This is a genomic window from Aequorivita vitellina (genome assembly GCF_022008365.1).
GTDB lineage: Bacteria > Bacteroidota > Bacteroidia > Flavobacteriales > Flavobacteriaceae > Aequorivita > Aequorivita vitellina.
Map to the genome: position 1 here is coordinate 1 of NZ_JAIRBA010000028.1, position 53,784 is coordinate 53,784.

Consider the following 53,784-nt stretch of genomic DNA (forward strand, 5'->3'; position numbering starts at 1 on the left):
TTACTTTGTTTTGACACTGCAAATATAAAACGCATTGCAAGTTTAGTTTGTAGTTGAAACTGTAAGTGTGTGTAGTTAAATAACTACAAGGGAAAATCATTAAAATGAAAAGAATGCCGTTAACACACGGCCAAATGCCTATTAATAGGTGCACACCGGTCTATACAATAGTCCAACAAGCGATAGTTCTTCCTATTAAATTAGAGCGTGTAAGTAATTAAGTAGGGTAGAATTTATATTGCGGTTAAGGTATATGTCACCTTTTGGGTATAAATGCCAGCTGGTTTTCCCAGTATATCGGTAGAAGAGGATCTGGCTTGCGGAATTATATAATCTAAGTCGAGGTTTAATTTGCTGCCTCTGTCTGCTCCGGTAATCAAAACTTGATCTTGAGTTGACAATACTACGGGAGCAGAAACGCCGGTTAATTGTGAACTTTCATTCCTGCGTATAGTTAAGACGTCTACAGGAATTACATTAGATCCGTTTTCAAAGTTTTCTCCGTTTGCTTTTACCTTTAAGTCAAAAGGTTTGCTAAACGTAATGATTAAACTATTAGGAACCGTAGTTGTCTTTTCAGAATTGTAATCGCTTACATTATCGTATTGAAAATCTACCGTGCCACCATTGGCAACACTTCCAGGCTCTATTGAAAGTACATCAGCAAGTGTTAAGTTTATTGTTGTAGTGGCTTCTTGAGACCATATCGAATTAATTCCAAATAAAAAGAATATAAATACGAGCGCACTTATAGTTCTTCCTTTTTTATTTAAATATGGTAATACGTAGGTCTTCATTTCTGATTTGGGGGTGAAAATGAAATTCAAATATAAATTAAATTTTACATTTTACGAAATTTTTATGCACTTTATCCGAGATATTATGCATTTCGTCTATGATTTTCATGTTTTTACTACTTCAAATAGGATGTTTTTTGTTGGTTTAAAATCGATATCTAATTGGCTGTTAGTTAATTGCAGTATTTGCTCACGGCTCAGTAGAATTCGTGAAACAGCAGTTAATAAGTTAAAATGTTTAATGATTTGTTGAATGCCGAGATAATAATTATAATTTTGAAAATCCTAAATCAAAAGTTGAAATGCTCCGAATTTTTCTTGCTTTTATTTTACTTCTTTCAGTTTCTTGTTCTAATAAACGCGACTACAAAAACAGCTCACGGGCAACAGGTTGGAAAATGATTGGACGCGCCGGCGGTTCGGCAAGTAATTACTATACATCCAGTAAGGGACAGGAAACCGGTCCGGGTTTGGTTTTTATTGAAGGCGGTACTTACACCATGGGCCGCGTACAAGATGACCCTATTGCCGATTGGAATAATACCCCCAGTCAACAACACGTCATGTCTTTTTATATGGACGAATCTGAGGTTACCAACCTTATGTATTTAGAATATTTAGATTGGTTGAAACGCGTTTTTCCTCCAGATCAAGAGAACTATAAACATATACTTTCAAGTGCCGTACCAGATACGTTAGTGTGGCGAAACCCTTTGGGATTTAATGAAACGATGGTAGATAACTACCTGCGTCACCCAGCGTTTTCTGAATATCCAGTAGTGGGGGTTAGTTGGCTTCAGGCGGTAAACTTTAGCAAATGGAGAACAGATAGAGTGAATGAAAAATTACTGGAAGAAATAGACTTTACGGCCCGCGATGCGCGTTACCACGTTACCGGCGATCAATTGTTCTCAACACAAACTTACCTACAGGCACCCACCTTAACCTACGGAGGGAAAGATTCTATTTTAAGCGGCGGGAAACGTTCAGAAAAGTTACTAAAATTTAAAAAAGACAGCACTGCCGTAGGTGCAAAATACACCAATTTATATTTGCAGCGAACCGACGGCGTCTTCCTTCCCGCATACAGACTCCCTACTGAATCTGAATGGGAATACGCGGCCTTAGGCCTAAGCGGTATTAGAGAATACAACTCGCATCTAGGACGAAAAAAATATCCATGGAATGGTCAATACACCCGGTCGGGAAAACGCAAACTACGAGGCGATCAATTGGCAAACTTTAAGCAGTCTAAAGGCGACTATGGCGGTATTGCTGGCTGGAGTGACGACAATGCCGATATAACTGCGCAGGTTAAAAGCTACCCGCCTAACGACTTTGGTATTTACGATATGGCTGGCAACGTAGCAGAATGGGTTGCCGATGTCTATAGACCTACAATTGCCGATGATTACAACGACTTTAACTACTACCGCGGAAATGTCTATACCAAAGATTCAAGAAATCCCGATGGTAGCTTTAATATGGTAACTCCTACCACTATTATTTACGATACCTTACCCACTGGTAAATTGATGCCCCGACAATTACCAGGCGAGCTCGTACAAATACCCGTAGACGAAAATGAAACCTACCTCCGTACAAACTTCGATACGAGCGACAATCGAAATTATATAGATGGCGATTTGCGTTCCAGACGTAAAATGACTCAAAATTCTGTAGATCCTCGCCCCATGTATAATGCTCCAGTACATGAAGTTAGTATAGATAGTACTGGAAATGTACACCGCCAATACGATAAAAGCACCAACAGAACTACATTAATAAATAATAAAGTCCGCGTTTATAAAGGTGGCTCGTGGCGCGATCGCGAATATTGGTTAGATCCGGCACAAAGACGCTATTTGCCGCAATATATGGCTACAGATTATATTGGGTTTAGATGTGCCATGTCTCGAGTAGGCTCAAAAAGTATAACCGATAAAAAACCACGCCAGCAATAATATAAATGTGTTTTGAGTAAAATGCCACATTCCATTTAAATTGTTTGTTTTACAGACCACTTTTACTATCTTCACGTCCCAATTTAAAAGAAATGATTTCAAATACTATTAAGAGCCGTCGCGCGGTTTTTCCTGCACAATACAATAAAGAACCAATTGAAAAACAAGAAGTAGAAAAAATACTGGAAGCCGCAAACTGGGCACCCACACACAAACGTACCGAACCTTGGCGTTTCAAAGTGTTTCACGGGGTATCACAAGTTGGCCTCGGAAAATTTATGGCCGAAACCTACAAGCAAACCGCCGAAAACTTCTCCGAATTCACCTATAATAAATTTATGGACAATCCCGTAAAAGCAGGTTGTGTTCTGGCAATCTGTATGCAACGCGATCCAAAAGAAAGCATTCCCGAATGGGAAGAAATTGCCGCAACAGCCATGGCAGTTCAAAATATGTGGCTCACCGCCCACGATATGGGTATTGGCGCATATTGGGCATCTCCAAGCATTCTGAAATATTTAGATAAATTTATTCAAATGGAAGACGGAGAGCAGTGTTTAGGTTTTTTCTATTTAGGCAAATACGACGCCGAACTGCCCGAAGGAACAAGAAAAACTTCAATTGAAACAAAAACTGTTTGGATGTAAATACCAAAATCAATCCAATTCGTAAAATATAAACCTGACCGATCTTCCAAAATTAGTCAGGTTTTTTTTAATGAAAAACTTTAACAACTAATAAATTAGTTCAAACTAATTATTTAGTTATATTTGACAACCGACAACCGACAACCGACAACCGACAACCGACAACCAAACAATGAAACAACTAACAAAAGCGGAAGAAGACATAATGCAAATCCTTTGGGATTTAAAGGAAGCAAACGTCGCTGCAATTATAGAAAAGTTGCCCGAACCAAAACCTGCGTATAACACGGTTTCAACCATCGTTCGGATACTTGAAAGCAAAAATTTTGTCGATTACAGAAAAGAAGGTAGAGGTCATGTTTATTTTCCGAAAGTGAAAAAAACCGAATACAGCAATCAATACTTAAACAAAGTAATGGACGGCTATTTTCAAGGCTCCTTTAAAAGTATGGTTTCATTTTTTATGAAGAAAAACGATATCAGCATTCAGGAAATGGAAGCCATTATGAAAGAAATTAATTCTGAAAAATCTGAAAAATGATACATACAATATTTCAAATACTCGTTTTTCAAATACTGTTTTTAGCGATATACGACCTCTTTCTAAAAAATGAAACGTTTTTTAAACTAAACAGAATTTATCTGTTACTAACCCCAATTCTGGGCTGTATTTTACCATTCATCAGTTTAGATTTTTTGCAACAAACCATTCCGCAAGAATATGTTTTTCAGTTGCCAGCGGTTGTTATTGGTGCAAATACAGCAGAAACAATTTCAAGTGGAACTGGCTTTTGGCTCCCCAGTTTAACAAATGTTTGGTTGTTGGGAACTGTGTTCAGTATCTTACTTTTTGTGTGGAAATTTCACAAAATAATAAACTTAAAACCCAGTGAAACCATAAAAAATAGCGACGGATTTAAATTGAAGATGCTTCCAAATACCGATACCGCGTTTTCGTTTTTCAACACTATTTATTTAGGCGAAAATATTTCCGAAGCAAACAAAAATAACATTATTGCCCACGAAAAAATACACGTTAAACAAAAACACACTTTCGATCTGCTTTTCTTTGAATTTCTACGAATTATCTTTTGGTTCAATCCAATGGTTTACTTATTTCAAAACCGAATAACTACACTGCACGAATTTATTGCAGACGCAAAAGTTACCGCTCAAAAAAGCAAAACCGAATACTACCAAAACCTGCTTTCGGAAGTATTTCAAACCGAGAAAATTTCATACATCAATACATTTTTCAATCAATCAATAATCAAAAAACGAATTAGTATGTTACAAAAATCAAAATCGAGAAAAAGCGCGCAACTCAAGTATTTATTGTTGTTGCCAGTAATTTGCAGTATGCTGTTTTACGCTTCCTGCAGCAACGAACCAAAAGCTGAAGAAACACAAACCGTGCAACAATCAGACTCCGAAGTGATGAACAAAATCAACGAATTGGCCGAAGCCATTATGAAAAAAGGCGATATGACCCCCGAAGAGGAAAAAGCCTTAAAATTGCTTACTACCGAAGCACAACCCGGTGATAAAGTTTACAACTCTGTGGGAGAATATTTAGTTGATACTGAAGACCAAAATGAAACCGATGTGCCTTTTGCAGTTATCGATAAAGTGCCGGCTTATCCGGGTTGTTCGGCGGCCGATAATGAAGCGATGAAAAAATGTATGTCGCAGAATATTTCAAAATTTATAGCGGCCAATTTCAATACAAATCTCGGGAAAGAACTGAATCTTATAGGCAGACAACGCATCGCGGTTCAGTTTAAAATTGACAAAATCGGAAAAATAGTGAACATCCGTGCCCGCGCCCCAAAACCTGAACTTGAAGCCGAAGCCATTCGCGTAGTAAAACTACTTCCACAAATGCAACCCGGCGAGCAGAAAGGTGAAAAAGTTGGCGTGCTGTATTCTTTGCCAATTGTATTTGATGTGGTGGAATGAAAAAAATAATTTTATTCATTATTATTATCCTGTCTTTTAAAGCCGAAGCACAAAACGTTTCGGCTTTGAATATTTCACAAAAAACGGATAGTTTATACAGTTTGGCCAAAGCAAATGAGGCAATTGGAAATGTGTCAAAAGCACTTTATTATTATGAAAAAGCCAATTCAGAAGGCAAAGAAAACAAATCATTGAAATTCGATTATGCAAAACTCTTGGCGCAAGCATCAAAATTTGAAAAGGCAGATAGCATTCTTAAAAAACTGATTATACAATTTCCAAACAACCCAAATTATTTATACCAAAGGGTACTTTTAAAAGAAGCTCAAAATGATTCTACGGCAATTGAAGCATATCAAAAAGTATATCTTTTAGACTCAAATCATATCAATTCGCTCTATAAAATAGCGCGTTACTATATTGAAAACAGAAAATTTATAGAGGCGGAACCCTTTATTGATAAAGGATTGGCTAAAGATAGCAGCAGTGTTAGGTTTCTGTATTTGCTAGCTTTAAAACAATTTTACACCAAAGAATGCCACAACGCTATTTCAACATATACTAAATTAATTGGTCACGGGGAGAGCAATATTCAAATTCATGAAAATTTGGCTTCGTGTTATGCCTATACAAATCAATTTGAAAAATCATTGGATCAATACAGATTGTTATTTGAAAAATTTGATGACCAAAATCCCAAATGGCATATTGAAGCCGCCAAACGCTATCGAAGTTTAAACGATGCTGAAAATTCTGAGCATCATTTTAATATTGCCATTGGGCTGCAGGAAATTCCATTAGCGGAAAGTTATTTGGAAATGGCAAAACTCTACAAGTGGAAGCGCGATTATAAAGATGAAATGAAGGCGCTTAAAAGTGCGTTAATCAATAATCCAAACAACGAAATGGCACTGTATTCGCTGGCTGTAGCGGCCGATAATTATTTTGCCGATAAAGAAGTAGTGCTGCATTATTACGAAGATTACTTAAAAAAATACTCTGAAACGGGACGGATGCGAGAGCTTGCAAAACAGCGCGCAAACGATTTAATAAAAGAACTTCATTTTTCAAAGGATTAACTTTCAGTAAATTTGTACTTTTCAAGTTGAATTTTTTCTGAAATGACACAGCGACTGCTTTTTATTTTTCTTCTGTTACTGGCAACTTCCTGCCAGTTTTTTGAGACCGAAAAAGTTACTTCCGAAAAAATATTTAAAGAAGAAATTGAAGCGATAGATTGGAAAGAAGTAGACCGGTATCCGTCCTTTTCAAACTGCGAAAATACCTTGGAAAAGCCCGAACAAAAGGACTGTTTTATAAATACAATTAGTACGCATCTCTATAAATCCATCAGTCACGAAGATATTGTTGCCGTGCGCGAGGTGTACGATACGGTACGCGTAAATTTTGAAGTAAGCAGCAGCGGCCAACTCTACATACTCGAAATAAAAATGGATACACTTTTAAAGAAGGAATTTCCAGGCCTTGAAAACTGGATTATTCAAAGTATCGATTCGCTGCAACCTGTGGCACCAGCTTATAAACGCGGCATTCCCGTAAAAACTCGATTTACCCTGCCCGTAGTAATTCAGACCAATTAGCTTAAAAATTAAATTTATATCCAAGTGTTAAATCCAGTGGAAACTCTTTATTGCTGTCCACATTTAAACCCACGATATCGTTGTAATTAAAAGTGATGTAGCCATTGCCAACTTTGTAATCGACGCCAATTCCAAAAGTAAAGGGCGCGCTAAAATCAGAGCCAGATTCTTTATAAACCGTTGCCGCTCCCCCAAATGGAATGACCGTATATTCCCTACTCGAAAAAGTGAAGGCGGCAAACTTGGCATTTACAAAAGCATCAAATTTTTGAGTTTTTATAAATTTAAATCGATAGTTTAACGATAATTGCGACGCAGAATATTGATAGTCGCTGCTCTCAAAAGTTTGCTTAAAACGCAGTACCATTGCGTGCCTTTTTAGTTTTACGGCATCTATCAATTCAAAATCAATTCCAGCCACAGGTTGTAATTCGTTTGTGGGGTTTGCAGAAAAAACACTATTGCTCACCCCCGCAAAAGCCCCGAGCCGAAACTGCAAATCGACGGATGTTACACTTTCATTAAAATTAGGATCTTTTAGTTTGTTGTATTTCGTAAAAAAGGTGTGCAGACTCGGCAACGTCAAATTCACTTTTTCGGTTGAAACAACCGCATCGCTGGTTTGTCGTTTCAAAACTGCTTTGTATTCTTCTTGATAATCGCCGTTTTGTTTGGTGTTTTTAAGCGCTACAATCTCATCTCCTTTTTTTGAGAAATAGCGGTATTCGCCATCAATTGTATTCCAAAGCAGGGTTAAAGTACCTTCAACTTCAGTATTCAATGTGTAAGTTTGGCCATCAATTGTATATTGTTGCTGGGCTTGCAGCGTTCCCGCCATAAGCAAAAACAACAAAACAAAACTGGGGAGAAGCGATTTCATAAGGGCTTAATTTAAGTACGGCTAAGGTAAAAAATTTAATTTGTTTGTTTGACTTTTTTGAAGGTTCGCCCTTTCCACGAATACGTTCCGCTAAAGCTTCCAAAAACAACTGCCACCACTATTACGGCGTACAAAAAGGGTTGCCAAAGAAATTTCCAAAACGATATTTTTTCACCAAAAAACTGTGCAGATTGCCACACAACAACATAATCGGTTGTTATTTTGAAACAAAGCAATGCTAAATAAACAATGAAATTTTCAGAATCGAAAATGATAAATAAAGGAAGTACTAAAACTGAAATATTTACCAAAAAAACAAGCATTCCCAAAAGAAGTGAAATTGCGCTTTTCTGTTTTGAAGTTTTTGAAGCCCATCGAATTCGTTGATTAACCACATCTTTCCAACTTTTTTGTGGTTTGGTGATAACAATGGTTTCTTTCGATTTTAAAAACGAAACTTGCTTTGGAAATGCTTTTTTCATCTTTTCCAATAGAAAAATATCATCGCCGCTCGCAATGTGGTCGTTGCCCAAAAAACCATTCACTTTTAGAAAGGCATCTTTCCTATAAACCAAATTTGCGCCGTTGCTCAACAATGGATTTTTAAAACCGAAACTGCCAATAGTCACGGCTTGTAAACTAAAGCCGTCCAATTGCTGGAAATTTTCAATAAAACTTCCGTTAGCCTCGTAAATTACCGGTCCGCAAACCATCACTGGCTTTTCTTTTTGAATAAATGCATCAATGGTTTGCAACCAGGTTTTGGGAAGTTTGCAATCTGCGTCGGTTGTAACAATCCATTCAAATTGTGCATTTTTAATTGCTTCGGAAATAGCGTCCTTTTTAGGTGAATTTGAAACGCGTTTGTTTTGAAGAAGCTTGATTGAAAGCTTACTGCTTTTTAGTGTTTCAGAAATGATTGCTTCGGAAATATCTTCGGATGCATCGTTTACAAAAATGATTTCAAATATTTCAGAAGGATAATTAATTCCTTCGACTGATTTCAATAATTTCGGAAGGTTTTCAGCTTCGTTCCTAAAAGGAATTACAACACTAAAACGAGTTGCGGGATTTGTGTCTTTTGCAAAAAACAACGGCACTTTTTTAAAACCGTAAAACAATGCCATCATACATAAAAAATATGCGACAAAAAGTATTAAAAAGGCTGAAATCATCGCGTTGCAGGTTGATAGGTGAGTACGTAAAAACTACCTAAAACTGCGGGCAGTACAAAATTGAAAAGCCACATAGCTAGTACAGTCGATAGAACAATCAGTTCTGGAATTTCCACAAATGAAAACAGCCAAACCGCAACCCCGCCGCGGATTACAACATCAAAAATAAAAAGGGTGGGAAGAATGGAAACCAAAAAATACATTGCAAAAATTAGCGGCACTGCTTCGGAAAAGCTAATATTTCCTTCAAAAAACAACAATAGTCCGTAAAACATACTGCTGAAAATTAAATACCGAAATGCTGAAAAAAGCACCGTTTTAAATTTAATTTGAAACGGAATTCTTTTAAAAAAACGTGTGGTTTTCGCAATTGAAAATCCTTTTAATAGTAGCTCTTTTTCCTTAAAATAATACCCAATCACGAAAAGTAAAACCGCCCCAATTCCGAAAGATGCCAAAGTTGAAATAGAATAATTCACGTTGAAGTTTCGCAGTAAATACAGCACTCCAAAAAAACCAAATAGGGTTGTAACAAACATCTGCGCTCCGCCGGAAAGGAAGTTTAGCAACAGTATTTTCTTCCGCATTCTATTTTCAAAAAAGAGTGCCTTTGCACCGTATTCGCCAATGCGATTGGGCGTTGCCAACGAAACCGTTAGCGATGCCAAACTTTGTTTTAATGCAGATTTAAAAGTTATTTTTTCTACAGTTGAAACTAAGACTTTCCATTTTAAAATTTCAAAAAACCAATTTGCCGCGGCCAAACTTAAAAACAACAAAAGCAGGTAGCCAGAAATAATTCCTTTGGAGAAAACCGTAATTATAAAATCCTCCAAATTTACCGACGCATTATTTTTCAGTTTGTAAAAAACATAACCAAAAGTTACCGCAAGCACCAAAACTTTGGTGGCGGCAAGCAGATATTGTTTAGTTTTGCGAGGTACGGCAATCATCCTGCTAAAATACTAATTCCCGCAAAGGTGGAATCTCATCGCAATGGAAAACAAAACTGAAAAAATAATTTTAGGAATTGATCCCGGAACCACAATTATGGGTTTCGGACTTATAAAAGTGGCGCGAAAACAGATGCAATTTATACAACTGAACGAGTTGCAACTAAAAAAATACGACGACCATTACCTAAAACTAAAACTCATTTTTGAACGTACCATCGAGTTAATTGACACCCACAATCCAGACGAAATTGCGATTGAAGCGCCCTTCTTTGGGAAGAATGTTCAATCTATGTTAAAACTCGGAAGAGCGCAGGGAGTGGCAATGGCGGCGGGACTTTCGCGAGAAATTCCCATTACAGAATATTCTCCCAAAAAAATAAAAATGGCAATCACCGGTAACGGAAACGCCAGTAAAGAACAAGTGGCAAAAATGCTTCAAAGTCTATTAAGTTTAAAAGAACTCCCCAAAAATTTAGATAGCACCGATGGTTTGGCGGCAGCCGTTTGCCATTTCTACAATATGGGAAAAGTTGATGTTGGCAAAAGCTACACCGGCTGGGCGGCTTTTGTAAAACAGAATAGCTCCCGAGGCTCCAAAGGGGGAGTTGAGCGCGTAGATTTACGCAAAAAAAAATAACAAAAATATATTGAAGGAAAGCACAATAGTTCCTCTTTGTGGGCTAGGGGGCTTTTAATTCCTAGAAATCCAATCTTCCACAATATGTTGAATTTCTTTGGTGTCTTGTAAGTGAATTATCTCTAAATCAACTTTTCGTTTTAATTTGCTTCCAACCGGGAAAACAAAGCCGTAATACTGCGGTTCAATTTTCTTTTTACTTAAAACGTAATTTTCTTTTTCATTTTCAGCAAAAATATATTCCAACGGAATTTCATCATAAATAAGGGCATCTACTTTTTTGTTTAAAAGCATATCGTATCCTTCCGAAACTGTTTTTACAGGTATTGGCTGGCCATCTACGTTGCGCACCCTGTCCATAATTTTGTTATAATCGGGCACTGCCACTTTTTTGCCGTCTAGCTGCTGCATACTGGTAATGGTTTTGTTGTCGCGTGCCGTCAGGGAAAGCGTGGTGGCAATTCCGGCGACAAATGTTGTAGCCAGAATTAGCGAAATTATCATCCACGAGCCCATCACCACTCTACCCGCAGAAGTACGCGGGGCATAGTCGCCGTAACCAACAGTGGTCATCGTTACAATTGCCAACCAAATGCCAGAACCAATGCCTTGGTGTATATGCATTCCGTAATCTTCTTTGTATTTGCGCCCTTCAACCAACCAAAATAAAAAGCCAACAATAGTGAGAATTAAGAGTAGTCCAAACACCGCAAAAAGAAAAGTTTCTGAAAAAATAGGACTGGCTTTTTCCCAAATGGAGAGTTCTTGTACGGGAGCTAAAATTGCCATCTCGGTATTGTAATACGGTTGTGAAAACGAAATTTCCGCTGCCCGTTCTTCATTTATGGTAGTTGGTCCAAGTAAAATATCTATTTCGTTGTTTTTAGCAGCTTCAATTCCAGCCTCAACTGAAGCGTATTCCAGCAACGTATATTTAAGGTTGAGGTCGAATGCTATTTCTTTCCAAATATCAAACACAATTCCATCTTCACTTTCACCCTGAATTACGAACGGTGCCGAACCTGCGTAGCCCACTCGAATTTTTTTATCTTCGGTTTGTCCGACCAATAACAAAGAAAAAAATAAAAAGAGAATAGTTAAATAGCGATGCATGTTTTAATGATTTTTAATGAATTATAATTCTACTTTTAAAATGAAGAAGCTCAATTTCGGTAAAAATAATAACTAATTTTGAGGCATGGGAAGCTTTTGAAATTTTAAAGACGAAATGTTCTAAACAGAGTAAAGGATTTGGAAGAAAACAAGTATCAAAATATAGAAATCGACAATGCTCTTTTGGGAAGTGGAGGAGGGTTATACATCCACATCCCGTTCTGCAAACAGGCTTGCCATTACTGCGATTTTCACTTTTCAACTTCACTGAAGAAAAAGGGCGAATTGGTCAATGCCCTGTGCAAAGAATTGGTGCTGCGAAAAGATGAATTAAAAGGCGAGGTTGAAACTATTTATTTTGGTGGCGGAACACCCAGCTTGCTTTCTTCGGAAGAATTGCAGCAGATTTTTAAAACAATTCATAAAAACTATCAAGTTTCTAAAAACGCCGAAATAACGCTCGAAGCCAATCCAGATGATTTGATAAATGTCAGTCTGAGCGCAGTCGAAGACATTTCGGAGGCCAAATTAAAGTCATTAAAAGAAGCGGGTATTAACCGTCTCAGCATCGGAATCCAATCTTTTTTTGAAGAAGATTTAAAACTGATGAACCGCGCCCACAATGCAACCGAAGCCTTGGAATGCATAAAGGAAGCAAAGCAATATTTTGAAAATATAAGCATCGATTTAATTTACGGCATCCCCAAAATGACAAACGAACGCTGGAAAAAAAATCTTGAAATCGCATTGAATTTAGACGTGCCGCATCTTTCGTGTTACGCACTAACTGTTGAGCCAAAAACCGCTTTAAAAAAATTTATAGAGAAAGGCATCGTGCCTCCAGTAGATGAAGAGATGGCAAAACAGCATTACGAAATTTTACTCGCTGAAACTGAAAAAGCTGGTTTAGATAATTACGAGTTTTCAAATTTTGGAAAACCCGGCTTTCATTCTCGCAACAATACCGCTTATTGGGAAGGAAAACCCTACTTGGGCATTGGCCCGTCGGCACACGGCTACGACGGCAATTCGCGAAGCTGGAACGTAGCTAACAATACAAAATACATAAAATCTATTGAAGTTGGCGTGCTTCCTTTGGAAACCGAAAAACTTTCAAAAGAAGATAAATACAACGAATATATAATGACGGGCTTGCGCACTAAAAAAGGCGTTTCTTTGGAGAAAGTTGAAAGCGAATTCGGGAAAAATTATTCCGAGTATTTATTGAAACAAGCTGCAAATGCTCTAAAAAATGAACTTTTAATCCTTGAAAATCAAACTTTAAAAGTTTCAAAAAAAGGAAAGTTTTTAAGTGATGGCATTGCGGCAGATTTATTCTTAGTAAATTTAGATTGATGAAAACCACAATTCACCTTCAAAAAAAGACCGTTCAAGTAGATTTGTCTAAACCAATAGATATTTCAATTCCTTTGCAGGCTTCGGCGGAAAATCCATTGGCGTGGTACCAAAAGAAACCAATTATTGAGCCAGTAAAAATGGGGGATTGGGTAGGAAAAGTTGCCGAAGGTGGTTCAGTAAATTTCAACAATGTGTTTTTTAATCCGCACGCGCACGGCACGCATACCGAAGGTTACGGTCATATTTCGGAAGTCTTTTATTCGGTAAACGATGCCTTAAAAACCTTCTTTTTTTTAGCCGAAGTAATTTCCGTAAAACCCGAAAAAGTTGGCGAAGACGAAATCATTTCCAAAGAAAGTATTGCAAAAGCTTTAAATGGCAAAACACCCGAAGCGATTGTAATTAGAACACTTCCAAATTCAAATTCAAAAAAATCAAAACATTGGTCCAATACAAATTGGCCATTTCTTCACGAAAAAGCCGCTTTGTTTTTACGCGAAATTGGTGTGAAACACCTTTTAATAGACCTGCCCTCGGTCGATAAAGAAAAGGACGAAGGCAAACTTTTAGCGCACAAAGCATTTTGGAATTACCCAAAAAACCCACGCCAAAACGCCACAATTACTGAATTAATCTACGTTCCCGACACTGTAAAAGATGGCAGTTATTTGCTCAATCTTCAAATGGCTTCTTTTCACAACGATGCCTCGCCAAGTAAACCAGTACTTTATAAAATTGAATCCACTATTAAATAGAAATTGTCTTACTTTCAATGTCATAAAGTCCTAGGTCCTTTTCGTATCTTTGCGCAATGGAATACCTCTTTATAGGATTGGCAGTTGGCGCCGTTTTGGCTTACTTTATTTTCGCGCGTTTTGGCGGTAGCGGAAAAAAGGAAAGGGTAAACTCCCAGTCCGTTATTTTGATTGAAAAAATTCGCAGCGTCTGTAAATTCATTACGGTTGAAGGGGATTTTTCTGAAATTTTCTATTACGAAAACGTAAAAGATAAATGGCTGAATTTAATTTTAGGAAAAAAGAAAGCCCTAGTTTTAATTGAAGCAAAAGCACATATTGGTTTCGACCTCACAAAAGTTAAAATGAGTTCCGACACCAAAAACCGAACGATTGTTTTAACCAATTTTCCGCACCCCGAATTGCTAACCATTGAAACAGACTTTAAGTATTACGACAAAAAGGAAGGTTGGGCAAACCCTTTTACGGCGGGCGATTTGACTGAAATAAACCAAGAAGCAAAAAAACATATTGTTGATAAAATCCCAGAAAGCGGTCTTTTGCAAGAGGCTTCAAAACAGGCTTTGGAAACTATTCAGCTTATGGAAAAACTGGTGGAAACCATAAATTGGAAACTGGATTATACTGCTTTAGACGTTGATAATATTCCCAAAGAAATTGGTTCAAAAAAATGAAATTTGTAGCCCTTTTATTTATTTTTTTGAATGCTTCGGCAGCTGCACAAGATTTCCAAAAGGTGGATGCAATACTTACAATGTATCCAGATTCATTTGAAAATCCGGAGAAACTTTCCAGATTTATCACCCGTGATTTTGTTTCCGAAGAAGAAAAAGTCAGGGCAATTTACACTTGGATTATTCAGAATGTCGCTTACGATCCGGATGAATATAAAAAGTTTGATTACAAGTTTTCCAACTATCGCGAACGGAACGAAAAAGACGAAAAACTTCGCGCTAATATTATTCAACGAACCATTCAAACAGGCCGAGCCGTGTGCGAAGGATATGCAATGCTTTTTGAAAAACTGTGCGAGTTGCAGGGCATTAAAAACTATTTGGTACGCGGCGATATAAAATCGAATTTTTCGGATATTGGGCGACCTTTTAAACGAATTCATATGTGGAATGTGGCCAGTATCGACGGCAAACCCTATTTGTTCGATTCCACTTGGGGCGCGGGAAAATACAACGAGAAATTTATAAAAGACCCAACCTATTTTTACTACAAAACGCCACCAGAATTATTTATAAAAACACATTATCCCGATATGCCGGAGGATGCTCTATTGGAGGAAACCATAACGAAAGAACAGTTTGCCGCCCTACCTTTAATTATTGAAAAAAATTTATCGCCAACGGATATTGAATTGCCATCCAAAGGCCTGCTTTTTGAAGACGAGTATTTCGACGAAATTTTGTTCGCCATTAAAAACGTAAATCCTGAAAAAATTTCATATTCTTATGGCACTGAAAAAATTCCTATTAACGATATAGAAAGGGGAGCAGACCGAATAAAATTTAATGTGCCCTTGCTTATCGGGGCCAAAATTTTACTGATTTATTTTGATGGAAAACCTGCTTTGGGTTATAAAATAAATTGAAGTTCACTGCGAGAAATCATGGAGTTTGAATGTTATATTAAAGAAGAAATGAACATAGAAGAATTCAGAGAATATTGTACTTGCAAAAAAGGTGTTACCGAGTCATTTCCTTTTGGTGAAAATACCCTCGTTTTTAAAGTAATGGGCAAAATGTTTGCGCTCGCCGCCATAGAAAATTACCCAGCAACGGCCAATTTAAAGTGCGATCCCGAATGGGCAATTGAACTTCGCGAAGAGCACGATGGACTAATTATTCCGGGTTACCATATGAGTAAAAAACATTGGAACACGGTGGAACTTGAACCTAATTTGCCGAATAAATTGGTTTTGGAGTTAATAGATCATTCCTATGATTTGGTGGTAAAAAGCCTCACTAAAAAACTTCAAACAGAACTCCAGAATCTTTAAATTCGCGAACACTTCAACAAAAACCTAACAGGTATCAAAGATCTTTTAGGTTTCAACAAAGAGATAATGAACAAACCAACAGATTTTTACAAACAACAGATAGAAACCCATTCAAAAGAATTACAAAAACTGAAAAAGAAACTTGCTGTTTCCAGTACCGTTCGGCTTTTTGTATTTATACTGGCTTGTTATGGCATTTACTTGTTCTTGGAAAATGCGCAGATAATAATTGCAATTATTGTTTTAACGATTGTGGCTTTTATTTATTTGGTTACAAAACACAGTGGTTTGCAATACAAGCGCGATTTAAAAAAAGCGTTGATTGCACAAAATGAAACGGAACTTGAAGTGCTAAACAGAGTTTTTCACCATTTGCCCTCTGGTGAAAAATACAAAGATCCGCTTCATTTTTACAGTCAAGATATCGACCTCTTTGGACGTGGCTCTTTCTTCCAATATTTAAACAGAACTGCGTTGGAAAGTGGTTCCGATTTTTTAGCTGAGATTTTTACTGAAAACGAAGTAGATGCTATAAATAAAAAGCAAAAAGCAATTGCCGAATTATCTGAAAAACCTAAATGGCGGCAACAGTTTTCGGCCATAGCTTCATTGGTGCAAACTGAAAGTCCGGCCGCTGAGGTTAACGATTGGCTGCAAGATTACAAACGTTTTGTCCCTAAATGGATAAAACCGCTGTCGTTAGTGTTTACGGTAGTTTCCATAGGTTTAATTGTTTCTAATTACTTTGGAATGCTTTCGGGTTATTTTACGGCAGGATGGCTCATTTTAGGAATTGCAATTTCAGGAATATTTCAGAAAAAAGTTAATGACCTTACTAAACATACTTCAAAAATTCAAAGCACTTTTGAGCAATTTTACAAACTAATTTTAGAAATTGAAAACGAAGATTTTTCTTCAGAAATACTTTCCGAAAAACGAAACTCCGTAATTCAATCAAAGACTAAAACATCGGCTGTTTTAAAACAATTTGCACGGTATTTAGATGTTTTGGAACAGGGAAATATTATGATTTTCGGAACAATTATAAATGGATTTACGCTTCGGAACCTGCGTCAGTGTTATAATATTGAAAACTGGATTGAAACGCATAAAAACAGTGTCCCTACTTGGTTTGAAAGCATTACTTTCTTTGATGCGTACAACAGTTTGGCAAATTTCAAGTTTAATCATCCCAACTATGTTTTTCCAGAAATAAACGATAAAATTCCAGTCTTAAAAGTAAAAGGTGCAGGGCATCCATTGTTGAAAGAATCGACGATGATTCGCAATGATTTTCAGATTAATTCGGAAGAATTTTTCATTGTTACAGGCGCGAATATGGCGGGGAAAAGTACCTTTTTAAGAACTGTTTCACTACAAATTGTAATGGGGAATATTGGGCTGCCCGTTTGTGCCAAAAAAGCCGAATACAACCCAATAAAACTGATTACAAGTATGCGAACTACCGATAGTTTAACGGACGATGAGTCGTATTTTTTCAGTGAATTAAAACGTTTGAAATTTATTGTTGACGAAATTAAAACCGATCGATACTTCATCATTCTCGATGAAATATTGAAAGGTACAAACAGTACAGACAAAGCCATCGGCTCCCGCAAATTTGTTGAAAAACTTGTTGCCAGTAATTCCACCGGAATTATAGCTACTCACGATTTAAGTCTGTGCGCCGCCGCTGAAGATTTGTCCGAAGTAAAAAACTATTTTTTCGATGCTCGAATTGAAAACGACGAACTTTATTTCGACTATACTTTTAAACCGGGAATTTGTCAAAATATGAACGCCTCCTTTTTACTTAAAAAGATGCAGATTGTAGATTAAAAAAATATAAGCTACACATTAATAGATGTTTGCGTTTTTTTATTTACATTTAGCAATCTGATTCCTATTCACTCTTTCCTCCATAAAATTTCTTTTTTACAACCTGTCCCAAATATTAAACTAGTAATCAATTTTAATATTTATACTAATTTAATTTTATGGAATTATGAAAACAACTACCAACCTTAAGTTTATTGCAGTAGCATCTATGATGTTGCTATTTAATTTTAGCCTTTTTGCACAAAATGCGAACAGACCACAGTATATGTCTGTTACCACGAACCATTGGAATATGGATAAAGATGATTTAAGTATGAGTGATTGGAAGGCATTAGAAAAGGAATATTTACAAAAAGTTGTAAGTAAAAACGAACACATTACGTCTGCGTCCTTTTACACACATTTATTTTCACCCGATAATACCGAAGTACTTTATGTGCAAACATACCCTTCTTGGGAAGCCATGGATAAAGCGGCTAAACGCAGTGCTGAACTTGAAAAACAAGCTTGGCCGGATGACAAAGCGAGAGCTAATTTCTTTAAAAAACGAAACGATTATTTTGCAGCATACCATTCCGATGAAATTTATGCTCCGATTGATGGCGCCAAGTTATTGCCTGCTGACAACACGAAAGATTTAGTGCTTTACGTTCGCAAAACATATTTTACTTTTCCGGAAGATGGTTCGCAAAAGGAATTTGATGAAATGCGAGCAGATAATTTTGCTAAAGTTCTTTCAAAGAACGAATACATCAAAGGATATTACCCAAATGTTCACGCTTGGGGCAGCGATAAAACCGAATATATAGAAGCATTTTTCGTTGATTCTTTATGCGATATGGAAAAAATGTTCGATAAAAATGGCGAGTTAATTAGCCAAGCTTGGCCAGGAGATTCCGGAATGGAACGCGGTAAAAAATGGGGTAAATATTTTACGGGCAAACACGGTGATGCCGCATATACGCTAATCGTAGAACTTTCAAAATAAGACTTCAAAATTTCTACTTTATCTAAAAAAGGATGTTTTAAAAAAGCATCCTTTTTTTATATTGAGGAAGGGTGTATTTTCGCGGCTTGGCTCTTGTAAATATTAGCTTTTAATGGATTCAGTAACACAAATAGTTTTAGGCGCAGCTGTTGGCGAAGCTGTATTAGGCAAAAAGATTGGCAACAAAGCGATGGTGTTGGGCGCTATTGCTGGAACTATCCCAGATTTGGATGTGCTTTCAAGTCATTTTACAGATACGGTTACCGCTTTGGAGATTCATCGCGGTTTTACACACTCCATCGTTTTCGCTATTACTTTCGGACTACTCTTTGGGTGGTTGCTTTCACTCTGGGATAAGCGCGCAACATTAAAAGAATGGTCGTGGTTTTGGTTTTTGTGCTTTGTTACACATCCGCTGCTCGACGCGCATACTACTTGGGGTACACAGCTTTTTTGGCCGCTGGATTTACGCTTGGCCTATAAAAACATATTTGTAATCGATCCACTTTACACGCTGCCATTTTTAGTGTTTTTAATTTTGGCGATGCTTCAGAAAAGAGGAAGTATTAAACGACGAAAATTCAATAATCTTGGATTGATTGTGAGCAGTGCATATATGTTACTCACTTTAATTTTGAAGGGAATTAGTTATACCAAATTTCAATCGGCGCTCAAGCATCAAAACATTGCATACGCTGCATTGGAAACCAAACCCAGCCCGTTGAATACTATTTTATGGACTGCAAATGTGGAAACCAAAGATGCATTTTTAATAGGCGATTATTCTTTTTTCGACACCCAACCCATTCAGTTTTTTCCACATCCTAAAAATCACGCAGCTCTTGGCGATTTGAAGGAATACGACAAGGTGCAACGCCTCATAAATATTACCCAAGGTTGGTACACTATTTCTGAAAAGGAAAACGGTATTTATTTAAACGATTTACGTTTCGGATTGATTAGCCTCGACCCAACTGCAGATAAATTTGCATTTAGTTTTCTAATTGAAAAAGAAGGAAATGATGTTGTAATCACAGAAGAGCCAAAAGACACTCGAGACGCTAAAAAATTACTACCAGCCCTTTGGGAACGGGTAAAAGGGAATTAGCAACTCATATCTGCTACAATTTTCCATTCGCCTTCAATTCGTTTAAAAATAATTAGAAATACACCATTTGCATTGCCCGCCTTGCGCGTTAAATGATATTGCCCCATGACGTAATATGAATCGTCTTCAATTTTTGTAATTGCGTCAATAGTAAACTTTAGTGTACCCGTGTATTCTTTTGTGGGATATCCTTTTTTGTAGTTATCCAGTGTTTTTTGCCAACCATTTGTAAGGCCGCTGCTACCGTAAAATTTAAGGGAGTCGCTCTTCCAATAACCTTGCATAAAACCCTCTAAATCGTTTTGGGTCCAAGCAATTTCTTGGGTTTTTAATACAGAGAGGATTGCTTCTTTATCCGCGGTTTCTGTTTGTGCAAAACCTTTGATTGTTGCTATTAAGCAGAAAAAAATTAGTAACTTTTTCATAATTCTATTATTTTGATATTTTAGTTGTGGCGCGAAAAGCTGCTCCTACAATAAAGATAATTTTAAATTGAATTGTTTAGTAAAATGCGCAAATAAATTGTTTTAAAAATTTCACCTAACTTTACTACGAAACAGTTTAAATTAAAAATAAATTCTTTTGAGTACTTCAAAAATAGAAATTTCTGGCACCTATCTTATTAAAGCATTTTTGATTGTAGGTGGCGTTTTGGCTATTCTTTACATTGGGGCTGGACTATTGATGCCCTTGCTCGTAGCCGCTATTATTGCAGTTCTGCTTGATAAACCCACCGAAAAAATGAAGCAATGGGGCTTGCCCAATTGGCTGTCTATATCACTTTCTATTTTGCTAATGATTGTCATTTTTAGCTTGCTTACGTGGTTAATAAGCTCACAGATAAATACGATGGCCAACGATTGGCCAACCATTAAAGAAAAAGCCACCGAAAAATTGAACAACCTTTCTCAATGGGCCAATCAGTATCTTAATTGGGATTATAAAGATTATTTGGAAAACAATAAACGGTTAATACAAAAGGCCGAAAGCCTTGGCAGTGCATTTCTATCTTCGGTTATGAATTTACTTTCGCAATCGCTTTTAATTTTTGTATATATTATTTTACTGCTGATGCAGCGTAAACTGTTTATCAACTTTTTTAAAAAGCTTACTTCCAATCCATCGGCAATGGCTACTTTATTAAGTAATTCAAAAAATATTATGAATAGCTATCTCTTAGGAAAAGGTAAAATAATGGTTTTCCTATTTGCAATTTACTATCTGGGTTTTACACTAGGTTCTGTGCCTTATGCACTATTTTTAGCTTTGTTTGCGGCGCTTTTTTCTATCATTCCGTATGTGGGGAATATTATTGGTGGGGGTATTGCACTCGTTCTTTCCTATCTATATGCGGGAACTACACCGGCAATTATCGTGCTTTGTGTAATTTCAGCAGCACAACTGGTAGAAAATTATATTTTAACTCCCTGGATAATCGGCGATGAAATAGAACTAAACCCTTTTGTTACCGTGTTTGGAGTAGTTCTCTTTTCGGTACTTTGGGGTATGGTGGGCGCCATTATCGCTTTACCGCTTATCGGTGTTTTAAAGGTGATTTTTCAACATACTCAAGGAATGGAGCCTTATGCATTTTTAATAAAAAAGAAAGATTCGTAAATAATGAATTTTCCATCAACTTATGCGAAAAAATTAGATCGGAATTAATTCTGGTGTTAATAGTCCATCATAAAATCTTCCCCAAAAACAGTTTTTAATCTAAGAAGTAGCTCTTCCGCATTCTCTTTCCTAAAAACCATTGGCGGCTTTATTTTTAAAACATTGTGGTCTGGTCCGTCAATGCTCATTAAAATACCGAGTTGTTTCATTCTGTTTGCCAAATAGGAAGCGTGTTCAGACAACGGATTTTGTTCCGGATCATTCAATTCAAACCCTAAAAATAAACCTTCGCCGCGAACGTCGCCAATAATTGGAAACTGCTTTTGAAGCTTTTTCAATTCAGCAATTAAAAATCCTCCAATTTCCAACGCATTTTGCTGTAAGTTTTCATCATCTATAATTTCCAAAACTGTGCGGCCTATCGCGCAAGAGACGGGATTGCCACCAAAGGTGTTGAAATACTCCATTCCGGTGTTGAATTTTTCCGCAATTTCAGCAGTACAAGCAACCACAGCAAGCGGATGACCATTTCCTGCAGGTTTGCCCATGGTTACAATATCTGGCTGTACGTCGTAAAGTTCGAATGCCCAAAAAGTTTTACCCATTCTGCCGAAACCTGTTTGTACTTCATCTGCAATACAAATGCCACCAGCTTCGCGAACGTGTTTGTAAACTTCTTTGAAATAGTTTTTAGGAGGTACAATTTGGCCGCCGCAGCTAATTAAAGTTTCGCCGATAAAACCAGCGATTTCTTTGCCTTCAGCTTTTAAATTCTGAATAATTTCTTTAGCGTGATTTGCGTAATCTATACCGCAATTTTCCGAAGTATATTTTCCTCTGTAAGAATCTGGAAGCGGAAGAATATGCGTTGTTTCGGGTTTTGGAAACCCACCATCGCCTTCAAATTTATACGAACTCACGTCCATCACAGCATTTGTGTTTCCGTGATAACCCACTTCTATTGCCAAAATATCTTTGTTGCCCGTTATGGTTTTTGCCATTCGCAATGCGAGCTCATTGGCTTCGCTGCCCGAATTTACTATGTGAATAACCGATAAATGGGGCGGTAATTTTTTCAGCAAAGCTTCGGCGTAAGCGATAATTTCTTCGTGTAAATAGCGTGTATTTGTGTTTAAAACCGCCATTTGTTTTTGCCCCGCTGATACAACTTTTGGGTGCTGATGGCCCACGTGATTTACATTGTTTACGGTATCTAAATATTTTTGACCGTCAACATCAATTAAAAAAATACCTTCGCCGCGGACGATATGCAAAGGTTTATTGTACGACAGACTCAATCCTTTCCCGAGGTGGTCTTTTCTGAAATTGATAATTTTATCTTCGGAAATCTTTGCTTCGGCAGTTTCCAATTCTTCTTCAAATATAAAGTTTGGGTTTGGGCAAATGCTTTTCCAAATTTCGATATTTGAAGGTAATGCTACTCCGTTAAAATTTTCATCATTCCCCAATAAATCTAAAATAAGCTGAAAGTGAAGATGCGGCGCCCAATTTCCATTTTCTGCCGATTTTCCTATATATGCAATTCGGTCTCCCTGTTTTACTTTTTGTCCAACTTGTAAAATTTCTAACGACATTAATGATAAATGTCCATAAAGTGAGTAGAATTTTCCGTCGTTAAATTTGTGTTCCAAAATAAGCATCGGACCATAATCTTTGTCGTAATTATTATGGTGAATTACTTTTACAATTCCATCAAACGGAGCGTGGACAGGAGTTTTAGCAGGCACCCAAAAATCGGTTCCCAAATGAACGGTTCTGTATTGCGGACCATTATTGCCTTCACTTTTAAAAGCTGGGGTACTGTAAAACGGACGCGTTTCCATGTACCCATTTACCAATATAGTTTTAGGATTATGCTTTCGGAATTGCTTCAGTTTAAATTCTGAAATGTCCGTATCACTGTATTCCGAAAGGTTACCGAGCAGAGTACTGCCCACACTCATATCTAAATTCACAACCTTTTCAGAAGAAACGGACGGGAACAAAGTCCTTAGCGAAACTTGATTGTTTTTCGCCCAGTTTTCAAACTTTTTTTGAAGTGGATGGGCAGAATAACCACAGGCTTTTCGGAAGGAATAGTAGGCGAAATTTTCATTCACATGATACCATTTTTCCAACAAATGCCACGCTGGCTTTTCGCTAATTACAAAATAATCATCGTTAGGAAATTCTTCTTTTTTAATGGCAGCGCTTGTAACCGTTGTAACGAGGCGCATTCCCACCAAAGTGTATAAATGCTTTATTTCATTTTCTGATAATTTGTAGTGCTTGTTGTAGCCTTTTACTACATCCGCCGCTGCCGAAAGTGGATCGGGAAGGGCCATGATTGCATATGCCAAAACTATGGCGAGGTCATTGATTGTTTGGGTATAAACAGCATCTCCAAAATCTATAAAACCCGAGATTTTTGGGTTGCTTAAATCTTCGGAAACTAATATGTTATAATCGTTTAAATCGTTGTGAACAATACTTTTTGGAAGCTTGTTGTATGCAGTTTGTATTTTGTCAAATTTATTTTGAAAATGTGCAATTATCTTTTTTTGTTCGCCCGAAAACTTATCTAAATGAAGTTTTGTCCAAGCGGAATTTACCAAATCCCAATCTAATTTTCTGTGTGCAGCGGCATATTCAAAATCTTGAAGCGCTACAGTTAAACTACCAGCAGCGGCTCCCAAACTGTGTCGTAATTGTTTGGTTTTCGGATTTACTGTTGCCCAGAGTCGTCCTGGCACCCAATTAAGTAGTCGTGCGGTTTTATTGTTGGTTAAGTTTGTGAGTTCTTTTTTTTCCTCATTCCTCACAACTTTAGGAAGTGAAATTTCTAGTTTTTTCGCAGAGAGATGTTTCAGTATTTTAATTTGAAAATCTAATTGTTCTTGATTTTCTTCTGTTGAAATTTTTAGAAGAAATTTTTCTCCCGAGGTAGATTTTAGGAAAAAGTTTTCATCAACGTAACCATCAAGTTTTGATGCTTCAGCGTTAATATTATAATAGTGTTTTGCGATTTTTAAAGCTTGTGGGGAAGTGGTTTGCGACATAGTATATTGAGGATATATTATTTCAAAATTACTGAAAGTTTGGACTATAGCCCTTCTCAAACAGTAAATTAATTACCTCCAGATAAATTTGGAACCTGGAGGCAATTAAAAAGATAGACCCATTGGGCATGAGTTTCTCGACGCGGCAGGTTTTGGGGCTTATAGTACGCTTTTTTGCTTGCTATAAAACGCGTCTGCCTGCATCTGCATTAGCTCGCGAGCTTTTTTTCGTTTGTAATCGTATAATTCCTGTTCTTCAGCAATGTCTGCGTAAACTCGGTTGTTAATTTCACGATCTGTAGTTACAAGTATGTCGCGTTGCGCTTGTTGTTGGGTTACCCAAGATTTTAGTGAGCTTTCCTGTTCTTCGAGTTTTAAATCGTAAGCGCCTTTTGGCGATAAAAGTTTGGCGAGAATTGGCGAAGTTTCAATTGCCAAAAACAATAAAAAGATAAAAAGTGAAGGCAATAACGGCAGCTTATTTAAAGCATTTACACGAGCCATCAAGCCGTCAAACCCATCGATTACAGGTTGGGTACTGGCTACTTTTGAATTGTATTCAGCAGTAATTGTTTCAATTTTTGTTTCGGCAGCCGCAATTTTTTCGGCATTCGTTTTCTTTAATTCGGTTAAAGCAGCGAGCTCGGCGTCGTGTTTTTCGCGCTTTTCTTTGTAAACGGGACCTTTGCCTATTAACTCTGTGCCTTTGCGTCCTTCGGCTTCGGCGATGTACGTTTCATATAATGTGTTTACTTCGGTTTCTTTATCGGTAATTTCTTTTTTCAATCCGGTTATTTCAGTTTCCAAAGCAGTTACCGCAGGCGTGAATTGCAAAGCCAATTGGTCTTTGTTGGCGAGAGTCATTTCGTTTTTCTCGGTAAGCAAAACCTGATTGATTTCTTTTTCAAAAATCTTCATTTCTAAAGGTTTTGAAATTACGATGGCGATGATTATAGCCAAAGCTATTCGCGGCGATGCTTGTATTAATTCATCAAAAAAGTTGTTTCGTTTTTTAATAGTGGAAACAATAAATCTATCTAAATTAAAAATTAACAATCCCCAAATTATTCCGAAGAAGACAGCGGAAAAGTAATTGTCAAAAACCGTGTAAAGTGCATAGGCAGCGGCAATGGTGGCCATAACGGCTGTAAAGAAAACGGTAGCGCCAATGCCGGCATATTTTGTGCGTTCGCCGGGAGAACATTCGTCAAGGATGGCTGTATCTGCGCCAGAGCAGAAGATGAAAAAGCGTTGTAACATAAGGTTTTTAGATTGATGAAACTATATAACGCTATTTCTTTCAGAATGTTACAGGATTGGGAGTGTTTAATTAATTATTTTGTGAATATTGAAATCCGAATTCTTGATGAAAAAATTCGCGAATTGGTGGAAGACTTGCGACAATGAAAGGTATTCAAACCCAATTCACATTATAAATAATTAACCCGCCAAGTAGCATTGCAAAAGGAGAAATGAGCTGGAAATAAATTGGTTTGAGTCTTTCGGCACTTTTCAAAGAAAAACTATGGTGTGTTTTTCTGGGGACGATGTAAAGAATCGCGGATGTTAAGACCATTACCCATCCAAATATTTTAAATGCAATAGGGAATTTGGAGAAATCTGCATATAAAATCATTGCTATTGCCGGGATAAGCCTTATTGTAATTTCGGCGTAATTGATAAAATTGGTGCTTCCCGCTTTTCGCAATATTGCTCTTGCTTTTTTAGGCGCATAAAGCATAATAAATCCCACTAAAATTATAAAAACTCCGAACAAGATTGATATCCATTTTGCCGCAGTTATTATCATAATTTTGGAGTGTTTAAATTACCCGATTAATTTGTTTAACGCGGCTTTCAGCTTTTTATCAATTGTTTTTATTGTATAATATTTTCACTTTTTCAATATTGGTTGTTTCTCCAATTTCATAAAAATAATCCAGCTGCCATTGTTGTGTTTTTTCAGCTTGTTTGCTGGTTACAGTATCCCAAATTGGGTAAACCCGAAAACCTCTTTTTCCGTCTTTGTTTTCAGTAGAAATTATTCCTTTTGTTTTTAAAACCGATTTTGGGAAAACGAATTGTCCGAAGCGATTTTCCTTTTCCACATTGATTATGTAAAAATGGAAATCGTCTTTTTCAGAAAATGGCACCGTGATTCCTTGTTTGTTACGTTTCCAACAAGTAACAAACTGCCCCGTTTTTTTAGGAGTTATTTTTGCGTTTCTGCTTATTATTTGAAGTCCGTTTAATTGAAACCTGCAAGCGTTGTATTCTTTGCTTTCGGTTTCAATTTTAAAGTCGGAAACTGTGAAACCGCATTTTTCATAAATTGTTTTAATCATCTGTTAAATTGCGGTCAACGCTAATGTGAATACTATTAAATTGGTTTTATTACCTCAAACTTTAATCCGCTATTTTCATCTGTAAAATACACTTTATCGCCGCTTTGAGAAACTTTAAAAGTTATTTTTGAACGAGTTGTACTGATGGTTTGCGTACTGGGATTGTAGCTCCAAGTTGCATTTTTGTTTGTAGTTGTTGCGTATGAATACGCTGTTCCTCCTTCTTGTTTTTCCTTTATTTCAAAACTGTTATCGGCGTATAAGTTAATTACAGCATTGGCCATTGCGGTAGCCATTTTTGGGTTACTACTACTATTTTCTACATTTTGTACGAGCCAAGTGCCAGTAATATCTTTTTTTGAAAAAGACTGGCTTTGTACTGTGGCTGCGATTAAAATGAAAGCGAAGAGTGCGATTATATTTTTCATTGTTCTATATTTAATATGGTTCTAAAACTTTTTGGAAAGATAGCGATTTTTTGAAGAAAATTTTCCAGACGCGGTTTGGGTTTTTAACAATTAGCAACAAAATTTGTTTGCCGCAAAATTATTCGCAAAAATCAATTAAAAAGAGGTGGTATAAAAATCGCACAAAGTGAAAACAGAACAACATTGAAATATTTGTGAAGTATACTATTTTTTGTTATACTGTCCAGTTACATTTTTAAATATTGTTATGATAATTTTTACAATTAGAAAGACAACTGCTAAAAAGTTTCGGGATATATTTACTATTCAATTTTTTAAACCTTTAAATACTAGAGGAAGCTACAAGCTCTAACTTTATTATATTTATAAGATACCTCGCAAAACAGTTTTATAGATTCAATAAATTTTCGCATCCTAAAAAAAGGAGCGTTTTTTCATTTCTTTTAAATTAATTTTTTATGTCGATTAAAATAACTCGAAAGGAGAGCACCTCAAAGTTTTTGGGCCTTGTGGTCAATAAAACGGTATTTTTTTCAGCAATTGCAGTCGTAATTTTTAGCGTTGGTTTCACGCTTATATTTGAGGAGGAAGCCGTGTATTACTTTGGAATCGCGCAAACCTCAGTATCTGCACATGGAGGGTGGATATACACATTGGCAGTTAATTTATTTATAGTTTTTTGCTTGTATATGGCCTTTAGCAAGTTTGGAGCTATACGTATTGGTGGAAAAAAAGCCAAACCTGAATTTAGTTTGTGGGCGTGGTTTGCTATGCTTTTTAGTGCCGGAATTGGAAATGGACTCGTGCTTTTTAGTATTGCCGATCCTGTTCGCGATTTTTTAGTTCCACCTCGTTTGGCCGGTGAGGAACCCGCACTTATTGCGCAAGAAGCAATTAATTTTTCGTTCCTACATCACGGAATACACGGGTGGGCAATCTATTCGGTAGTAGGGCTTTCTTTGGCATATTTCACCTTTAATAGAAAAATGCCACTAACACTACGCTCGGCTTTTTATCCTATCCTCGGAAACAAAATTCACGGATGGATGGGCGATGTAATTGATATAATGGCGGTAATTACAACCCTTTTTGGACTGGCAACTACAATTGGTTTTGGAGTGGGGCAGATTAATTCTGGTTTAACCCATGTTTTTGGCGTGCCAAGTTCGCTATTTTATCAAATTATTATTATTGTTGGTGTAACCCTAGCAGCAACTCTTTCGGCATTTAGCGGGGTAAATAGAGGGGTTCAAATATTAAGTAAGCTCAACGTACGAGTGGCTTCGGCTATATTTATTTTGGTTTTAATTTTGGGGCCCACGATCTTTATTTTTAAGTCGTATATTCAAAATCTTGGTAGTTATTTAATACATTTTATAGATATGTCTACTTGGACCGAAGCATTGCGAGGTACAGATTGGCAAAAAATGAGAACCATTATGTATTGGGGATGGTGGATTTCTTGGTCGCCATTTGTGGGTACTTTTATTGCGCGTATCTCGCGCGGAAGAACCATAAAAGAATTTATTTTATGTGTTTTAATCTTACCAGCCTTAGTAACATTTTTATGGTTTAGCGCCTTTGGGGGAATAACCATGCGTGATATTTTATTGGGCGATACGGCCATGATTGCAGCTGTAAACGATAATATTTCTACTGCGCTGTACGTATTTTTCGATAAATTTCCACTGGCTATGGTTTTAAAGTCTTTGGGGGTAATTTTGATTTGTAGTTTTATAATTACTTCGGCCGATTCGGGTGCTATTGTAGTAAATAGTATTACTTCGGGCGGAAAATTGAAAACGCCACCCATGCAAAGAGTAATTTGGGCAATAGCTACAGGTGTAATTGCGGGCGTTTTAATGTACGGCGGTGGTCTTGGTGCCCTACAAACAGTAGTGACAATTTCGGGGCTTCCCTTTGCAATTCTTTTAGTTATGATGTGTTTTTCGCTGTATCGAGGGGTTAATGAAGACTATGAAAAAGCGGCTCGAAAAGAAAAACTTTTGGAAAGAGAAAGCTATCGTAAAAACATTCTCAATTTAGTAAACGAAGAACGGGAAGAACGAAATTTAGAAAAAATAGATCCCGAAATTGAATCTAAAAAAAACCCAACCACAACCGATTTATAACCTAATTATCACTTAAATAGTTACGTACGTAAAATGACACAGAAAATAAATTTAGAGAACAACTTAAAGTTGATGATTGCACTGGACCTTACCGAAATGGATCCTATTTTGCTTCAATATGTGAGCTTCCTGTGTAAAGTCTGGAATATTGAACAAGTATATTTTACCCATAATATTAAGCAATACAAATTAAACGATTTGTACGATGAATTTTTAGATGAAGGCATTACCATTGAAGATATAGTGGATAGAGGTTTGCAAAAAACCATAGAGAAAAATTACACAGCCACGGCGCCACATACGGTTGTAATAACTTCAGATGATTATACCGAGAGTATTTTAACTCATTTGGCAAAAGAGTATAAAATAGATATCGTAATTGTGGGTAATAAAGATGAATTGCAGGGCACGGGCGCTTTAAATCAAAAACTTGCTAGAATGCTCGATTCTAATATGCTTTTAGTGCCCGAAGAAGCAAAACACCATATGAATAATGTCTTGGTGCCAACAGATTTTAGCTCTGCTTCGGCGCGGTGTTTTAGGGTAGCAGAAAGCCTTGTAGAACGTTCTGGAGGTACTATTGAAGGCTTGCACGTGTATAATATTCCATCGGTTTTCTTCCCGTACATCAACACTGAAAAAGCGATTGATAAAACTAAAAATCATTTAAAGGAAAAAGTAAAGCAGTTTAGAAAGAGGCATGCAATTACTAACGAGCTTCCCTTTAGATATATTGACAGAGAAAATCTTTCGGTTGTAGAAGCTATTGAAATACACGCCGAAAAAGGTGGTTTTGATATTATGATTGTTTCTGCAAGAGGGGGAAATAATATTACTTCACTTTTTGTAGGAAGCATTACCAACGATTTATTAATAAGAAATAGAAAAATGCCTTTGCTGGTTATTAAATAAGGAAATTTTAAAAATTAAAAACCGCTTTCGGAACTACCAAAAGTGGCTTTTTTTATTCTGAAATATTAACTCTGAAAACCTTATTTATTCATCAATTTCATTCCCGACTATTTTATTTTTCTTTCCAAACCGATATATTTTCACTTGAAGTAAAATAACCATTAATATAAATGAAACAGCGGTAATAAGTAGTAACATTCCTAATTCAGGTGTGATAGAAGTTAAACCTCCATCATAAAAAGCAATTTTTCTAAATCCGCTTAAAAATTGGGTAAGCGGAATAAATTGCGCAATGTTGGTTATTGCGGTTGGAATTGCCATTGTTGGCCACGTAAAACCACTTAAAATAAAAGCTGGCGTAGATATTACCATTAATAGCTCGGTAGCTTTTAATTGACTTGGGATGGCGATGGAAAATAACATTCCAATAGCCATCGAAGCTAGGGTTAATAAAATAACCAAAGCTAACATTGGGAAATTAAAAACATTGGCTGCTATATTAAAATATGGAAAAAATAAACCCACAGCCAACCAAATTATTGGAAGCATCAATAAAAACGGAGTTGCTTTTAGCGCAATGTGGTATAAAGACGATTTGCTTTCCTTAATTAACTTTTTAAAATAACCATCTTCAAAATCTCTCGAAAACACGAGTGCCATAGCCAAGAATATAATTTGTTGCATTATTCCACCCAATAAACCGGGCAACATAAATGTTACATAATTGCCTGTAGAATTATAGAGTTTGTTGAAGTTAATCTTAAAACTTTCGTACGAACTTAAGGCTTGTGCAGGGTGCATCCCTTGTTTTTTAAGGCTTTCTATTTCCATTCCTGCATTGAGTGTCATTAAAACTGATTGTATGTGTTTACTGGCAGTATTAGCATTTAAAATATTTGCCATATTTAAATCTACTCTAACTTCCGGATGTTTTTTCTGAAATACATCTGCTTCAAAATTACTTGGAAGGGTAATTACAGCGGCGTATTGTTTTATAGGCATTTCATCAATGAGATTTCCGGCAGAATAGCGAACATCGGTAACTAACAAACCTTCATTGTCGTTAAAAGCATCAATAATTTTATCTGAAGTTGGGCTGCGATCCTGATCTACAATTACAATTGGTAAATCCACTACCTTCGCTTGCTGGTACACATAGCCGAACAAAAATCCATACAGAATTGGCGCCCCAAAAAAGATAGCAAGCAGCACATTATTCGAAAAAATGCGCTTGAATTCTACCTTGACTAATTTTATAAATTTCTTCATCGTTTATATTTTTAATTTTACCAATCAACTTTGACAGTTTTCATGTAATTCTACTTTTTTAGTAAAACTGTGGCGTTTAGGTAAAATGTTTTGGCATCCACATTTTCGGTTGGAGAAATTTTTATTTCATAAATAGATTCATCTAACTCATACAAAGGGGCGGTGCTGGTTATATCGGCATATTGAGCTAACTGGTTAATGGCGAAAATTTTAGCTTTTATTATTTCTTTGGTATATGGATTTTCTACAGATAGTTTTTGTCCTTTTTTATACTCGTAAATTTTTGATTCGGGAATAGTAAATCTGAAATAAACGCTGTTCGTTTTATAGCCGTTAAACAAAGTATAGCCTGGAGTGAGTAATTCGCCTTCTTTTAAACTTATGGTTTCAATAGACATATTTATTGGTGCGATAATAAATTTTTCATCTGCAGCCGAAACTACTTCTTCTTTGGCTCCCAAAGCACGGTCTAATTGCCCTTTTGCTTGTTCAATTTGTTCGGCACGAGCGCCTTTTCGCACCTCTGTGCGCTTGGCTTTTAAGGCATCAACTTGTGCTTTCGCCATGGAAAGTTTCATTTTCACCTCGTCAAACTGCTGCTGGCTTACCAAAGAATCTTTGTACATGTTTTTCAAACGGTTATATGATTCTTGTGCAAATTTTAACTGCGCTTTCCCTGAATTTAACTGTTGCTCTATTTGGCTCAATTGCTCCATTGTGGCACCGTTAAAAGCCATGTTCAATTGCCCTTGGGCTGCAGTAATAGCACCTTCGGCTTGCATCATTCTTGCTGCAACTTCGGGAATATCGATGTAAGCAAGTGTATCTCCTTTTTTCACTTCCTGCCCTTCGGAAACATAAATTTTTGAAATTCTTCCGGCCAGTTTACTGCTTAGTGAAATAGTTTCAAATTTTACCTTTCCTCTTTCTGAAGCAATCTTGTTATCGCTACAAGAACTTAAAGCAACGATAGAAACAATGGTTATTAGTATAGTTTTTATTGATTTCATATTTGAAAAATTTCGTTTTAATAGTTTAATATTTTAAAGTACCCTTGGCGTGAAGCATTTCGGTTACTGCTCTTCGCTGATCGAAATAGGATTCTTGTAGTTTAAAGTTGGCTTTTTCTAGATTGGTAAGTGCATCGAGTACTTCGTTAATGGACGCCAAATCGTTTTTAAATTGTTTGTTTACCATTTCATAGGTGTCGGTTGCAAGTTCAATTTCCTTTTCAACAATTTTTGAATTCTGTAATGTGGATTGATAAGTTTGCTCCGCTTTTACGATGCTTAAATCTATCATTTCTTCGGCTTCCTCAATTCGCTCTCTATAAATTTCACTTTCAAGTTTTGATTTCTGAGCTTTTAAATTCGATTGATTTCCGTCAAAAACATTCCATTTAATTCCCACGCCAACGTACCATTTTGGGTCGAGAAGCGAGAGGTAATCTTCAATAAATTCGTAATGTCCTTTTACGGCAACCTTCGGAATAAAATGACTTTTTTCCATTTTTGATTTATAGATTGTAGCTTGTTCAGCCTCTTCCAAAGCTTTGATTTCATTTCGTTTTTCAACGTTGGAATTTGAATTTAAACTGAAAGTTTCCAATTCGGGTCGTAACATTCTTAAATTTTCTCTGCTTTCGCCCGTAAGTTGAAACAGCACTTCAATCAGCAAGGTTTTGTTGTGTTCAAACTCCAGTTTTTTTCCTGCTAATTGCTGTTGCGCTAATTCTATTTTTTTGCGACCGATTGGCGTGGCGAGACCATTTTCAATGGCTTTCTTTACATAAAATGCTTGTTCATCGAGATATTTTTCTGAAGTGTTTAAAACTTTTTCCGAAGCATACACCAAAGCGAGTTTATCATACGCTTCAATAATTTTTAAAGCTAACTTATCTTTCTCTGCCATCCCGAGATATTTTAGCGATGACTCTTTGTGTTTGCTCGCTTTAATTGCAATGGTGGCTTCAAAACCGCTAAATAGAACCCAATCTAAATCTACTGAAGTTTTTAGAATGTTTTTATCCTGTAAATTTGGTGTATCTTTTAAAGGAATTTCACCGGGAAAGGGGGCGTTAAAAGGTATTTGTAAAGCTTCTTTTATTACAAGTTTTTGCGTGGCTACCAAAAGGTTTTGAGTGTCTTCGCCAAAGGTAATGTCGTCATTTAATCGAGTGAAGCTTCCATTAAATGTGACCTTCGGAATAAAAACAGATTTTGCCAGTCGCTGATCCAGCTTGGCTTGCTGTGCTTCAATAGCTTTAATATTTACAGTCTGACTTTTATTCAAACCTTTGTTAATTAATTCGGTGAGCACAGGATCCAGTTGTTGTGAAAAGCTTACGGTTGAAAAAAGCCCAACTATACTGATAAATAGCATGTTAATAACACCCTTGTTGATTTGCATTGTTTCAGGTTTTTAATTACAATACAAAGATAGGCCGAGTAAAAAGGGTTTCTTTTGACCTATATCAAAAACGGTTTTGAGTTGAAATACAACGAAAAGTTGAGCTGAAGTTTTTTACCACGAAAGCAGACAGGACGTAGAGCAAAAAAAATCAAGTTATTTCAACCTCTTCGAATGCGACTTAGGGTTTCTTGCGTCATTCCGAGATAGGAAGCAATATGCCCAAGTGGCACACGGTAGGAAATGTCGGGAAATTCTGCGAGCATATAATCATAACGTTCGCGTGCAGTTTGAAATTGAATGGCATTCAGTTTATTGACCACTTTGGTGAGCATTTCAATAGAAACCAATCTCCCCAGTTGCTCCATTTTGTGGTATTTTGAAAAGAGCAAATCCATCCTTTCGTTGGAAATAGAATAAACAATAGAGTCTTCCAAAGTTTCCAAAAAGTATAAACTTGGGCTCTGCTGAAAAAAGCTATCGACGCTACTCATAAACTTTCCAACACCAAAAAACCACTGGGTTACTTCTTTGCCATCTTCTTTTAAATAATAGCTTCTACCCATTCCTTTTTCAATAAAATATAATTTTTTGCTAATCTGTCTGTGCTCAATCAGCAGTGTATTTTTTGGAATATTTTCCTTTTTAAAATGCGAAGAAATATCCTGCAGTTCAGCAGGCGTGAAGGGTATTAAGGTAAGCAGAAAGTCTGATAGGTTCATATAAATTTTTAGTGGCAACAGTTGGCAGCTATTAATATAACCAAATATATCGAAAAAGAACGTAGCTGAGATTTCTTCGAATAAATGAAATTAGATATTTTGGTTATTCGATACATTTTTGAATTTATTTCTTCACATTACTTGCAAAAAAAGCCCCTTTGTGAGAGGCTTCTTTGGTCAACTATTTAAAATGAAAAAAATTACTGTTTCGTTATTTTTAAGGTTGCTTGTTTCCCGTCGGAAGTTTTTAAGGTTGCGAGATAGATTCCTGCTGCGTCGTTTATTTCAACGTCTAATTTTTGTGTGTTTTTATAAGTTGAAGTCGAAACTACCTGTCCGAGTATATTGATGATACTAACATTGGTTTCGGAAAAACGTTCCCCCAGATTTATAGTGAATCTACCGTTTGTAGGGTTTGGATAGGCGCTTAAGGCCGGGCCAAAAGTGTTGGTTGCAACACCAAGAATGTTTGGCGTGGTTTTAAAAATCCAATAGTCATCCAGGCCTCTGCTATTTTCCGATTTATCGCCAGACACATTTGAATCTGAAGAGCAAAACATTGCAAAATTACCATCTGCAGTTTGCAGGATATACGATCCGCCTTCATCGGCAGAGCCGCCAATGGAATTTTGTGAAATAATATTTCCCGCGGTGTCGAGTTTTAAGAGCCAATAATCATAACCGCCGTTGGAGTCTTCTGTTTTATCTCCACTGGCATTGCTATTGCTCCAGCAAGCAACCATAAAGTTTCCGTCGGCAAGCTGTTTTACATCGCGTGGATAGTCAATGCCACTACCGCCAATTGTGTTTTGCCATACCATATTTCCGCTGCCATCCAATTTTAAAACCCAAGCGTCGTAATCGCCTTGGGAGTTTTCCGTTTTGTCTCCCGAAATATTTGATTTTGAATACCCGGCCACAAAGAAACTATCGTCTACAAGTTGAACCATATCTCGTAGCACGTCGCTGTCATTTCCGCCAAAGGTTCGATCCCATTCCACGTTTCCGCTGGCATCAAGTTTTACAATCCAATAATCATTCCCTCCGCGTGTGTTTTCTGTTTTGTCGCCCGAGTTTGGAGAGTTTGAAAAACCGCTAATTATATAGCCTCCCTCACTAGTTTGAAAGGCTGCTTGTGGTCTATCTACCAAATTGCCGCCAATACTATTTTGCCAGATAATGTTTCCCGAACTGTCAAGTTTAAGCGCCCAAAAATCGCGCTGTCCGTTAGAAGGGTCGGTTTTGTCGCCATTTATGTCGCTATCTGAATAGCCGCCAACAAAGTAGCCGCCGTCTGTGGTTTGAACAATGTAAGTGTCAAACTCAGGTTGGTTTCCGCCGTATGTTTTTTGCCAAGTGATGTTTCCTGTAACATCGAGTTTTAAAATCCAATAATCCAAACCTCCTCGTGAATTTTCAGTTTTATCGCCCGAAATGTTGGAGTCTGAACCCGCGCCAAGTATGTATCCTCCGTCTGAGGTTTGTTGGAGAGAAATAAGATAATCATCACCGCTTCCGCCAATGGTATTCTGCCATTGAATGTTTCCAGAATCGTCAATTTTTACAATCCAGATATCGATGGCTCCGTTGCTGTTTTCGGTTTTTTCGCCAGAAATATTACTGGTGGAATAACCGCCAAGAATGTATCCGCCATCCGCTGTGGTTTCAAATACTGTTGAAAAGTCGGTATCGCTTCCACCAATGGTTTTTTGCCAGAGAATAGCGGGGTCTTGAGCATAAACACTGAAGATACCCAATAATAATGCGAAAAGTGTAATTGAAGTTTTCATAATTTGGTTGATTAAGGATTATATCTATAAATCGAAATGGCAATGGAATAGTCATCAATTTTTTAAATAAAAGAGGAAAGAAAATAGAATAAAGTGGAAATACAATTGTACATCTTTGATATGGATTTGATATTTTTTAATGAGATTGATAATTATCAATCATGAATTCTTTCCAAGTTCGATTATTTATAAAGTCACCCTTATTTGGCCCATTCGAAAACAGTGTCTTGAGAATAGGAAGTATGTATTCCTGCCAGTAATAAGAAAAAAATTATTAAATGTTTCATAACTATTAATTTTTAACCATTTTGAATGAATTTGATTCGCCTTCCGAAGGCTAATTTTGGTGAGTTTCTATTCTTTTAACGGAGCTATTAAAAAAGGTCATCATTTTTTTAGAGAAAAGAGAAAAGAGAAAAGTGTGAAAATGATTGCGAACCCTTTAAAATGTAGTTAAAAGGAGAACATTTCGCGGATGAGGTTGGATTGGGAGTTTTTAAAATGACTGATACCGAATTATAATACTGAAGTTTTTACAATCCGGTATTCAACATTATTTTTACGCTAAAGAAAGATTCTTAATCTTTTATGAACTTGATCGAATTTCCATTTTCAAGTTTTAAGAAGTATAAACCGTTAGAAAAATTTTCAAGATGGATTTTTTCGGTTTCAGAGATTTTTCCATTACTTATTTCAGTACCCAAAACATTATAAATTTTATAATTTTCTGATTCTTTTAAACCGGAAATTTGGATAAAACTGTCAGCTGGATTTGGATAAACTACAATTAAATTTCTATTGAATTCATTTATACTTAAAGTAGGAATTTCAATTTTAGAAATCTTGTTCCCAAGAAATTCAGAAATAAATAATTCGTTTCCGTATATTGCTAATCCATACGGAGAAGAAAGTCCAGCAACAACATCTGTCGCGGTTGGATTGGTTACGTTTATGTCAATTTGGGATATTTTGTTGCCGTCCAATTCAGCGATATACATAATGTTTCCGTGCAGAACCATTTGATAGGCATCGCTAAGACCATTCACGACATCTATTGCTGTTGGGGTGGTATCGGTTATATCAATTTTTGAAATTTTATTTACAGCCTGTTCACTAATGTATAAGTCATTTCCACGCAATATTATATCAAGCGGCCTATGAAGTCCTGAAATAACATCTATAGCTACTGGGTTTGAAGCAGTTATATCTATTTTTGAAATCTTATTGGCATTAGATTCGGCTATGTATAAAATATTTCCATCTAAGGCTAGACCACTAGGCTCATTAAGACCCGCAACAACCTCAGTGGCCACTGGATTGGTGTCGGTTATATCTATTTTAGAAATTTTTCCGGCAGCATATTCGGCAATATATAAGTCATTTCCATTTAAGATGAATTCGGAAGGATTCCCCAGGCCAGTGATAACTTCTAACGGCACTGGACTGCTATCGGTTACGTTTATTTTTAAAATTTTTTCGGCATTATCACAAAAGTACAAGTCGTTTCCATTAAAGTTTAAACCAGATGGAAAACTTAGGCCAGTGACTACATCTGTAGTTTGGGCATTTGTTATGTTCACATTTATAACTAAAACAGTGAGCGCAAATAGAAAGTTAAATTTTTTCATGATAGTTAGTTTAAATTAATATTCATTTCATAAAAGCTATGGAATGCAAAATGCAAGCAGTTTAATTTTAAAACGTTGAATATTGAAAAGGTCATCAAAAAAGGACCTAAGGCTTGAGGCTGCTTTGCTGAAACCTACCTGTCCGTAAGCAGGGACGCGAGACCAAAAATAGGAGGACTACTGATAAGTTATAGGAAAAAAATTGGGTTATGCTTTGCTGGATTTCTTCCTTATTAGCAGAAAAATAATAAGGATTCCGATCGCTAACAATCCGAAAACCCACCACCAAATAGGATTGAAACCGTGTTGCAATTGAATGGGAGCGGTTTTGCCAATTAAGACCATGCCTGCCCAATATTGAGGCGATACGGTGCGACCTTTAGCAGTGGCAATGTAGTTGAGCTTTGCTTGTCTTAAGGCTTCATCTTTTGTCATTCCTACGGCGAGATTGTCGTAAAAATTTTGGATGATTTTTACACTGCTTTCTTCATCAATTTGCCAAAGACTGGTCAAGATGCTTTCGCTGCCCGCATAGTTGAAAGCGTGTGCCAAAGAAATCATTCCCTCACCGGGCTGGTATGTAGGTTTTCCTGTTTCGCAAGCCGTTAAAATGGCGAGATTTGAACTTAGATTGGTGTTGTAAATCTCGAAGGTGTACAGTGAATTTTCGTCGTAATCTTCATTACGTGAATTTTTCTTCGCAAAAATAAGGCGCGAAAATTCAGGACTTACGTTGTTACTTTCTGCGTGTGTGCCAATGTGAATTATTTTGTGTTCGCCTGCATTGGCTTCAAAAATCTGCTTGGTTGAATTTTCATTTAAAAACGATATTCCATCAAAAATTTTAGAGTAATTCTCGGCCAATTCTACACTGCTTGGTTGCGATAGTAAAGTAAGGTATGCAACGTCACTAGTAACCGAATCTGTAATGGCTATTCTGTATTCGCTTTTCATTTTTTTTGTAAAGCCAGGGGCAAAGGCAACAAAATTTTCAGCAAACATTTTGGGCTTTTTGTCTTCGTTTAAAAGCAAAAGACTAAAGTTGTACGAAATGGAATGCTTCGCCAGTAAACTATTGGTAACGAGTTCTTTATAGCTTTTTATTTTTGAAGGCGTTAAGGTTTCAAAACTTAAATTGAAGAGCGCGCCATCAGGAATAATAATTACTTTTTTGTTATTTATACGGCTGCTCAAAGGTTCCCACAATTGCTGATAAAGCTCATAAAGTAGGGTGGATTCATCTTCCAAAGTTACCTTCGGATCGCTTAATTTTTTAATATGATTTTTTACAGAATCGAACTTTAATGGAAGAATACTTCGGTTTTTGTTATCCAAAACAATTCCGTACAAATTGTTATCGATAAACAAATAGCGAATTACTGTAGTGTTGGCGGGAATATATTTTTGTAAATCTTTAAGTGAAGCATCCAAAGTGGCATACTTCATTTTGTAATATTTAGGAAAAGCTGTTTTTAAAGAATCTAAAAACGAATTATAAATAGTACTCGCCTCCAGATAATTTTGAAAAGAAGAAGTTGAATCTTCACTTAAAGCGCTGCGGTTAACGGCTTCTTTTTTTAACTCGCTTTCCCTTTTAATAACTGCTTGCGGAACGTCTGCAAAATTGATTTCATCTTGAAGCATCAACTTAGAACGAATGGTGTAATAGACGCTGTTTTCGTGGGTTTCAATAAGTTTGGTGAGATATATTTTGTTTTCGGTTTGGGTATATAAATCGTAATAAAGTTGTTTTGTGAAACCGTAAAGTCCCAAAAAATTTGAATACAGTACATTCACATTATCATCTTTTGAAATTAGAGCTTTCTGTTTCCCAAGAATTTTGAAGGCATCATCCATATTTTTCAAAAGACTTTTTAGAAAAATTGAGTCTTTGGAAGTATTCTGTGCGTAATATGCTTTCGATTTCGCTAAAATCAACAAAGGTTTTCGATAGGTCAATTTTAATGCATCGAGTGTTGTGCTTTTATTTTGAGTGTGGGCATCAATAAAATCTATTCCTTTTTCGCTCCATTCGGCAGCTTTTGAGTAATCGCCAATAGTGTAAAACACTTCCGAAAGATTTAGCATATGAGCGATGAGGTCGCTGTTGTTTTCGCCTCCGTTCTTTTTTAAATAATGAAAGGCATTTAAGGAAGTGGTTACTGCGGCTTCACTTTTTCCGTTTTTCGCCAAAAACAAACTTTTATTCTGGGCAAAATTTAAGTAGGTATCGTCTAGGTTTTCTCCGAGGGCGCTTTTGTATAATTTTTCGGCATCGTTGTATGATTTTTCCGCCTTTTCAATTTCGCCTTTTAGACCGTAACAACTTGCAAGATTAGCAGTGGCAATTGCCCGCCAATAGACATCTGGACTGGAATCGGCTTCGTACATGGCGAGTACTTTTTCGAAGGAATTTATTGCGCTGTCTGTTTCTTTTAAAGCCATTTGTGATTGGGCTAACAATATAAGCGCACGCGGAATTTCGGGGTCGCCCGGGAGGTATAATTGATCACGATTATTGTAAATGTACGCCATAAGCTTATAAGCCCTATTTACGTGGCCAATGTTAGTATAAAGCGAGCCGAGGTTTGAAATGCCGGTCCATTTTAGACGCTTGCTGCGCGAAACAACGCGAACGTCTTTTGATTTTTTTAAAACAAAATTGCAATCTTGAATGAGCCTTTCAAGCGTATGTATAGATTCAGAAATATTGCCGCGAGCCTCCATTACTAGTGCCATATTCAATTTTATGCCCGAAGAGGAATACACTTTATAAACCGAATCGCCCTGTATTTTTTGTAAAGTTTTTATAGCGTTTTCAAAGAAGTATTGCGCGCTGTCCAGTTTTTGGGACCGCCACATCATAATCCCGAAAAAATTGTTGACGTCAGCTATCTTTTTATAATTCTTTGTCTCCGAATTTTTTAATTCAGCAAGTGCTTTTTTAGCCTGTTCGTTGGCATCCAAAAATTTTCCGGAAATGTAATAGGAATAAGTTAACGCATAGTATGCTTCGCCAATTTCGTTGTGCGTAGCATCGGGGACAGCACGTATTATATTTAGTGATTCTTCAGCAGCTTTGAAAGATTCGGTAATGTTTCCCAATTCCTCATAAAGTTGAGAAAGCCCGTACAGAGCTGTATGTTGGGCGCGTTTGGAGGCTCCCTGTGTTTTTAGATTTTTAAAAAATACATCGGCTTTTTTGGCCGCATCTTTTGGGTTGCTTTTTAAGAGCGCAACCTTTCCCACATATACTGTGTATTGCGCTAACGAATCTATTTGATTGGCTTGTGTAAAACTTATTATTTGTGTTTGAAGTGCAGCATCTGCCTCTTTTATTTGATTGTTCAATAAATAGGAGTCTATTAATTTAGTGCCGGATAAATCCGTGTCTTGCCCGAAGCTATTTTGGAAGAAAACTAAAAAAGCAATCAGGAGTAAAAGTGAAAGATTGTTGTATTTAGATACCATACAATTTTATTTATTGACACTGGAAAAAACGCCCAATTGGTATTCAGTTTGATGCAATCTTTAGTTTTTAAAACTGTATCCGTTTTATTCGCTCAGCGCTTTAAGTAATTCGTTATTCTTTTCAGAAGGGTACTCTTTCAACAATTGTTTAGCTTCTTCAATTTGTCCTAACTTTATTTTTGCCAAAGCCGTGTAATGGGCTGCATCTTCTTTAAAAATACCTTCGCTGAATTTACTTGCAGGTTCTAAATATTTTAATGATTTTTCAGCATTTCCTTCGGCTAAATGGGCAACTCCCAAAAAGTAATTTAAGGTGTCGTTATTTGCTTTTTCGGGGAGTAGTTTTTGCCACCAATCAATAGCTTCTTTGTATTCTTTGCGTTTATAAACTACCATTCCTTCGTAAAAATCATAGTCGCTTGTTATGCCCATCACTGTTCGTAAACCTGGGTCTGCTTCAAAATGAGTTGCAAATATTTTTTCTGGAGAATTGGAATTTTGCATCATCCAAAAAATTCCTAATAACACTACCAATACCGCAGCAATGGAATACCAAATAACTTTTTTGTTCGCTTTGTTGGTAGAAAGTTTTTTTACTTTTAAATCATTTTCATCCACTGAAATGTGTTCGTGAAATTCTTTTATTTTCGATTGACGAATACTGTCTTCAATTTCTATTCTTACTTGTTTTACGTGTGCTATTTTTTCGGAAAGGTTTGCGATTTGGTTAAGTTTTTCATCTGCCAACAGCGCTTCTTCTGAAAAATCATTTTGATCCAGATAGGTTTCTATTATGTCCCATTCTAACGAGCTTATTTCAATTGGGGAATTCATTTTATAATTTTACTTTTTAAGTACTAGTTTTTACCAAGTGCCAATTCTTTTAATTTTTGAATGCACCTGTATTTTTTGTTTTTCGCCGATGCTTCTTCAATATTTAGCTTTTCAGCAATAGTACGCAAAGACATTTTGTTGAAATAAAACTGCGTGAGCAAATCTTTGCATCCTTGACCAAGGTTTTCGAAAGCGGCTAATGTTATAGTTAATTGTTTGTCTTTTTTTTCAAGTTCACCTGTTGGATTGTCATCTGCTGCTAGTTGATACATTTTGTCGTTTATTGAAGTTGTTTTCCGTTTAGTCGCAGCTCTAGTTTGGTCTATCCATTTATTTCTGGCAATTGTAAATAGGTATGCTTCTATTTCATTTTTGTTTTTTGGCTGAAATTTTCGCGAACTCAGTTTTTTCCAACAAACAAAATAAGCTTCCTGAAAAACATCTTTGGCATTATCTACAGTGCCTCCATTTTTAAGAATGTAATATTTTGTTTTCGGATATTCGGCAATGTAAAATTCACGTATTGGCACCTCCTCATTGTTTAAGAAAGCATCCAATAATTTAAATTTTCCTTGAGTTAGTGTATCTTCCATAGAAATCTATGGAAATATACAATTTTTTTACCTTAGTTTTTCAATTTGAATTCGGTTCCATTTCTTATATCAATTTAAGTGAAAGAACAAAATTCCGTTTGCCTTTTAATACTTTAACGTTTATAATATAAAAGGTCATCAATATAAAGTGAAAGAATAGGAAAGAGCGACAAAGCACGCATATTTAAAACGATGCGAATCTCACGTCATTCATTTTGAAAACTAAAAAATGCCCCATATTTCAGGGGCATTCCGGTTGGTTTGCAACCTCAAAAACTACTGAAAAATCTATTGTTTTATAATCCTTAAAATTTTAGATTCTTCTACAGCAGAATTATAGAAACATCGAAACGTTTTTAAATTGTCATCGCAAAAATCAAAAAGAAGTTTATTTTTGTAATCTATTCCCATAGTATGCCAGAACATAAATTTATTGTTTGCACCCATAGTAAAACCCTCACTTCCGGAACCGTTTCTTGGCAATCGCCCAGCAACATAGCGTTGGTGAAATATTGGGGTAAATATGGCGAGCAACTGCCGATGAACACTTCCATAAGTTTCACTTTAAGCAATTGCCACACAATTACAAAGTTGACTTTTGAAAAATCTCCTTCGTCAGAATTTAATTTTGAAGTGTATCTCGACGGAAAAAGAGAAGTTTCTTTTGAGCCAAAAATTCAGAAATTCTTTGAAAAAGCAGAAGCATATTTATCATTTTTAAAAGATTTTAAATTCAAAATTGAAACCTCCAACAGTTTTCCGCACAGCAGCGGCATTGCCTCTTCGGCGAGTGGCATGAGTGCATTGGCACTGTGTTTAATGGATATGGAAAAGCAAATGCAGCCCGAAATTCCTGAAGATTACTTTATTGAAAAAGCATCATTCTTGGCTCGTTTGGGTTCGGGAAGCGCATGCCGAAGTATTGAAGGACCGCTTATTGTTTGGGGCGAACACTCAAAAATTGACGGCAGCAGCAATCTATTCGGTTCAAAATATCCGTTTGCAGTTCATCCAAATTTTAAAAATTACCAAGACACAATTTTGTTGGTAGACAAAGGCGAAAAACAAGTAAGCAGCACGGTTGGGCATAATTTAATGTTGGAACATCCTTTTGCTGCACAACGTTTTAGGCAAGCAAAGGATAATCTTTCAAAGCTTATTCCCGTTCTTAAAGACGGAGATTTTTCAGAATTTATAAAAATTGTAGAAAGTGAAGCCCTGTCGTTGCACGCTATGATGCTTACTTCAATGCCGTATTTCATATTAATGAAACCAAACACTTTGGAAATAATAAATCGCATTTGGAAATTTAGGGAAGAAACCAACAGCAATGTTTGTTTTACACTCGATGCGGGCGCCAATGTTCACGTACTTTATCCCGAAACAGAGAAGGAAACGGTCTTACAATTTATTAAAAAGGAGTTGTCGCAATTCTGTAAAAACGGTGAGTTTATTATAGATGATGTGGGACTTGGTGCAAAAAAAATGACCTAATCTATTATTTCCTTAAATAACAAACATCACTTTTTGGTACGCTGTATTTCTTTTTTTCTTTGTACAATTAACGTCATTAAAATAAAACCAACAACACCCGCCAAAACATACCACCACCAAGCAACACCAGCCTTTAATGCCATTGGAGCGGTGTCGCCAATAAGTATTAAGCCTGCCCAATATTGGGGCGATGTAGTTCTCCCTTCGGCGGCAGCCAAATAACTTATTTTCGCTTTGCGCAACGCTTCATCTTTGGGCATTTCTTTTGCGAGATTATCGTAAAATAGCTTCACAATTTGGGCGCTAGACTCTTCGTCAATTTCCCAAAGGCTGGTTAAAATACTCTCACTACCAGCATAGTTAAAAGCGTGTGCTAAAGAAATCATTCCTTCGCCAGCTTGGTAAGTGGGTTTTCCCGTTTCGCAAGCCGTTAAAATTGCGAGATTGGAGGAGAGGTCTATGTTGTATATTTCGTAGGAATAGAGCGAGTTTTCGTCATAGGTTTTTGTGTCATTCGTCTTTTTCGCAAAAATGAGTCGGCTCAATTCTGGGCTTATATTGTTGCTTTCGGCGTGGGTACCAATGTGTATTATTTTGTGTTCTTTGGCGCGGTTTATAAACACTTCTTTGCTTGCGTCTTCATTTACAAAATAGTTACCATCAAAAACTTTTGAGTATTGTTTCACCAAATCTTCGCTAAACGGCTGCGGTAAAAGCGTGAGATAGGCTTTATCTAAATTCACAGAATCTTTTATGGCAAGCTTGTATTCCTGCTTCATTTTTTCATTAAAACCAGGGGCAAAGGCAATAAAATCTGAAGAATAATCGGCTATATTTTTTTTGTCTTTATAAAGTAGCAGACTAAAATTATACGAGATTTCATAATTAGCTAATAAGCTATTGGTCGCCATTTCGTTAAAACTTTTTATAGGTTTTGGGGTGAGGGTTTCAAAGCTAAGATTGAAAAGCTCCCTATCTGGAATGATTACCACTTTTTTAGTCGAAATATACTTTTCTAACGGAGACCAAAGCGATTGATATAATTGATAGAGCACCAAACTCATTTTTTCTGCTGAAAATTCCGCGTGGTTTAAATTAGAAATATGGTCTTTTACCGAGCTGTAATTGAGAGAAATCATCCGCTTTTCTTTAGACGAAACAACAAAAACATATAATTGGTCTTCAATAAAAATATAACGAATAACCGTTGTGTTTAAAGGAATTTTTTGTTGAAGTCCGTGCATGGGTTCTTCCAAAGTTGCATAGCGCATTTTGTAGTATTTCGGAAAATTTTGTTTTAATGAATCTAGGTAATAATCCCAGTTTTCCGAAGCTTTAAAATAAGTAGCCAGATTGCCGTCAATGGTGTTATTAAGCGAAGAAACCATCTGGCTTTTTAGGTTGTTTTCTCGTTCTACAACTTCTTCAGGAATATGTTGAAAAGCTATATTATCGCGCAGGTTTAATCGCGAGCGAATACGATTATAAATGCTGGATTCGTGAAGTGCAATGAGTTTATCTAAATATTCAGGATTATTAGTATTTTGATAAAGTTCTAACCTAATTTTTTCGGCAAAATTTAGGAGCTCTTCATTTTCTGCAAGTAGTAAAGTTACGTCTTCGTGTTTGTTTACTACTTTTTTACGTTGATTTAAAATAGCGATACCTTCATCTATTTGCAACAAAAGTTCTTTTAAAAGTTGTGTGTTTTTATCTTCGGCCAAGTAGTATTTAGAAGCTGCATTAATGAGTAAAGCTTGCGGTTTTCGGTATTGGCTTAAAATGGAATCTGAAATACTTATTTTTTCATTTTCTTTTAAAATATTAAAACGGAGGGCTTCATCACTAAACTTTTTTGCTTCGGCATAATCTTGCAGCAAATAATGAACCTGCGCTAAATTTATTGTGTGATAAAACGCCTGTAGTGTATTTTTAAACTCTCCTGTATGTGTAAAATTATAGGTTTCATTGGCAAGCAAAATTGCTTTTTCGCGCATGTTATTTTTTGCGGCAAATAGAGAATACTCCAAGATATTATCCATAAAATCCTTGGTGTAGGTTGTTCCAATTGATGTGCGATACATGGTTCGAGCCTTTTCATAAAAAATTGCGGCATTTTCAACATCGTTCATATAATCGTAAATGGTGGCGCGAGTAGAAAGGGCAGCAGCACCCCAGTAAAGATTGGCGCCAGGGCTGGTTTTTAAAAGTTCTAATGCTCTGTCTGCATTTAGTGCGGCTCCCTCAAAATCGCGACTTGCAGTTTTGGCTTCGGCTAGAATTATGTTCGAAATAATAATATTAATATCGTTTTCTTCAAATAATTCTTTTTTCTGTTCAAATGAATATTCTATTAATTCTTGGGTGCGAGAATGCTCGCCAAGCGTATTGTAAAAAGTTGCCATATTGTCAATGGCCATGCATTGATGGCTTTTGGCTTTAAAAGTGCGAGCTTCATCGGTAGAGCGGTTAATATAGTTTTGAAACCCAGCGATGGACTCTTCGGAAATATTAATGGCTTGTCGGTTTTTTCCCAAGGCATTCCACAATACGGCGAGGTTCATTTTTACGAGTGCCGGTCGATAATAGCGGTTCATAATATCGCTCTCGTTTGTTTTTTCGAGCACTTTTACTGCTTCTTGAAAATAGTATTTGGCACTGTCTAATTTAGTTTCTTGCCACATCATTCCGCCAAGGGCATTGTAAACCTGATTGTAGAAAACATAATCTTGTTGCCCCGTTTTTTTTAAGAGTTGCAGCGCTTTTTGATACTGATTAGTGGCTAAAGGAAAATTACCCATTTTAGAAGCATAAAAGCCCAATCTGTATTCTACGCTTGCTAAGTCTAGGTTGTTTGGCTCGGTATTGCGAAGCGCAAATGGTCTCGCGGTTTCCATTAAATTGTAGGCTTTTTGATGCAGGCCGGCATCGTCATAAATCCAACCTAGCTCTGTCGTGGCTTCAACAACGTAGTGTGGATTGGCGTTTTTTTTAATTTCTTCCAATAGGTTTTCGGCCTTCTGTACTGCCAATTTTGTGTTGCCATTATTAAGCTTAAAACTGCCTTCAAATTGAATGTAATTGTAAATGCTGTCGTAGATTTTTTCGGCTCGGTAATACGCAATATTCTTAGCAACCGCTGCACGAGCTTTTTCAAGAGAATCTTGTTCAATAAGTGTTTGTATTTCTTTGACCGTTAAATTTTTTTCTTGCGAATAGCCTTCAAAAGATAGAAGGAGAGAAAATACTTGAAAAATAAAGAGGAATCTCATGGTTTTAAAAGCCATAATTTTAAACTGTTTTTTTAAAATATACGCAGGCGGGAAAATGAAAAAGAAAGATACAACTTATTTTTATTAATGTAAATAGAGTTGCTCGCAAATAGTACGCAACTTAATTTCAATCTCTTAAAAAGGCCGTGTTTAGATTAATTAGCATTTTTTTCTGAAAATATAAATGTTAAAAAGTTTATATTTGTAGCGTATTTTAATTTTAAATATAAAAACCAGTACTTTTATAGCTACAACTACAAAGCTTATGCGCGGCCCGCTTTTTTACTCAAAAATCTTACTTTTCGGTGAGTATGGTATTATTAAAGACTCCAAAGGTCTTTCTATTCCGTATAACTTTTATAACGGGGCACTTAAAATAGACGCCCACCACACTATTGCTACGCACAAATCGAATGCTAGTTTGAAACGGTTTTCAGAATATTTGGAAAATCTTCAAACCGAAAACCCCAACTTAGTTTCTTTTCATTTGGAAGCCTTACGAAATGATGTAGAAAGTGGATTGTATTTTGATAGTAGTATTCCGCAGGGCTATGGTGTTGGTAGTAGCGGAGCATTAGTTGCTGCTATTTATGATAAGTACGCAAAAAATAAAATTACGGTTCTTGAAAATCTTACGCGAGAAAAACTGTTGACGCTAAAAACTGTTTTTGCCGAAATGGAATCTTTTTTTCACGGAAAGTCATCTGGATTGGATCCATTAAACAGTTATTTGAGTCTTCCTATTTTAATAAATTCAAAAGACAATATTGAGCCTGCGGGAATTCCGTCGCAAACCGAAAATGGCAAAGGCGCTGTGTTTTTATTAGACAGTGGCAGCACGGGTGAAACCGCACCAATGGTTCAAATTTTTATGGAAAATATGAAGCAGGAAGGTTTTAGAAATATGCTGAAAGATCAGTTTGTAAAACATACCGATGCCTGTGTTGACGATTTTCTGCAAGGCGATGTAAAATCACTTTTTGGCAACATTAAACAACTGTCAAAAGTAGTTCTCGACAATTTTAAACCTATGATTCCTGCACAATTCCACAAACTTTGGAAGAAGGGAATAGACAGCAACGCCTACTACCTAAAACTTTGCGGCTCCGGTGGCGGCGGTTATATGCTCGGCTTTGCCGAAGATATAGATAAAGCACGCAAAGCTTTAAAAGATTATAAACTGGAAGTGGTTTATAGTTTTTAGGATTACAACATTCTGAAATTTCGTTTCAGATTCCTTCAATTTATTAATCTATGCTAACCCGAAAACAAAAACACTTTCTATTAAAGTTTTTCAGCCTGTTTTCTGTGGTTCGTGGCTACAATATTTTAATAATTGTAATTGCACAATACCTAACGAGTATTTACATTTTAGCGCCAGATTTGCCCGTTCGGGAGGTTTTGTTCGATGTAAATTTGCTAATGCTCGTGCTCGCTTCATCATTTGCAATTGCGGGTGGTTATATTATAAATAGTTTTTACGACAGCGAAAAAGATTTAATTAACCGTCCGCGAAAAACAATGCTCGATAAGTTGGTTAGTCAACGCACCAAACTCTCTGCTTATTTTGTTCTCAACTTTTTGTCGGTTGTTTTTGCCAGTTATGTGTCGTTTAGAGCCGTTCTTTTCTTTTCTATTTATATTTTTTTCCTTTGGTTTTATTCCCATAAATTAAAAAAGTACCCTTTTATAGGAAACATCACAGCGGCAATTCTTGCAGTGATTCCTTTCTTTGCAATTTTTGTGCATTACGGCAATTTCGACATTGTAATTTTCGTGCATGCCACTTTCCTTTTCCTGCTAATTTCAATGCGCGAACTGGTAAAAGATCTCGAAAACCTCAGGGGCGATTTAACTCACGGTTACAACACAATTCCTGTTGTTTACGGCGAAAAAACTTCTATTAAAATGCTTACTGTTTTAAGTGTTTTAACGCTTGTGCCAATTATTTTGCTCATCACAAAATTCAAAGAAGAAATAGGATATATGGATTTTTATTTTTACGCAAGTATCCTTGGGCTCGTAGTTTTTTTAATTGTTTTGTGGTATTCTAAAACCAAAATACACTATATAATTTTACACAACATTTTAAAGTTCGCTATCGTATTGGGTGTATTTAGTATTGTTCTAATACACGTAGAATTATTGACGAATCGGATATTTTAGAAAAAGAGATAAGAGTCATAACTTTAGATTTCTTTTTCTGTTTTTGAACTATTTGAGTTTTACAAAAAAATCCCAAACCACTACGCCCACACTCACCGAAATATTGAGCGAATGCTTGGTGCCAAACTGAGGGATTTCGATCACTGCATCGCTTGCAGTTACCACTTTTTGCTGCACGCCTTTTACTTCGTTGCCAAAGACCAATGCATAAGTCATTTCATTTTGAGTAGTGAAATCGTCGAGATTTATCGCCAACTCGGCTTGTTCAATGGAGGCTACAAAAACGCCTTCTTTTTGCAATTTTTCAACTACGTCTATAGTATTTTCGGCATATTCCCACTCAACGCTATCGGTAGCGCCCAAAGCTGTTTTTTGAATGTCTTTGTGCGGCGGTTGCGCAGTAATACCACAGAGATAAATTTTCTTCACTAAAAAAGCATCGGCGGTGCGAAACACAGAGCCAATATTGTTTAAACTCCGAATGTTGTCGAGAATAATTATTAAAGGCGTTTTTTCCGAAGCTTTGAATTCTTCGGGGTTAATTCGATCTAATTCGCTATTTTTAAGTTTGCGGTATTTCATGGTGGCAAAGTTAATTTTTAAAAGTTAATGCAGAAAACGCTTTGCGCCTTTGGATGGAAATTGTTGATAAAACCCAATAAATCACAATCACTTCATTTTAAAGAAAACAGCAATTTGGTTACATTTATCGATTAAAGAATTTTTTGAGTTATGGCGAAGAAGGAAACCCCATTGATGAAGCAATACAACACGATTAAAGCCAAGTACCCTGATGCTTTGCTACTTTTTCGTGTGGGCGATTTCTACGAAACTTTTGGGAAAGATGCGGTACGCGCTGCAGGCATCCTTAACATTACACTTACTGCGAGAAATAACGGTGGCGATAATATGGAATTGGCAGGTTTTCCGCACCATTCGTTAAATACTTATTTACCAAAACTGGTAATGGCGGGTTGTCGCGTTGCAATTTGCGACCAGTTGGAAGACCCAAAACTGACTAAGAAAATTGTAAAACGGGGCGTTACCGAATTGGTTACCCCTGGCGTGGCTTTTAACGATGATATTTTACAGTCTAAATCTAATAACTTTTTGGCTGCGGTACATTTCGGCTCCAAGAATTTAGGGGTTTCGTTTTTGGATGTTTCCACGGGCGAATTCCTAGTTTCAGAAGGTTCTGCGGAATATGTTGATAAACTGCTTCAAAATTTTAATCCGTCGGAAGTGCTTTTTTCGAAACAAAAACGAAAGCTATTTTCTGAAACTTTTGGGAATGAATATCACGTTTTTCACTTGGAAGACTGGATTTTTCAAAGCGATTATTCCTTTGAAACGCTTACAAAACACTTCGACGTAAAAAATTTAAAAGGCTTTGGCGTAGATCATTTGGAAGATGGTATTATCGCTGCTGGGGCTGCACTCCATTATTTAAGCGAGACGCGACACACCAAACTGCAGCATATTTCGCGCTTATCGCGAATTGCCGAAGACGAATACGTTTGGATGGACCGTTTTACCATTCGCAATTTGGAGCTTTACCATTCAAATCAACAGAATGCAGTAACGCTTTTGGATGTGATAGATAAAACTATTTCGCCAATGGGCGGACGGCTTTTAAAGCGCTGGATGGCTCTTCCGCTTAAAAATGCCGAAAAGATAAATCGTCGTCACGAAGTTGTAAGTTTTCTGCTGGACAATTCAGTTACTTTGGAAAAAGTTCAGCAATACACCAAACGCATTGGCGATTTAGAACGACTTATTTCAAAGGTCGCGACTGGAAAAGTGAACCCACGCGAGCTTATTCAACTTAAAAATTCTTTGGAAGCAGTTGTGCCGATAAAGGCCTTGGCGATGAATTCAAAAAACGAATCGCTTAAAATAATTGGTGAACAATTGCACGATTGCGAGTTGCTTCGGAATAAAATAAAAGAAACGCTTTTTGAAGATGCTCCTGTAAATATTTTAAAGGGAAATTCGATTGCTGAAGGTTTTTCGGAAACCCTTGATTCGCTCCGAAATATTTCAGCAAACGGAAAGGAATATTTAGACGAAATGCTGGAACGCGAAACAAAACGCACAGGCATTACTTCGCTAAAAATAGCTTCAAACAACGTTTTTGGATATTATATAGAAGTCCGGAACACCCATAAAGACAAGGTTCCGCAAGAATGGATTAGAAAGCAAACCCTCGTTAGTGCAGAGCGATATATTACCGAAGAACTTAAAGAATACGAAACAAAAATCCTCGGCGCCGAAGAAAAAATACTGGCGTTGGAGCAGGAAATTTTTGCGAAACTCGTGGCGTGGCTACTTCAATATATTGGTTCGGTTCAGCAAAATGCTGCGTTAATAGCGCAACTGGATTGTTTATGCTCGTTCGCTACGCAGGCAAATGAGGCTAATTACACACGTCCGTTGCTCGATGATAGTTTCGATTTAGATATAAAAGAAGGGCGTCATCCGGTTATTGAAAAACAGCTGCCGCCAGATGCGCCGTACATTGCAAACGATGTTTTTTTAGATCGCGACAACCAGCAAATAATTATGATTACCGGGCCGAACATGAGTGGTAAATCTGCCATTCTTAGGCAAACAGCCTTAATTGTCTTACTTGCGCAAATGGGTAGTTTTGTACCAGCAGCCGCAGTGCGAATGGGCTGTGTAGACAAAATTTTTACACGAGTAGGAGCGAGCGACAATATTTCGATGGGCGAATCTACTTTTATGGTAGAGATGAATGAAACGGCGAGTATTTTAAACAATCTGTCGGAAAGAAGTTTAATTCTGTTAGATGAGATAGGGCGTGGTACGAGCACCTACGATGGAATTTCAATTGCTTGGGCGATTAGCGAATATTTGCACGAGCACCCTTCGCATGCTAAAACGCTTTTTGCCACACATTACCATGAATTAAATGAAATGACCGAAACTTTTGCGCGAATCAAAAATTACAATGTTTCGGTGAAGGAGTTAAAAGACAATGTGCTTTTTCTTCGGAAATTGGTTCCGGGTGGCAGTCAACACAGTTTTGGAATTCACGTTGCAAAGATGGCGGGCATGCCCCAAGCAGTGCTTTTAAGAGCAAATAAAATACTTAAAAGACTTGAAAGGAGTCATGCTTCGGAAGAATTAACCGAAGATATGAAGGCAGTTTCAAAAGAAGAAATGCAATTGAGTTTTTTTAAGCTGGATGATCCATTGCTGGAAGAGCTACGTGAAGAAATTTTAGACATTGACATTGATACACTTACGCCCGTTGAAGCATTAATGAAACTCAATGAAATTAGGCGTATGTTACAACGAAATGCTACTGTTAAAATGAAAAAGTAAAATTCTATAATAATTTCTGAAAAAACACTTTGCGATTGAAGTAAAATTTTTAAATTTGCCACCGCTTACAATACGAAGCAACGTTCATTAAAATTTACTGCGAAAATAGCTCTCCCGATAGTTAGCGGGACGGAAGAGTTCCAGATATTAAAATGCGAAAATAGCTCAGTTGGTAGAGCGCCACCTTGCCAAGGTGGAGGTCGCGGGTTCGAATCCCGTTTTTCGCTCAGCTCTAAATGCCGAAAGTATCGGCATTTTTTGTTAAGTCCAGGCTGCAATTGGCAGCCTATTTAAGCTCGAGTGGTGGTCCCGATAGCTATCGGGATGGTAGCCACGTAGAAATGCTGATGTGGTGGAATTGGTAGACACGCCGGACTTAAAATCCTGTGACCATTTGGTCGTGCGGGTTCAAGTCCCGCCATCAGTACAGAAATCCTCTTTGTTGAAAAACTTGGGGGATTTTTTTGTTTTTATTTTTCTTTAATTGAATGTTTTACGGGTTCATCCCG

45 protein-coding genes and 2 tRNA genes are annotated in these 53,784 nt (G+C 36.7%); 25 read left to right on the plus strand and 22 right to left on the minus strand.

Annotated elements, in window-relative coordinates; genetic code table 11:
• Nucleotides 1-233: 233 nt before the first annotated feature.
• A complete protein-coding gene (locus K8089_RS12775) occupies nt 234-797 on the minus strand; it encodes a peptidoglycan-binding protein LysM (RefSeq protein ID WP_237603684.1) in 564 nt (187 codons plus the stop codon).
• A gap of 302 nt (nt 798-1,099) precedes the next feature.
• Here K8089_RS12775 and gldJ point away from each other — a divergent pair, with 302 nt between their 5' ends.
• The 6 genes from gldJ to K8089_RS12805 all read left to right on the plus strand — a co-directional run bounded on the left by gldJ (nt 1,100) and on the right by K8089_RS12805 (nt 6,968).
• Nucleotides 1,100-2,761, plus strand: a complete 1,662-nt coding sequence (gene gldJ / locus K8089_RS12780) for a gliding motility lipoprotein GldJ (protein ID WP_237603685.1) — start codon at nt 1,100-1,102, stop codon at nt 2,759-2,761.
• Between the two features lie 92 nt (nt 2,762-2,853).
• Nucleotides 2,854-3,408, plus strand: coding sequence for a nitroreductase family protein (locus K8089_RS12785; protein ID WP_237603686.1), 555 nt, complete (start codon nt 2,854-2,856; stop codon nt 3,406-3,408).
• 172 nt (nt 3,409-3,580) lie between these two features.
• Nucleotides 3,581-3,949, plus strand: a complete 369-nt coding sequence (locus K8089_RS12790; RefSeq protein ID WP_237603687.1) for a BlaI/MecI/CopY family transcriptional regulator — start codon at nt 3,581-3,583, stop codon at nt 3,947-3,949.
• Nucleotides 3,946-5,367: a M56 family metallopeptidase gene (locus K8089_RS12795; RefSeq protein ID WP_237603688.1), complete on the plus strand. Its 1,422-nt coding sequence runs from the start codon at nt 3,946-3,948 to the stop codon at nt 5,365-5,367. The genes K8089_RS12790 and K8089_RS12795 overlap by 4 nt, the downstream gene beginning before the upstream one ends.
• Nucleotides 5,364-6,446 carry a tetratricopeptide repeat protein gene (locus K8089_RS12800; protein WP_237603689.1) on the plus strand — a complete coding sequence of 361 codons (1,083 nt, stop codon included), beginning with the start codon at nt 5,364-5,366 and terminating at the stop codon, nt 6,444-6,446. Before K8089_RS12795 ends, K8089_RS12800 begins: the two co-directional genes overlap by 4 nt.
• Before the next feature lie 42 nt (nt 6,447-6,488).
• The gene (locus tag K8089_RS12805) at nt 6,489-6,968 is read left to right on the plus strand and encodes a hypothetical protein (protein WP_237603690.1); all 480 of its coding nucleotides are present in this window, start codon (nt 6,489-6,491) and stop codon (nt 6,966-6,968) included.
• A gap of 1 nt (nt 6,969) precedes the next feature.
• On the opposite strand, the gene K8089_RS12810 is transcribed toward K8089_RS12805, so the two are convergent.
• Genes K8089_RS12810 through K8089_RS12820 form a run of 3 tightly spaced genes read right to left on the minus strand, consistent with a single transcriptional unit; the run spans nt 6,970 to nt 9,976 of the window.
• Complete coding sequence (locus K8089_RS12810; RefSeq protein WP_237603691.1) at nt 6,970-7,848, minus strand: hypothetical protein; 879 nt, start codon at nt 7,846-7,848, stop codon at nt 6,970-6,972.
• 35 nt (nt 7,849-7,883) lie between these two features.
• Nucleotides 7,884-9,023, minus strand: coding sequence for a glycosyltransferase family 2 protein (locus K8089_RS12815; RefSeq protein WP_237603692.1), 1,140 nt, complete (start codon nt 9,021-9,023; stop codon nt 7,884-7,886).
• Nucleotides 9,020-9,976, minus strand: a complete 957-nt coding sequence (locus tag K8089_RS12820) for a lysylphosphatidylglycerol synthase domain-containing protein (protein ID WP_237603693.1) — start codon at nt 9,974-9,976, stop codon at nt 9,020-9,022. Before K8089_RS12820 ends, K8089_RS12815 begins: the two co-directional genes overlap by 4 nt.
• A gap of 43 nt (nt 9,977-10,019) precedes the next feature.
• On the opposite strand from K8089_RS12820, the gene ruvC reads away from it, so the two are divergent.
• Nucleotides 10,020-10,616 (plus strand): crossover junction endodeoxyribonuclease RuvC, encoded by a 597-nt coding sequence (ruvC, locus tag K8089_RS12825; protein WP_237603694.1) that lies wholly within the window; start codon nt 10,020-10,022, stop codon nt 10,614-10,616.
• 54 nt (nt 10,617-10,670) lie between these two features.
• Here ruvC and K8089_RS12830 read toward each other — a convergent pair whose 3' ends face one another.
• Nucleotides 10,671-11,729, minus strand: coding sequence for a transporter substrate-binding domain-containing protein (locus K8089_RS12830; protein ID WP_237603695.1), 1,059 nt, complete (start codon nt 11,727-11,729; stop codon nt 10,671-10,673).
• A 138-nt stretch (nt 11,730-11,867) separates the two neighbouring features.
• Here K8089_RS12830 and hemW point away from each other — a divergent pair, with 138 nt between their 5' ends.
• The 8 genes from hemW (at nt 11,868) to K8089_RS12870 (ending at nt 19,786) form a co-directional block, all read left to right on the plus strand.
• Nucleotides 11,868-13,085: a radical SAM family heme chaperone HemW gene (gene hemW / locus K8089_RS12835; protein WP_237603696.1), complete on the plus strand. Its 1,218-nt coding sequence runs from the start codon at nt 11,868-11,870 to the stop codon at nt 13,083-13,085.
• Nucleotides 13,085-13,843, plus strand: coding sequence for a cyclase family protein (locus K8089_RS12840; RefSeq protein ID WP_237603697.1), 759 nt, complete (start codon nt 13,085-13,087; stop codon nt 13,841-13,843). Before hemW ends, K8089_RS12840 begins: the two co-directional genes overlap by 1 nt.
• A 56-nt stretch (nt 13,844-13,899) precedes the next feature.
• Nucleotides 13,900-14,517, plus strand: coding sequence for a DUF4230 domain-containing protein (locus tag K8089_RS12845; protein ID WP_237603698.1), 618 nt, complete (start codon nt 13,900-13,902; stop codon nt 14,515-14,517).
• Nucleotides 14,514-15,443, plus strand: coding sequence for a transglutaminase domain-containing protein (locus K8089_RS12850; protein WP_237603699.1), 930 nt, complete (start codon nt 14,514-14,516; stop codon nt 15,441-15,443). Before K8089_RS12845 ends, K8089_RS12850 begins: the two co-directional genes overlap by 4 nt.
• A gap of 48 nt (nt 15,444-15,491) precedes the next feature.
• Nucleotides 15,492-15,851, plus strand: coding sequence for an MmcQ/YjbR family DNA-binding protein (locus tag K8089_RS12855; RefSeq protein ID WP_237603700.1), 360 nt, complete (start codon nt 15,492-15,494; stop codon nt 15,849-15,851).
• A 66-nt stretch (nt 15,852-15,917) separates the two neighbouring features.
• Nucleotides 15,918-17,690 (plus strand): MutS-related protein, encoded by a 1,773-nt coding sequence (locus tag K8089_RS12860; protein ID WP_237603701.1) that lies wholly within the window; start codon nt 15,918-15,920, stop codon nt 17,688-17,690.
• Between the two features lie 166 nt (nt 17,691-17,856).
• Nucleotides 17,857-18,678 (plus strand): hypothetical protein, encoded by an 822-nt coding sequence (locus K8089_RS12865; RefSeq protein ID WP_237603702.1) that lies wholly within the window; start codon nt 17,857-17,859, stop codon nt 18,676-18,678.
• 112 nt (nt 18,679-18,790) lie between these two features.
• Entirely contained in the window at nt 18,791-19,786 is a 996-nt protein-coding gene (locus tag K8089_RS12870; RefSeq protein WP_237603703.1) for a metal-dependent hydrolase, read from the plus strand.
• Here the strand turns inward: K8089_RS12870 and K8089_RS12875 are convergent.
• Nucleotides 19,783-20,211 (minus strand): YybH family protein, encoded by a 429-nt coding sequence (locus K8089_RS12875; RefSeq protein WP_237603704.1) that lies wholly within the window; start codon nt 20,209-20,211, stop codon nt 19,783-19,785. The genes K8089_RS12870 and K8089_RS12875 overlap by 4 nt on opposite strands.
• Nucleotides 20,212-20,368: 157 nt before the next feature.
• Between K8089_RS12875 and K8089_RS12880 the strand changes: the two genes are divergently transcribed.
• Complete coding sequence (locus K8089_RS12880) at nt 20,369-21,403, plus strand: AI-2E family transporter (RefSeq protein ID WP_237603705.1); 1,035 nt, start codon at nt 20,369-20,371, stop codon at nt 21,401-21,403.
• 56 nt (nt 21,404-21,459) lie between these two features.
• On the opposite strand, the gene K8089_RS12885 is transcribed toward K8089_RS12880, so the two are convergent.
• Both K8089_RS12885 and K8089_RS12890 read right to left on the minus strand, forming a co-directional pair.
• Nucleotides 21,460-24,462, minus strand: a complete 3,003-nt coding sequence (locus K8089_RS12885) for an aminotransferase class III-fold pyridoxal phosphate-dependent enzyme (RefSeq protein WP_237603706.1) — start codon at nt 24,460-24,462, stop codon at nt 21,460-21,462.
• 159 nt (nt 24,463-24,621) lie between these two features.
• Entirely contained in the window at nt 24,622-25,722 is a 1,101-nt protein-coding gene (locus K8089_RS12890; RefSeq protein WP_237603707.1) for a DUF4407 domain-containing protein, read from the minus strand.
• 15 nt (nt 25,723-25,737) lie between these two features.
• Between K8089_RS12890 and K8089_RS16535 the strand changes: the two genes are divergently transcribed.
• Complete coding sequence (locus K8089_RS16535; protein ID WP_262913932.1) at nt 25,738-25,869, plus strand: hypothetical protein; 132 nt, start codon at nt 25,738-25,740, stop codon at nt 25,867-25,869.
• Between the two features lie 7 nt (nt 25,870-25,876).
• Here K8089_RS16535 and K8089_RS12895 read toward each other — a convergent pair whose 3' ends face one another.
• From K8089_RS12895 to K8089_RS12905, 3 genes are read right to left on the minus strand one after another with little or no spacing between them, the layout of a single operon-like run.
• Entirely contained in the window at nt 25,877-26,272 is a 396-nt protein-coding gene (locus K8089_RS12895) for a hypothetical protein (RefSeq protein ID WP_237603708.1), read from the minus strand.
• 58 nt (nt 26,273-26,330) lie between these two features.
• Nucleotides 26,331-26,807, minus strand: coding sequence for a MepB family protein (locus tag K8089_RS12900; RefSeq protein WP_237603709.1), 477 nt, complete (start codon nt 26,805-26,807; stop codon nt 26,331-26,333).
• Between the two features lie 35 nt (nt 26,808-26,842).
• Complete coding sequence (locus K8089_RS12905; RefSeq protein WP_237603710.1) at nt 26,843-27,235, minus strand: DUF2147 domain-containing protein; 393 nt, start codon at nt 27,233-27,235, stop codon at nt 26,843-26,845.
• Nucleotides 27,236-27,693: 458 nt separating this feature from the next.
• Here K8089_RS12905 and K8089_RS12910 point away from each other — a divergent pair, with 458 nt between their 5' ends.
• A complete protein-coding gene (locus K8089_RS12910) occupies nt 27,694-29,367 on the plus strand; it encodes a BCCT family transporter (RefSeq protein ID WP_237603711.1) in 1,674 nt (557 codons plus the stop codon).
• 33 nt (nt 29,368-29,400) lie between these two features.
• Nucleotides 29,401-30,279, plus strand: coding sequence for a universal stress protein (locus tag K8089_RS12915; protein WP_237603712.1), 879 nt, complete (start codon nt 29,401-29,403; stop codon nt 30,277-30,279).
• Nucleotides 30,280-30,363: 84 nt separating this feature from the next.
• On the opposite strand, the gene K8089_RS12920 is transcribed toward K8089_RS12915, so the two are convergent.
• The 9 genes from K8089_RS12920 to K8089_RS12960 form a co-directional block, all read right to left on the minus strand.
• Nucleotides 30,364-31,548, minus strand: coding sequence for an ABC transporter permease (locus K8089_RS12920; RefSeq protein WP_237603713.1), 1,185 nt, complete (start codon nt 31,546-31,548; stop codon nt 30,364-30,366).
• A gap of 50 nt (nt 31,549-31,598) precedes the next feature.
• Nucleotides 31,599-32,558 carry an HlyD family secretion protein gene (locus K8089_RS12925; protein ID WP_237603714.1) on the minus strand — a complete coding sequence of 320 codons (960 nt, stop codon included), beginning with the start codon at nt 32,556-32,558 and terminating at the stop codon, nt 31,599-31,601.
• A gap of 25 nt (nt 32,559-32,583) precedes the next feature.
• Nucleotides 32,584-33,957 (minus strand): TolC family protein, encoded by a 1,374-nt coding sequence (locus K8089_RS12930; protein WP_237603715.1) that lies wholly within the window; start codon nt 33,955-33,957, stop codon nt 32,584-32,586.
• Nucleotides 33,958-34,118: 161 nt separating this feature from the next.
• Nucleotides 34,119-34,679 carry a Crp/Fnr family transcriptional regulator gene (locus K8089_RS12935; protein ID WP_237603716.1) on the minus strand — a complete coding sequence of 187 codons (561 nt, stop codon included), beginning with the start codon at nt 34,677-34,679 and terminating at the stop codon, nt 34,119-34,121.
• Between the two features lie 200 nt (nt 34,680-34,879).
• A complete protein-coding gene (locus K8089_RS12940) occupies nt 34,880-36,469 on the minus strand; it encodes a T9SS type A sorting domain-containing protein (protein ID WP_237603717.1) in 1,590 nt (529 codons plus the stop codon).
• A 578-nt stretch (nt 36,470-37,047) separates the two neighbouring features.
• A complete protein-coding gene (locus K8089_RS12945) occupies nt 37,048-38,097 on the minus strand; it encodes a T9SS type A sorting domain-containing protein (protein WP_237603718.1) in 1,050 nt (349 codons plus the stop codon).
• A gap of 207 nt (nt 38,098-38,304) precedes the next feature.
• Nucleotides 38,305-41,568, minus strand: coding sequence for a CHAT domain-containing protein (locus K8089_RS12950; RefSeq protein ID WP_237603719.1), 3,264 nt, complete (start codon nt 41,566-41,568; stop codon nt 38,305-38,307).
• Nucleotides 41,569-41,652: 84 nt separating this feature from the next.
• Nucleotides 41,653-42,402: a tetratricopeptide repeat protein gene (locus K8089_RS12955; protein ID WP_237603720.1), complete on the minus strand. Its 750-nt coding sequence runs from the start codon at nt 42,400-42,402 to the stop codon at nt 41,653-41,655.
• 23 nt (nt 42,403-42,425) lie between these two features.
• The gene (locus K8089_RS12960; RefSeq protein WP_237603721.1) at nt 42,426-42,995 is read right to left on the minus strand and encodes an RNA polymerase sigma factor; all 570 of its coding nucleotides are present in this window, start codon (nt 42,993-42,995) and stop codon (nt 42,426-42,428) included.
• Nucleotides 42,996-43,409: 414 nt separating this feature from the next.
• Here K8089_RS12960 and K8089_RS12965 point away from each other — a divergent pair, with 414 nt between their 5' ends.
• A complete protein-coding gene (locus tag K8089_RS12965; RefSeq protein ID WP_237603722.1) occupies nt 43,410-44,489 on the plus strand; it encodes a diphosphomevalonate/mevalonate 3,5-bisphosphate decarboxylase family protein in 1,080 nt (359 codons plus the stop codon).
• A 26-nt stretch (nt 44,490-44,515) separates the two neighbouring features.
• Here the strand turns inward: K8089_RS12965 and K8089_RS12970 are convergent, their stop codons facing one another.
• Nucleotides 44,516-47,761 carry a CHAT domain-containing protein gene (locus tag K8089_RS12970; protein ID WP_237603723.1) on the minus strand — a complete coding sequence of 1,082 codons (3,246 nt, stop codon included), beginning with the start codon at nt 47,759-47,761 and terminating at the stop codon, nt 44,516-44,518.
• 265 nt (nt 47,762-48,026) lie between these two features.
• Here K8089_RS12970 and K8089_RS12975 point away from each other — a divergent pair, with 265 nt between their 5' ends.
• The gene (locus K8089_RS12975) at nt 48,027-48,965 is read left to right on the plus strand and encodes a mevalonate kinase family protein (RefSeq protein ID WP_237603724.1); all 939 of its coding nucleotides are present in this window, start codon (nt 48,027-48,029) and stop codon (nt 48,963-48,965) included.
• A 50-nt stretch (nt 48,966-49,015) separates the two neighbouring features.
• A complete protein-coding gene (locus K8089_RS12980; RefSeq protein ID WP_237603725.1) occupies nt 49,016-49,927 on the plus strand; it encodes a geranylgeranylglycerol-phosphate geranylgeranyltransferase in 912 nt (303 codons plus the stop codon).
• 48 nt (nt 49,928-49,975) lie between these two features.
• On the opposite strand, the gene K8089_RS12985 is transcribed toward K8089_RS12980, so the two are convergent.
• Entirely contained in the window at nt 49,976-50,509 is a 534-nt protein-coding gene (locus K8089_RS12985) for a TrmH family RNA methyltransferase (protein WP_237603726.1), read from the minus strand.
• Nucleotides 50,510-50,659: 150 nt separating this feature from the next.
• Here K8089_RS12985 and mutS point away from each other — a divergent pair, with 150 nt between their 5' ends.
• The 3 genes from mutS to K8089_RS13000 all read left to right on the plus strand — a co-directional run bounded on the left by mutS (nt 50,660) and on the right by K8089_RS13000 (nt 53,702).
• Entirely contained in the window at nt 50,660-53,275 is a 2,616-nt protein-coding gene (mutS, locus tag K8089_RS12990) for a DNA mismatch repair protein MutS (protein WP_237603727.1), read from the plus strand.
• Between the two features lie 154 nt (nt 53,276-53,429).
• Nucleotides 53,430-53,502 (plus strand) — tRNA-Gly (locus tag K8089_RS12995).
• A gap of 116 nt (nt 53,503-53,618) precedes the next feature.
• Nucleotides 53,619-53,702 (plus strand) — tRNA-Leu (locus K8089_RS13000).
• Nucleotides 53,703-53,784 lie beyond the last annotated feature (82 nt).

Bases quoted from the DNA above. Each gene is read 5' to 3' on its own strand.
- K8089_RS12775 (WP_237603684.1), bottom strand. From the start codon at position 797: ATGAAGACCTACGTATTACCATATTTAAATAAAAAAGGAAGAACTATA.
- gldJ (WP_237603685.1), top strand. From the start codon at position 1,100: ATGCTCCGAATTTTTCTTGCTTTTATTTTACTTCTTTCAGTTTCTTGT.
- K8089_RS12785 (WP_237603686.1), top strand. From the start codon at position 2,854: ATGATTTCAAATACTATTAAGAGCCGTCGCGCGGTTTTTCCTGCACAA.
- K8089_RS12790 (WP_237603687.1), top strand. From the start codon at position 3,581: ATGAAACAACTAACAAAAGCGGAAGAAGACATAATGCAAATCCTTTGG.
- K8089_RS12795 (WP_237603688.1), top strand. From the start codon at position 3,946: ATGATACATACAATATTTCAAATACTCGTTTTTCAAATACTGTTTTTA.
- K8089_RS12800 (WP_237603689.1), top strand. From the start codon at position 5,364: ATGAAAAAAATAATTTTATTCATTATTATTATCCTGTCTTTTAAAGCC.
- K8089_RS12805 (WP_237603690.1), top strand. From the start codon at position 6,489: ATGACACAGCGACTGCTTTTTATTTTTCTTCTGTTACTGGCAACTTCC.
- K8089_RS12810 (WP_237603691.1), bottom strand. From the start codon at position 7,848: ATGAAATCGCTTCTCCCCAGTTTTGTTTTGTTGTTTTTGCTTATGGCG.
- K8089_RS12815 (WP_237603692.1), bottom strand. From the start codon at position 9,023: ATGATTTCAGCCTTTTTAATACTTTTTGTCGCATATTTTTTATGTATG.
- K8089_RS12820 (WP_237603693.1), bottom strand. From the start codon at position 9,976: ATGATTGCCGTACCTCGCAAAACTAAACAATATCTGCTTGCCGCCACC.
- ruvC (WP_237603694.1), top strand. From the start codon at position 10,020: ATGGAAAACAAAACTGAAAAAATAATTTTAGGAATTGATCCCGGAACC.
- K8089_RS12830 (WP_237603695.1), bottom strand. From the start codon at position 11,729: ATGCATCGCTATTTAACTATTCTCTTTTTATTTTTTTCTTTGTTATTG.
- K8089_RS12840 (WP_237603697.1), top strand. From the start codon at position 13,085: ATGAAAACCACAATTCACCTTCAAAAAAAGACCGTTCAAGTAGATTTG.
- K8089_RS12845 (WP_237603698.1), top strand. From the start codon at position 13,900: ATGGAATACCTCTTTATAGGATTGGCAGTTGGCGCCGTTTTGGCTTAC.
- K8089_RS12850 (WP_237603699.1), top strand. From the start codon at position 14,514: ATGAAATTTGTAGCCCTTTTATTTATTTTTTTGAATGCTTCGGCAGCT.
- K8089_RS12855 (WP_237603700.1), top strand. From the start codon at position 15,492: ATGAACATAGAAGAATTCAGAGAATATTGTACTTGCAAAAAAGGTGTT.
- K8089_RS12860 (WP_237603701.1), top strand. From the start codon at position 15,918: ATGAACAAACCAACAGATTTTTACAAACAACAGATAGAAACCCATTCA.
- K8089_RS12865 (WP_237603702.1), top strand. From the start codon at position 17,857: ATGAAAACAACTACCAACCTTAAGTTTATTGCAGTAGCATCTATGATG.
- K8089_RS12870 (WP_237603703.1), top strand. From the start codon at position 18,791: ATGGATTCAGTAACACAAATAGTTTTAGGCGCAGCTGTTGGCGAAGCT.
- K8089_RS12875 (WP_237603704.1), bottom strand. From the start codon at position 20,211: ATGAAAAAGTTACTAATTTTTTTCTGCTTAATAGCAACAATCAAAGGT.
- K8089_RS12885 (WP_237603706.1), bottom strand. From the start codon at position 24,462: ATGTCGCAAACCACTTCCCCACAAGCTTTAAAAATCGCAAAACACTAT.
- K8089_RS12890 (WP_237603707.1), bottom strand. From the start codon at position 25,722: ATGTTACAACGCTTTTTCATCTTCTGCTCTGGCGCAGATACAGCCATC.
- K8089_RS16535 (WP_262913932.1), top strand. From the start codon at position 25,738: ATGAAACTATATAACGCTATTTCTTTCAGAATGTTACAGGATTGGGAG.
- K8089_RS12895 (WP_237603708.1), bottom strand. From the start codon at position 26,272: ATGATAATAACTGCGGCAAAATGGATATCAATCTTGTTCGGAGTTTTT.
- K8089_RS12900 (WP_237603709.1), bottom strand. From the start codon at position 26,807: ATGATTAAAACAATTTATGAAAAATGCGGTTTCACAGTTTCCGACTTT.
- K8089_RS12905 (WP_237603710.1), bottom strand. From the start codon at position 27,235: ATGAAAAATATAATCGCACTCTTCGCTTTCATTTTAATCGCAGCCACA.
- K8089_RS12910 (WP_237603711.1), top strand. From the start codon at position 27,694: ATGTCGATTAAAATAACTCGAAAGGAGAGCACCTCAAAGTTTTTGGGC.
- K8089_RS12915 (WP_237603712.1), top strand. From the start codon at position 29,401: ATGACACAGAAAATAAATTTAGAGAACAACTTAAAGTTGATGATTGCA.
- K8089_RS12920 (WP_237603713.1), bottom strand. From the start codon at position 31,548: ATGAAGAAATTTATAAAATTAGTCAAGGTAGAATTCAAGCGCATTTTT.
- K8089_RS12925 (WP_237603714.1), bottom strand. From the start codon at position 32,558: ATGAAATCAATAAAAACTATACTAATAACCATTGTTTCTATCGTTGCT.
- K8089_RS12930 (WP_237603715.1), bottom strand. From the start codon at position 33,957: ATGCAAATCAACAAGGGTGTTATTAACATGCTATTTATCAGTATAGTT.
- K8089_RS12935 (WP_237603716.1), bottom strand. From the start codon at position 34,679: ATGAACCTATCAGACTTTCTGCTTACCTTAATACCCTTCACGCCTGCT.
- K8089_RS12940 (WP_237603717.1), bottom strand. From the start codon at position 36,469: ATGAAAACTTCAATTACACTTTTCGCATTATTATTGGGTATCTTCAGT.
- K8089_RS12945 (WP_237603718.1), bottom strand. From the start codon at position 38,097: ATGAAAAAATTTAACTTTCTATTTGCGCTCACTGTTTTAGTTATAAAT.
- K8089_RS12950 (WP_237603719.1), bottom strand. From the start codon at position 41,568: ATGGTATCTAAATACAACAATCTTTCACTTTTACTCCTGATTGCTTTT.
- K8089_RS12955 (WP_237603720.1), bottom strand. From the start codon at position 42,402: ATGAATTCCCCAATTGAAATAAGCTCGTTAGAATGGGACATAATAGAA.
- K8089_RS12960 (WP_237603721.1), bottom strand. From the start codon at position 42,995: ATGGAAGATACACTAACTCAAGGAAAATTTAAATTATTGGATGCTTTC.
- K8089_RS12965 (WP_237603722.1), top strand. From the start codon at position 43,410: ATGCCAGAACATAAATTTATTGTTTGCACCCATAGTAAAACCCTCACT.
- K8089_RS12970 (WP_237603723.1), bottom strand. From the start codon at position 47,761: ATGAGATTCCTCTTTATTTTTCAAGTATTTTCTCTCCTTCTATCTTTT.
- K8089_RS12975 (WP_237603724.1), top strand. From the start codon at position 48,027: ATGCGCGGCCCGCTTTTTTACTCAAAAATCTTACTTTTCGGTGAGTAT.
- K8089_RS12980 (WP_237603725.1), top strand. From the start codon at position 49,016: ATGCTAACCCGAAAACAAAAACACTTTCTATTAAAGTTTTTCAGCCTG.
- K8089_RS12985 (WP_237603726.1), bottom strand. From the start codon at position 50,509: ATGAAATACCGCAAACTTAAAAATAGCGAATTAGATCGAATTAACCCC.
- mutS (WP_237603727.1), top strand. From the start codon at position 50,660: ATGGCGAAGAAGGAAACCCCATTGATGAAGCAATACAACACGATTAAA.